General features: G+C 64.5%; 39 protein-coding genes and 1 pseudogene. 19 read left to right on the forward strand and 21 right to left on the reverse strand.

Annotation, left to right across the window (positions count from 1 at the left end; genetic code table 11):
• The 3 genes and pseudogenes from A9D60_RS14935 to A9D60_RS14945 all read left to right on the forward strand — a co-directional run.
• Positions 1–194: pseudogene (locus tag A9D60_RS14935) on the forward strand (IS5/IS1182 family transposase); the annotation flags it as partial.
• A 296-nt stretch (positions 195–490) separates the two neighbouring features.
• A complete protein-coding gene (locus A9D60_RS14940) occupies positions 491–2,080 on the forward strand; it encodes a class I SAM-dependent methyltransferase (protein WP_065268329.1) in 1,590 nt (529 codons plus the stop codon).
• Between the two features lie 114 nt (positions 2,081–2,194).
• Positions 2,195–3,412 (forward strand): PAS domain-containing protein, encoded by a 1,218-nt coding sequence (locus A9D60_RS14945; protein WP_065268330.1) that lies wholly within the window; start codon positions 2,195–2,197, stop codon positions 3,410–3,412.
• Between the two features lie 2 nt (positions 3,413–3,414).
• Here A9D60_RS14945 and A9D60_RS14950 read toward each other — a convergent pair whose 3' ends face one another.
• From A9D60_RS14950 to A9D60_RS14960, 3 genes are all read right to left on the reverse strand, one after another.
• A complete protein-coding gene (locus A9D60_RS14950) occupies positions 3,415–4,431 on the reverse strand; it encodes a GlxA family transcriptional regulator (RefSeq protein WP_065268331.1) in 1,017 nt (338 codons plus the stop codon).
• A gap of 72 nt (positions 4,432–4,503) precedes the next feature.
• The gene (gene nhaC / locus A9D60_RS14955) at positions 4,504–5,976 is read right to left on the reverse strand and encodes a Na+/H+ antiporter NhaC (RefSeq protein ID WP_065268332.1); all 1,473 of its coding nucleotides are present in this window, start codon (positions 5,974–5,976) and stop codon (positions 4,504–4,506) included.
• A 289-nt stretch (positions 5,977–6,265) separates the two neighbouring features.
• Entirely contained in the window at positions 6,266–7,759 is a 1,494-nt protein-coding gene (locus tag A9D60_RS14960; RefSeq protein ID WP_065268361.1) for a methyl-accepting chemotaxis protein, read from the reverse strand.
• Positions 7,760–8,127: 368 nt separating this feature from the next.
• Between A9D60_RS14960 and A9D60_RS14965 the strand changes: the two genes are divergently transcribed.
• Positions 8,128–8,478 carry an H-type lectin domain-containing protein gene (locus tag A9D60_RS14965; RefSeq protein ID WP_065268333.1) on the forward strand — a complete coding sequence of 117 codons (351 nt, stop codon included), beginning with the start codon at positions 8,128–8,130 and terminating at the stop codon, positions 8,476–8,478.
• On the opposite strand, the gene A9D60_RS14970 is transcribed toward A9D60_RS14965, so the two are convergent.
• Positions 8,475–8,876, reverse strand: coding sequence for a helix-turn-helix domain-containing protein (locus A9D60_RS14970; RefSeq protein ID WP_065268334.1), 402 nt, complete (start codon positions 8,874–8,876; stop codon positions 8,475–8,477). The genes A9D60_RS14965 and A9D60_RS14970 overlap by 4 nt on opposite strands.
• Positions 8,877–8,945: 69 nt before the next feature.
• On the opposite strand from A9D60_RS14970, the gene A9D60_RS14975 reads away from it, so the two are divergent.
• The gene (locus tag A9D60_RS14975; protein ID WP_065268335.1) at positions 8,946–10,139 is read left to right on the forward strand and encodes an MFS transporter; all 1,194 of its coding nucleotides are present in this window, start codon (positions 8,946–8,948) and stop codon (positions 10,137–10,139) included.
• 55 nt (positions 10,140–10,194) lie between these two features.
• Here the strand turns inward: A9D60_RS14975 and A9D60_RS14980 are convergent, their stop codons facing one another.
• Entirely contained in the window at positions 10,195–11,217 is a 1,023-nt protein-coding gene (locus A9D60_RS14980; RefSeq protein WP_065268336.1) for a ribose-phosphate pyrophosphokinase, read from the reverse strand.
• Positions 11,218–11,386: 169 nt separating this feature from the next.
• Here A9D60_RS14980 and A9D60_RS14985 point away from each other — a divergent pair, with 169 nt between their 5' ends.
• Positions 11,387–12,196, forward strand: a complete 810-nt coding sequence (locus tag A9D60_RS14985) for an alpha/beta fold hydrolase (RefSeq protein WP_065268337.1) — start codon at positions 11,387–11,389, stop codon at positions 12,194–12,196.
• A 15-nt stretch (positions 12,197–12,211) separates the two neighbouring features.
• Here the strand turns inward: A9D60_RS14985 and A9D60_RS14990 are convergent, their stop codons facing one another.
• Positions 12,212–12,616 (reverse strand): hypothetical protein, encoded by a 405-nt coding sequence (locus tag A9D60_RS14990; RefSeq protein ID WP_065268338.1) that lies wholly within the window; start codon positions 12,614–12,616, stop codon positions 12,212–12,214.
• Positions 12,617–12,715: 99 nt separating this feature from the next.
• On the opposite strand from A9D60_RS14990, the gene A9D60_RS14995 reads away from it, so the two are divergent.
• Positions 12,716–13,531 carry a LysR family transcriptional regulator gene (locus A9D60_RS14995; protein ID WP_065268339.1) on the forward strand — a complete coding sequence of 272 codons (816 nt, stop codon included), beginning with the start codon at positions 12,716–12,718 and terminating at the stop codon, positions 13,529–13,531.
• An 8-nt stretch (positions 13,532–13,539) separates the two neighbouring features.
• Here A9D60_RS14995 and A9D60_RS15000 read toward each other — a convergent pair whose 3' ends face one another.
• Together A9D60_RS15000 and soxC are read right to left on the reverse strand one after the other, a co-directional pair.
• Positions 13,540–14,061, reverse strand: coding sequence for a c-type cytochrome (locus A9D60_RS15000; RefSeq protein WP_065268340.1), 522 nt, complete (start codon positions 14,059–14,061; stop codon positions 13,540–13,542).
• The gene (gene soxC / locus A9D60_RS15005) at positions 14,048–15,331 is read right to left on the reverse strand and encodes a sulfite dehydrogenase (RefSeq protein ID WP_065268341.1); all 1,284 of its coding nucleotides are present in this window, start codon (positions 15,329–15,331) and stop codon (positions 14,048–14,050) included. Before soxC ends, A9D60_RS15000 begins: the two co-directional genes overlap by 14 nt.
• A 198-nt stretch (positions 15,332–15,529) precedes the next feature.
• Between soxC and A9D60_RS15010 the strand changes: the two genes are divergently transcribed.
• Positions 15,530–16,123, forward strand: coding sequence for a 2-hydroxychromene-2-carboxylate isomerase (locus A9D60_RS15010; RefSeq protein ID WP_065268342.1), 594 nt, complete (start codon positions 15,530–15,532; stop codon positions 16,121–16,123).
• Positions 16,124–16,141: 18 nt separating this feature from the next.
• Here the strand turns inward: A9D60_RS15010 and A9D60_RS15015 are convergent, their stop codons facing one another.
• From A9D60_RS15015 to A9D60_RS15045, 7 genes are all read right to left on the reverse strand, one after another.
• Positions 16,142–17,176 carry a threonine aldolase family protein gene (locus tag A9D60_RS15015; RefSeq protein WP_065268343.1) on the reverse strand — a complete coding sequence of 345 codons (1,035 nt, stop codon included), beginning with the start codon at positions 17,174–17,176 and terminating at the stop codon, positions 16,142–16,144.
• Positions 17,177–17,261: 85 nt separating this feature from the next.
• Positions 17,262–17,468, reverse strand: coding sequence for a hypothetical protein (locus A9D60_RS15020; protein WP_065268344.1), 207 nt, complete (start codon positions 17,466–17,468; stop codon positions 17,262–17,264).
• Positions 17,469–17,585: 117 nt separating this feature from the next.
• Positions 17,586–18,068 (reverse strand): YcgN family cysteine cluster protein, encoded by a 483-nt coding sequence (locus tag A9D60_RS15025; RefSeq protein WP_065268345.1) that lies wholly within the window; start codon positions 18,066–18,068, stop codon positions 17,586–17,588.
• Positions 18,065–18,997 carry a bifunctional riboflavin kinase/FAD synthetase gene (locus tag A9D60_RS15030; protein WP_065268346.1) on the reverse strand — a complete coding sequence of 311 codons (933 nt, stop codon included), beginning with the start codon at positions 18,995–18,997 and terminating at the stop codon, positions 18,065–18,067. Before A9D60_RS15030 ends, A9D60_RS15025 begins: the two co-directional genes overlap by 4 nt.
• A gap of 167 nt (positions 18,998–19,164) precedes the next feature.
• On the reverse strand, positions 19,165–19,671 hold the full coding sequence (locus A9D60_RS15035) for a hypothetical protein (RefSeq protein WP_065268347.1): 507 nt from the start codon (positions 19,669–19,671) through the stop codon (positions 19,165–19,167).
• A 463-nt stretch (positions 19,672–20,134) separates the two neighbouring features.
• Complete coding sequence (locus A9D60_RS15040) at positions 20,135–20,578, reverse strand: MaoC family dehydratase (RefSeq protein ID WP_019298602.1); 444 nt, start codon at positions 20,576–20,578, stop codon at positions 20,135–20,137.
• Between the two features lie 200 nt (positions 20,579–20,778).
• Positions 20,779–21,654 (reverse strand): TIGR01459 family HAD-type hydrolase, encoded by an 876-nt coding sequence (locus tag A9D60_RS15045; RefSeq protein WP_065268362.1) that lies wholly within the window; start codon positions 21,652–21,654, stop codon positions 20,779–20,781.
• 263 nt (positions 21,655–21,917) lie between these two features.
• Here A9D60_RS15045 and A9D60_RS15050 point away from each other — a divergent pair, with 263 nt between their 5' ends.
• The 3 genes from A9D60_RS15050 (at position 21,918) to A9D60_RS15060 (ending at position 27,372) form a co-directional block, all read left to right on the forward strand.
• Positions 21,918–24,134: a M10 family metallopeptidase gene (locus A9D60_RS15050; RefSeq protein WP_065268348.1), complete on the forward strand. Its 2,217-nt coding sequence runs from the start codon at positions 21,918–21,920 to the stop codon at positions 24,132–24,134.
• A 265-nt stretch (positions 24,135–24,399) separates the two neighbouring features.
• The gene (locus tag A9D60_RS15055) at positions 24,400–26,301 is read left to right on the forward strand and encodes a methyl-accepting chemotaxis protein (RefSeq protein ID WP_254656706.1); all 1,902 of its coding nucleotides are present in this window, start codon (positions 24,400–24,402) and stop codon (positions 26,299–26,301) included.
• Positions 26,302–26,556: 255 nt separating this feature from the next.
• Positions 26,557–27,372, forward strand: coding sequence for a M48 family metalloprotease (locus tag A9D60_RS15060; protein ID WP_065268350.1), 816 nt, complete (start codon positions 26,557–26,559; stop codon positions 27,370–27,372).
• A 71-nt stretch (positions 27,373–27,443) separates the two neighbouring features.
• Here A9D60_RS15060 and A9D60_RS15065 read toward each other — a convergent pair whose 3' ends face one another.
• The 3 genes from A9D60_RS15065 to A9D60_RS15075 all read right to left on the reverse strand — a co-directional run bounded on the left by A9D60_RS15065 (position 27,444) and on the right by A9D60_RS15075 (position 30,527).
• The gene (locus tag A9D60_RS15065; protein WP_065268363.1) at positions 27,444–28,364 is read right to left on the reverse strand and encodes a manganese-dependent inorganic pyrophosphatase; all 921 of its coding nucleotides are present in this window, start codon (positions 28,362–28,364) and stop codon (positions 27,444–27,446) included.
• A 154-nt stretch (positions 28,365–28,518) separates the two neighbouring features.
• The gene (locus A9D60_RS15070; protein WP_065268351.1) at positions 28,519–29,499 is read right to left on the reverse strand and encodes a TraB/GumN family protein; all 981 of its coding nucleotides are present in this window, start codon (positions 29,497–29,499) and stop codon (positions 28,519–28,521) included.
• 44 nt (positions 29,500–29,543) lie between these two features.
• On the reverse strand, positions 29,544–30,527 hold the full coding sequence (locus tag A9D60_RS15075) for a TraB/GumN family protein (protein WP_065268352.1): 984 nt from the start codon (positions 30,525–30,527) through the stop codon (positions 29,544–29,546).
• Between the two features lie 150 nt (positions 30,528–30,677).
• On the opposite strand from A9D60_RS15075, the gene A9D60_RS15080 reads away from it, so the two are divergent.
• The 7 genes from A9D60_RS15080 to A9D60_RS15110 all read left to right on the forward strand — a co-directional run bounded on the left by A9D60_RS15080 (position 30,678) and on the right by A9D60_RS15110 (position 37,825).
• Positions 30,678–31,349, forward strand: a complete 672-nt coding sequence (locus A9D60_RS15080) for a DUF2161 domain-containing phosphodiesterase (RefSeq protein ID WP_065268353.1) — start codon at positions 30,678–30,680, stop codon at positions 31,347–31,349.
• 175 nt (positions 31,350–31,524) lie between these two features.
• Positions 31,525–32,526 carry an isopenicillin N synthase family dioxygenase gene (locus tag A9D60_RS15085; protein WP_065268354.1) on the forward strand — a complete coding sequence of 334 codons (1,002 nt, stop codon included), beginning with the start codon at positions 31,525–31,527 and terminating at the stop codon, positions 32,524–32,526.
• Positions 32,527–32,716: 190 nt separating this feature from the next.
• Positions 32,717–33,004, forward strand: a complete 288-nt coding sequence (locus tag A9D60_RS15090; RefSeq protein WP_019298592.1) for a co-chaperone GroES — start codon at positions 32,717–32,719, stop codon at positions 33,002–33,004.
• Positions 33,005–33,079: 75 nt separating this feature from the next.
• Positions 33,080–34,729, forward strand: coding sequence for a chaperonin GroEL (gene groL / locus A9D60_RS15095; RefSeq protein ID WP_019298591.1), 1,650 nt, complete (start codon positions 33,080–33,082; stop codon positions 34,727–34,729).
• Positions 34,730–34,988: 259 nt separating this feature from the next.
• Positions 34,989–35,858: a DMT family transporter gene (locus A9D60_RS15100; protein WP_065268364.1), complete on the forward strand. Its 870-nt coding sequence runs from the start codon at positions 34,989–34,991 to the stop codon at positions 35,856–35,858.
• Between the two features lie 45 nt (positions 35,859–35,903).
• Positions 35,904–36,680, forward strand: a complete 777-nt coding sequence (locus tag A9D60_RS15105) for an alpha/beta fold hydrolase (RefSeq protein WP_065268355.1) — start codon at positions 35,904–35,906, stop codon at positions 36,678–36,680.
• Complete coding sequence (locus A9D60_RS15110) at positions 36,677–37,825, forward strand: alpha-D-ribose 1-methylphosphonate 5-triphosphate diphosphatase (protein WP_065268356.1); 1,149 nt, start codon at positions 36,677–36,679, stop codon at positions 37,823–37,825. The genes A9D60_RS15105 and A9D60_RS15110 overlap by 4 nt, the downstream gene beginning before the upstream one ends.
• Positions 37,826–37,987: 162 nt before the next feature.
• Here A9D60_RS15110 and A9D60_RS15115 read toward each other — a convergent pair whose 3' ends face one another.
• Positions 37,988–39,064 carry a 5-(carboxyamino)imidazole ribonucleotide synthase gene (locus A9D60_RS15115; protein ID WP_065268357.1) on the reverse strand — a complete coding sequence of 359 codons (1,077 nt, stop codon included), beginning with the start codon at positions 39,062–39,064 and terminating at the stop codon, positions 37,988–37,990.
• Positions 39,057–39,545: a 5-(carboxyamino)imidazole ribonucleotide mutase gene (gene purE, locus A9D60_RS15120; RefSeq protein WP_065268358.1), complete on the reverse strand. Its 489-nt coding sequence runs from the start codon at positions 39,543–39,545 to the stop codon at positions 39,057–39,059. The genes A9D60_RS15115 and purE overlap by 8 nt, the downstream gene beginning before the upstream one ends.
• A 281-nt stretch (positions 39,546–39,826) precedes the next feature.
• Between purE and A9D60_RS15125 the strand changes: the two genes are divergently transcribed.
• Positions 39,827–40,141, forward strand: a complete 315-nt coding sequence (locus A9D60_RS15125) for a DUF1272 domain-containing protein (protein WP_065268359.1) — start codon at positions 39,827–39,829, stop codon at positions 40,139–40,141.
• A 40-nt stretch (positions 40,142–40,181) separates the two neighbouring features.
• On the opposite strand, the gene A9D60_RS15130 is transcribed toward A9D60_RS15125, so the two are convergent.
• On the reverse strand, positions 40,182–41,465 hold the full coding sequence (locus tag A9D60_RS15130; RefSeq protein WP_065268360.1) for a uracil-xanthine permease family protein: 1,284 nt from the start codon (positions 41,463–41,465) through the stop codon (positions 40,182–40,184).
• Positions 41,466–41,621 lie beyond the last annotated feature (156 nt).

The raw sequence follows: 41,621 nt of genomic DNA on the forward strand, positions 1-41,621 counted from the left end.
GGGCGTTCTGGAAACGATGGACGGGATACCACACCCGCAGCCGCGCAGAAGCCAGGATGCGCTGCCTCAAGGCCTTCGGCGAGCGCATCGCCGCGAGAGACCCAGATAGCCAAACCGCTGAAATCCACATCCGCGTCGCACTCATCAACCGCTTCAATGCCCTCGGCACCGCCGAGATCGTCCGCGTGGCCTGAACCTGAAGGGGAAAGGGGAAGTCACGCCTCAAGACGCCTTTCTGCAACAATGCCCGTTGTGTGCGCAAAGCGTCGTTTGGCCAAATTCTGTTGCAGAAACCAATGGCTCCTTTGGTGCTTGGGCCCAATCCCGGCATTGGGCCGAGAAGAACTTGCTGAATTGAGGGGCATCTTGCCTTCCCTCATCAAAAACGTCTCCGAAACTTGCAGCACCAATCCCTCCGCCCTTAACCCAATTCTCACCAAATTTTCCGAAATTGCCCTGCAGGACGTTTACCCAAACAGCAGGATTCTCCGTGACCGATTGGACCTCCGGCTATGTCGCCGGCATCGACTACACCTTCGACTTCCACCGCCAGCTGACCCCGGCCTTGCTGGGCTTGACCGCAACCGCGCAGGGCCTGCGGCACGGGCTGGACGGCGAAAACATCACCTATTGCGAGCTGGGCTGCGGTCAGGGCTTCTCCGCCAACCTGCTGGCAGCCGCCAACCCGCACATCGAATTCCATGCGATGGATTTCAGCCCCTCGCATATTGCCGGCGCAGCTGAGCTGGCGCAGGAGGCGGGGCTGGGGAACGTGCGCTTCCACGAGCGCAGTTTCGAGGATTTCGGCGAGACCTCCGGCCTGCCTGCGTCCTTCGACATCATCGCGCTGCACGGTGTCTACAGCTGGGTTTCGCAGGAGAACCGCCAGCACATCCTGCGGTTTATCGCGGACCGGCTGAAACCGGGCGGGCTGGTCTATGTCAGCTGCAACACCCAGCCGGGCTGGGCTGCGGCGATGCCGTTGCGCCGGATCCTGACAGCCCGGGCAGAGCAGGGCAGGGGCACCCTGCCGGAACGGATCGGCGAAGCCCTGTCCTACGCCCGCCAGCTGGCCGGCAGCGGCGGCGGTTATTTCGAACGCAACCCCGCGGTTGCGGCCCGACTCGATCACGTGGCGTCGATGCCGGAGAACTACGTGGCGCATGAGTATTTCAACAAGGACTGGACGCCGTTTTTCTTCGAGGATCTGGCCGCTGAACTGGGCACCGCCAAGCTCAGCTTTGCAGGCTCCGTCAGCCTGATGGATAATCTCGACAGCCTCCGTTTCACTCCGCAGCAGCAGGCACTGCTGGACGGCGAAAGCGATCCGGTCCGGCGTGAAGGCCTGCGTGACGTGCTGCTGAATGAGCATTTCCGCACCGATGTTTTTGCAAAGGGCAGGCTGGCCCATACCCCGCGCGGCAGCATCGGCGCCTGGTTCGCCACCCCGCTGGCGCTGACCCGTCCCTACCATGGCGGGACGCTCAAGTTCCACCACCGCGACCGGGATGTGCCGCTGGAGCAGGCGGACTACGCGCCGGTCCTGCAGGCGCTCAGCAAGGGGCCGGCCACGGTGCGCAGTCTGCTGGATCAGGGCGTATTCGGCGCCATGGAATGGGGTGCCATCACCCGCATGCTGACGGTGCTGGCAGGCTCCGGCCAGATCGCGCCTGCGCTGCCGCTGGAGGGGCTGGAGAGCCGCACCGCCGCCTGCCGCGCCTTCAACCTCGCGGTCTGCAAACGGGCCGAAGACAGCGATGCCCTGCGCTATCTCGCCTCGCCGGTTACCGGCGGCGGGGTGGAGCTGGACCGGTTCGAGCAGCTGTTCCTGCTCGCGCGCAGCGAGGGGCTGGAAACCCCGGCAGAATGGGCAGATCTGGTCTGGCGCATCCTGGCCCCGCAGGGCCAACGCCTGCAGCATGAGGGCAGGGTGCTGGAGACCGAAGAGGAAAACCTTGCGCTGCTGCGCGCCCGCGCGGGCAATTTCGCAGCCCGCCGCCTGCCGCTTTGCGAAAGCCTTGGAGTGACGCTGGAACACAGCCGCCAGGCCCCGGCACAGCTGCAGGGCGCCGCAGCCTGAGCGGTGAAAATTCCGGGGCGGAAACCATGCAGCTTCCGCCCCGCATTAGCATTTCGGCAAGCACTGGCCGGTAAAAAGGTCCGGCACGAGACAACCACTGACAGGAACTGAAACGTGTCCTTTGAAGACCGCGCGCTGGCTGCTCAATCCACTGGCCGGGAATCGGCTTTTGCCCTTGATGAAGTGTTCTTTTCCCGCACCGATCCCCGCGGTGTTATCCGGGCCGGCAATGCCGTGTTCAGCCGGGTCGCCAAATACCCGCTGGAGGAACTGCTCGGCGCGCCGCACAAGGTGATCCGCCACCCGGACATGCCGCGTGCCGTCTTCCAGCTGTTGTGGGACACCATCAAGGCCGGCGAAACCGTCGGCGCCTATGTCAAGAACCGCGCCCGTGACGGCAGCTATTACTGGGTGTTTGCCGTGGTCACGCCCTGCGACGGGGGTTACCTCTCGGCCCGGATCAAGCCGACCAACCCGCTGCTCAAGACAGTGCAGCAGGAATACAGCACCCTGCGCCAGGCCGAGCAGGCAGAGGAGCTGAGCCCAGAGGACAGCGCCGCCCGCCTGCTGGCCCGCCTGAAGGAACTGGGCTTTGCCACCTACAGCGATTTTGCAGGCCACGCCCTGGCAGAGGAACTGCTGGCCCGTGATGCCGGCCTGAAACGGCCGCCCTGCGCCCGCCTGGCCGAACGCCGCGCGATGCACGCCACCGCCGGCCAGCTGTTTGAGGAGACCGAGGCGCTGGTGCAGGACTTTGAATCGATGCGCACCATCCCCCACAACCTGCGGGTCATCGCCTCGCGCATTGAACCGGCCGGCGGGCCGGTGACGGTGCTGTCCCAGAACTACAGCGCCATGTCGCGCGAGATGTCGAACTGGTTCGAAGCCCACGTCTGGGGCAAGGACAGCAACTTCCGCGCCATCAAGGGCACGGTGACCGCGGCCATCTTCGTCGAAGGCCTGGCCCGGATCCTGACCGAATGCGGCCACCAGCTGGAGCAGGAAAGCGCAACAGCAGCCGTCGATATCCCCCGCGAGCAGGGCATTCTGAATGACCTGACGGACGTCCAGTTCAGCAAAGCCCGCGCCAGCCTGCAAGCGGTCCGCTTCGAGGCGGCCCGCATCCAGAAGGCTTGCCAGACCCTGCACCGGCATTTCATGGCACTGACCACCACCCGCGTGCTGTGCAAGATCGAATGCGCCCGGCTGGGCAACGTCGGGGAATCTCTGAACTCCATCATTGATGAGCTTGGCGTGTTCCAGGACCGCATTTCCGCCCGGCTCGAACGCATTTCCGAACTCAGCACCGCCCTCGCCAGCGACGAGGCCTGAGCCTAGGCTTTCTTCTCGGCCCAGCTCTTGCGGAAGGACGCGGGCGACTGCCCGTAGCGCTTCTTGAAGCGGATCGACAGCTGCGTTGCACTGCTGAACCCTGTGGCGGCGGAAATCTCAGCCACCGTCATGTTGGTCTCGTTCAGCAGCGCCAGCGCCCGGCCCACCCGCAGGTCGATATAGAACTGCACCGGCGAGGTGCCGACATAGCGCTGGAACAGCCGCTCCAGCTGGCGGCGCGAGATCTGCGCGTGCTCAGCCACCAAGCCGACCTCCACCGGCTCCTCGATGGTTTCATGCATGAACTGCATCGCGTTGATCAGATGCTGGTTGCGACTGCTGAGCGCTACCGAATAGGCAGACTTCTGCAGCGCCTCGCGGTTGTTGGAGCGGAAGTGGATGCACATGTCCGACACAATCACCGCCAGATCCTTGCCGTGGTCGGTCTGGATCATTTCCAGCATCATGTCGGTGGCCGCATTGCCGCCGCCGCAGGTCATCAGCCCCTTGTCGATCTCATATAGGTTCGCAGTCGGCTCAAGCCCCGGGAAATATTCGGAAAACGACGGCTGGTTCTCCCAGTGCAGGGTAAACCGCTGCCCCTGAAGCAGCCCCGCCTGGGCCAGAGCAAAGGCGCCGGTGCAGATGCCGCCGAACCGGCTGCCGTGGGCATTCTGGCGCCGCATCCAGGACAGCACCTTGGGGCTGGCGCTGTCCGATGGCTCGATGCCCGCGCAGACAAACCCGAAGCTGCCCCGCGGCAGGTCTTCCAGCGCCATGTCGGTGTTGATGCCAATCCCGTTGGAGCAGGGCACGGCGGCGCCATCCTCGCTCAGCAGGAACCAGCGGTACAGCTCCTTGCCGGTGACCTGATTGGCAATCCGCAGCGGCTCCACCGCAGCGCTGAAGGCCAGCATGGTCAGCTTCGGCAGAAGCACAAAGTAGATATCCTTGGGCGGCCCGTCGTAATCGACCCGGAAACTGGCCGCACCCTTCGGGACAAAGCTGCGGAGTGTCATATCGCTAACCTAACAGATGGGACGTTCACAGTGAAACGCGCGCCGGAGGGGAGGCTCCGGCGCGCAGGGGGATCAGGCGGTCAGTTCCTGCACCGGCTCGCCGCTGTCCTCCCAGGCCGCGACCTCTTCGTCGCTTGCCTTGGGCGAGAACAGCCCGGTCATCGCATAGAAGATGCCGATCAGCGGCGACAGCCAGCAGGCAAAGGCCAGCGGGATGTACAGCAGGTTCTCGAAGTTGCCGTCGGCGATCCCCAGCGCCAGCGCCGAGATCACAAAGGCGCCGCCCGCGTTCCAGGGGATCAGCGGCGAGACCAGCGTGCCGCCTTCCTCGATGGCGCGCGACAGGTTCAGCGGCGAATACTTCATGCCGCGATAGACAGGCGCATACATCCGGCCCGGCAGGGCAATCGACAGGTACGGATCCCCCGCCACGGTGTTGGTCGCAACCGAGGTCAGAATGGCCGAGGTCTGGATGCCGGCAAAGCTTTTCACCCGCGCAATGATCACCTCGATGATCGCCTGCAGACAGCCGGTGCGCTCCAGCGCGCCGCCGAACCCCAGCGCCAGCAGCACCAGCGAGATGGTCCACATCATCGACTGGATGCCGCCGCGGTTCAGCAGCGGGTCGATCTCCGCCACGCCGGTGTCGATGGAATAGCCGCTGTTGGCAAAGGTGAAGGTCTCATGCAGGCCTGCGCCCTGGCAGGCCATCGCCATGATGCCGCCCACGACAGCACCGGCAAACAGCGATGGGATCGGCGGCTGCTTCTTCACCGCCAGCACGATGACCAGCAGCGCAGGCAGCAGCATCAGCGGCGAGATCCAGAACGCATTGTCCAGCGCCGCGGTGATCGCGTCGATCCGCTCGAACGAGACTTGCGAGGTGTCGATCAGGGTGAACCCGACAGCCAGATAGATCGCCAGCGCAATCAGCATCGACGGCACGGTGGTCGGCAGCATGTTGCGGATGTGATCGAACAGATTGGTGCCGGTCACGGCCGGGGCCAGGTTGGTGGTGTCCGACAGGGGGGAGATCTTGTCGCCGAAGAACGCGCCCGAAACCACCGCGCCAGCGGTCCAGTACATCGGAATGCCAAAGCCCGCGCCGATCCCCATCAGCGCCAGGCCGACGGTGCCGACGGTGCCCCAGGAGGTGCCCAGCGACACCGACACGATGGAGCAGAGCACCATGCCCGCGGCCAGGAACAGCTCCGGCGACAGGATTTTCAGGCCGTAATAGATCAGCGTCGGCACGGTGCCGCTGGCAATCCAGATACCGACGATCATGCCGACGGTGATCAGGATCGACACCGACGGAAGCGAGATGTTGATGACGTGGAACACGCCCTCTTCGATATTGTCCCACTTGTGGCCCAGTTTCAGGCCGACCAGCGCGGTGATGGCGATGCCGATCGCCAGCGGGATATGCGGGGTGAAATCCCCGAAATAGAACAGCTGGATGCCCAGCACCAGGAGGGTCAGCAGGATCGGCAGCAGCGCCAGTCCCAGACCGGGTTTTACGGTATTCGGATCAGATGGTGACACGGGGTTTCTCCTCCCTTGGGTCAAAACGCCTGGCTTTGGCGGATGCAGATACACACCAGAGATCGCCGCCGGGGACTCGATGCCAGCGCGCCAGATTGTTCGTCTATTGCGACATTTTGCGACAGGAGGGGAGGGTGGCGCGCATCAGGGGAAAAATTTCCCATAGGGGAGGCGGCGCACGTTCGGCAGAACGCCAGCCGCGCCGCTGGGCCGGCGGCGCGGGGCAGATGCTGCGGGAACAGCAGCTGAAAGCGCAGCACCAGCGGGGACCGGTGCTGCGGCGGCAAAATCAGGCGGCTGAGGCCTCCGGACCGGGCTGCTCCTGCTCCCAGCCGCCGGCCGTGGGGGCAGGGCGGCCGGCCTGGGCCGCACCAGTCACTTGGAAGGTCTGAACAAGTTCGGCCAGCACCCGGGTGTCCTGCCGCATGGTCACGGTGGCGGCGGTGGTTTGCTCCACCATGGCGGCATTCTGCTGGGTGACGCTGTCCATATGCGACACGCCGGTGTTGATCTCTGAAAGCCCGGTGAACTGCTCCTGCGCCGAGGAGGCAACGTCCGAGGACAGCTCCGTCACCCGTTTCACATGGCCGACAATCCGCTCCAGAACTTCACCGGCCTTGCTCACCAGGTCGACGCCCTCGTCCACGTGGCCGGAGCTGACGTTGATCAGATCCTTGATCTCCTTGGCCGAAACCGCGGCCCGCTGCGCCAGTGCCCGGACCTCGGAGGCCACCACCGCAAAGCCGCGGCCCGCCTCGCCGGCCCGTGCGGCCTCAACGCCTGCATTCAATGCCAGCAGGTTGGTCTGGAAGGCAATGTCGTCGATCACGCTGATAATCTGGGAAATCTGATCGGAGGAGGAGGAGATCTCATTCATCTTCTCAACTGCATCCGAGGCAACCGCCATGCCTTCCTCAGCAATACCCTGCGCTTCCCGCGCCAGCGAACTGGTTTCCGTCGTCGCGCCGGAGGACTGTTTCATGCTGGCGGTGATTTCCTCCACCGCAGCGGCGGTCTCCTCCAGCGTCGCGGCCTGGGTCTCGGTGCGGCTGGACAGTTCCTCTGCCGCATCCGAAATTTCCCCGGCAGAGCTGCTCAGGTTGGCTGCAGAGTCCTGGATAGTGCCGATGACCCCGCCCATGCTGTCCATCAGCGTATTGAAGGAGGTGCGCACCACGTCGTAGCGGGCCGGGAAGTCGCTTTCCTCCGGGCTGGGGATCGGCTGGGTCAGATCACGCTCCGACATCCGCTGAATACCCTCGGTCATATAGCGGAAGGCAGTGTCCTGCTCCTCGCGCTGGGCTGCGAAATAGGCGTCGATCACCTGGTAGCTGTCCATCGCAAAGGCGCGGTTCAGCGCCCCTAACAGCCGCACCATCCGCTTGCGCGCCATCGGCGTGTAGGTGGCGCCGAACTGCTGCGACAGCATCTCCTGAATAAAGGAGGTCGCCCGCGCATAACCTGCCAGATACAGGTCGAACGGCAGCTGGATGCGGAAATGCACCCGGCCGATGGTGTCGGCTGATTTGAAGTAATCGTCAGAGAACTCGCCGCTCAGCAGCAGTTCCCAGTGCCGTTTCTGCGCACCCCGCGCATGGTTCAGGGAGTCCTGGCTCTTGAAGAAGCCTGAGGCTTCCTGGTCCGACTTGGCAAAGGCGTAGAAGAACTCCAGAACTTCATCCAGTTTTGGCGCGACCAGCTTGCCGGCGGTCACGAGGTCCTTCTTCTGCTCACCGTCCAGGGCGAATTTCGAAATCGTCTGCGTATTTCCATTCTTGCCCATACTGCAATCTCCAAACCAGGCTTCCGAATAGCTGAACACATTCGATTTCATGTATCTAAGAGTTAAGAATTGCTTATTGGTGGGCTTGCGCCCAATTTTTGGGCATTTTGCGGAGTGAAATTTCTCACGCTGGTAAATTTGTGAAGTTCTACACTCTTTTAGGGTGTGCAGTATTTGTGCGTCTCATCTCTTGCGGAATGTGCCGTTTTCTGATTGGCAGCGATTCGCATCCCGCCCGTCAGGCTGTGCCCAGTGATGCAAAGGATCAATACTGTCCCAGGCCTTTGGCCGTCCGAAGCGGTTCAAGGCTGGCGCCGCGCTTGGGTATCGGCCATTCCTAGGGCCGGACAGACTGATTGAGACCAGGCATGAAACGACTGCGCAATCCCCGCACCGGCATCGAACAGGGCGATGTCACCGTGTTCTCGGATTTCGAGGACGGCGGCGGGATGTGGACCGGCACCGGGCCGCGGGTGCGGCGCCAGACGGTTGCATTCAGCACGGCCTATGCCAGCCCGCCGGCAGTGCATGTCTCGGTGTCGCTCTGGGATATGGACACTTCCGCCGCCGTCCGCGGGGAACTGGTGGCGGAGAACATCACCTGCGAGGGGTTCGAGATCGTTTTCCGCACCTGGGCAGACAGCCGCGCCGCCCGCCTGCGCGCCGCCTGGATGGCAATCGGCGAGCTGCCCCATGCTGACGACTGGGACGTCGACTAAACCTCCGCCGTGATGGACCCGGCCCGCAGCAGCTTTTGAAATTTCGGGCACTCCAGATGGCTGGGTGCCGGGCAGTCCGCCACATGGCGCAGCGCGTCCTTCAACAGGGTCAGCTCGCGGATCTGCGCCTCCAGCGCATCGGCGCGGGCATGCAGCTGGTCCCGCGGCAGATCGGGCTGGCCGTCCTTGCCAAACATGCCCGCAACCTCCTGCAGCGAAAACCCCGCCGCCTTGCCCAGCGTGATCAGCGACAGCTGCAGCAGGACCTCCACCCCGAACTGCCGCCTGAGCCCCTTGCGCCCGGCTGAGGTGATCAGCCCCAGATCCTCGTAGTACCGCAGCGCTGAGGGGGCCACGCCGGAGCGTTCCGCAACCTCGCCAATATCCAGAAGTTTCATCCTTGACCTCAAGCTGGCTTGAATTGGCAGGCTGCCAGCCTTGAACGGACCGGACAAGGGAAATCCACGATGACGATTGAAAACATGAGCCTCTGGCGGCAGCCGCAGGCACTCGCGCTTCTGATGGCCGCCAGCCTCACGGTGATGGCCAACGCGACCATCAGCCCGGCGCTGGCGGGGTTGGAGCAGGAATTTGCAGATGTGCCCGATGCAGGCTTCCTGGTGCGGCTTCTGATCACCGCGCCCTCGCTAGGGGTGATGCTGACCGCACCGCTGGCGGGCTGGCTCACAGACCGCAGCGGGCGGCGGGTGGTGCTGCTGGCAGGTGTCTGGCTGTTCATGCTCTGCGGCACTGCGGGCTTTTTCCTGCCGGACCTGAAGCTGATGCTTATCAGCCGCTTTGGCCTCGGCATCGCCGTCGGGCTGATCATGACCGCGCAGACCGCGCTGATCGGTGACTATTTCACCGGTGCCAGCCGCCAGGCGCTGACCGGCCTGCAGATCTCCGCCCGCAACTTCGGCGGGCTGGTTTTCATCGGCACCGCCGGGCTGGCCGCCACGCTGTCGCCGCGGCTGCCGTTCCTGATCTACGGGCTGTCGGTGCTGTGCCTCTATGCCGTCTGGCGCCACGCCCCCGAACCCCGGCGCAGCGGCGGCGGGGCAGGGCAGGCAGAGGCGCCGGGCCACCCGGCCTGGCTGGTGCTGGTCATTGCGGTCTCCGCCCTGCAGATGCTGACCAATGGCCTGTTCTTCATGATGCCGACCCAGCTGCCGTTCTTCTTTGCCGCCCAGGGCCTCAACAGCGCGCTGATGACCGGCGCCGGGCTGGGGCTTTTGTCGCTCTGTGGCGGTATCGCCGCACTGTTTTATGGGCGGCTCAAATCCAGGCTGCCGCACACCGTCATCTTTGCGCTGGGCTACGGTGCGCTGGCGGTTGGCTTCACAGTGCTGGCACAGCAGGGCAGCGCCACCCTATCCCTGGCAGGCGCCATGGTTGTCGGCATCGGTTACGCTACGGTCTCCCCCGGTTTTGTTGCCATTGCGCTGGCGCTTGCCCCCTCGGGACGGCGCGGCACGGCCGGCGCAATCCTCACGGCTTCGGTGTTCTGCGGCCAGTTCCTGTCGCCCTTTGCCAGCACGCCGGCCATCACACGGTGGGGATATGACGGCGCTTTCGGTGCTGCCGCAGCCCTGCTGGCGCTGGTGGCGGCAACAGCCGCCGCCGCGACCGTCTTAGCCGGCCGCCACCGTGCGAGAGCCTGAAAAGCAAAAAGCCCCGCACAATGGCGGGGCTTTCCAATTCGATTTAACAGCCGTCTCAGCCGCCGTTGGAATAGAGGCTCTCGTAGATCGGCACCAGCGTCTTGTCCTCGAACAGCGACGACACCGAGGTGCCGTGCCAGATGTTCAGGATGGCCTGGGTGAACAGCGGCGCGGTGGGAACGATACGGATGTTCGGCGCGTTGATCACGGCCTCAGTGGGCTGGATGGTGTCGGTCAGCACCAGTGACTTCATCACCGAATTGGTGACCCGCTCCACCGCCGGGCCGCTCATCACGCCGTGGGTGATATAGGCGTGCACTTCCTTGGCGCCGTTGTCCAGCAGCACCTGGGCTGCCTTGCACAGGGTGCCGGCGGTGTCGCACATGTCGTCGACGATCAGGCAGATCTTGTCCTTCACGTCGCCGATCACGGTCATCTCCGCCACTTCGCCGGCCTTCTCACGGCGCTTGTCGACGATCGACAGCGGCGCGCTGATGCGCTTGGCCAGCTCGCGGGCGCGGGCCACGCCGCCCACATCCGGCGATACCACCATCAGTTCGTCCATCCGGTCCTTGAACTGGTCCTTCACGTCCAGCGCAAAGATCGGCGAGGCATAGAGGTTGTCCACCGGAATATCGAAGAAACCCTGGATCTGCGCCGCGTGCAGGTCCATGGTCAGAACCCGCTCGATGCCGGCACCGGTCAGCATGTTGGCGACCAGCTTGGCCGAAATCGGCGTGCGCGCCTTGGTTCGGCGGTCCTGGCGGGCATAGCCGAAATAGGGGATCACCGCGGTGATGCGCTGGGCCGAAGAGCGGCGCAGCGCGTCGGCGATGATCAGCAGCTCCATCAGGTTGTCATTGGCCGGGTTCGAGGTCGGCTGGATGATGAACATGTCCTCGCCGCGGACGTTCTCATAGACTTCGACGAAGATCTCGCCGTCATTGAACCGCTCGACGCGGGCATCCACCAGCCCCTGGTCGACGCCGCGGTGCAGGCTCATGCGGCGGGTAATGGCTTGGGCAAGAGGAAGGTTGGCGTTCCCAGCAATCAGCTTGGGTTCGTTCAAGGTCGGCATTGGCTGTTATCCCCAGGCAGCAATGGCAATGTGTCAGATTCGTGATATTGAACCCCGCTTATCATGCACTTACCCTCGCGCATAGTTCTAAGCGGGAGAAACAGCTTTTGGTGGCATCTCGGCACCCCCTCTCAACCCTTTGCGGGTTTGCCCGGCCGGCCGGCCCCGCATGAGCCGCGCCCCGCAGGTGTTCCACCGCAGCTTCGGCCACGGCCCGCGTCCCGTGCTGGCGGTGCATTGCTCGCTGGCCCATTCCGGCGCCTGGCGCGGCGTGGCCGAGAGACTGGCAGAGGAGATCACCCTCACCGGTTTCGACATGCTCAGCCACGGCCGCAGCCCGGACTGGGACGGGCAGGGCAACTACCAGCTGCTGAACATGGAGGCAGGGCTGGCGCTGCTGACGGAGCCGCTGGACCTGATCGGCCACTCCTTCGGCGCCACTGTGGCGTTGCGGATGGCGATGGCCCGCCCGGATCTGGTGCGCAGCCTCACCCTGATCGAACCGGTACTGTTCGCCGCCGCGCGCGGCGAGGACCCCGCCGCCTTTGCCGCACTTGAGGCCGCCAGCCGGCCCGCCGAGGCCGCATGGGAAGCAGGCGACTGCGAGCGGACCACCCGGCTGTTCAACCGCATGTGGGGAACCGGCGAGGTGAAATGGCCCGATCTGCCGGAACCCGCCCGTGCCGCGATGCTGCGCGCGATGCCGGTGGTGATGGCCAGCCGCGCGGTTCTGCACGAGGACGCAAACGGCACCCTGGCCCCCGGCGCGCTGGATGCCGTCACCATGCCGGTGCAGATCCTGACCGGCGCGGACAGCCCGCCCGTCATCCCCGCCATCGCCCGCAGCCTCTGCCGCAGCCTCGGTGCCACACACACCGCGGTGCCGGGCGCGGGCCACATGCTGCCAATAACCCACCCAGCGGAAACCGCCGCGCTGCTGCGCGGGTTCTGGCGGCGCCATGGCCCGGCGGCCCCCTGACAGCTTCATTGCAGGTCAGATTTCCGTCACCGAGGTGACCACCTCGCGGAAGAAATCGATCTTGCCATCCTCCTGGTGGGTGGTGATCAGCGTGCCGCTCTCCACCACCGCCCCGGCCCTTGCATAGAAAAACCGCTGACGGAACCGGGTCAGGAACCAGCCGTCCCCCAGATCCTGGGTGGCGCTTTCCAGGATCCGGGTGCCTTGCGGAAAGACTTCCTGACCCAGCCGGGCCAGCAGCCTCGCGAACCCTTCGGCATCTGTTGCGGCCTGCCAGGAAATATCGGCATCATCCCTGTAGTGGTCGATGCGGAAATCAATACCGGGGGCAATCAGGTTCATGATTGCCGGGTCTCCGGCCTCAAACAGTTTCAAGAGCTGCCCGATGACGGGAGGAGCGGCTGATGCAGTGTCTTTCATGTGGCTGGCTTTCTGTGCTGTTGCAGTTGCACGCAGCTAGCCACGGGACCTGGGCAAAGTTAATTGCTTTGATGACTATCGTTAATATAGGTGTTGCCTATGATTGATCTTGCCCCGCTCCGGTATTTCCAGTCCGCCTATGACACCGGGACCTTCAGTGCTGCAGCCCGTATGAACGGTGTTAGCCAGCCGTCGGTGTCCGCTGCGGTTTCAAAGCTCGAAGAGCATTTTGGCGGTGCCCTGTTCCTGCGCAGGCGGGACGGTCTGGCGCCAACCGCGCTGGGGCATGAACTGTACCGCCAGTCCGGCGCGGTGCTGGCGCAGCTCAGCTTGCTGGAGCAACGGCTGACAGGGCGCGTGCCGCAGGTGGTGCGGGTGCACTGCCAGCCGGATATCCTCGTGGCGTCCTTTCATGCGGCGCTCTCCGGCCTGCGCCGGGACACTGCAGCGCTGACCTTCCAGTTCACAAACAGCTGCGAGGATGCGGATATCCTGTTCTGTTCAGACGGCTGCGTGCCGCGGGGCTGCACGTTCCATCCCCTGTGGACGGAAAGCTATGGTGCCGCCCTGCCGCGGGATCATCCCCTTGCCGCCCGCCCGGAGCTTGCGCTGGAGGATCTTGAGGGCGAACCTTTGATCGCGCGGCCCTATTGCCCGGCAGCGGACCAGTTCCTGATGCAGGGGGAGACCCCCGCTTGTATCGTGGCAGAGGCGGCGCATGATGCGCAGCTGCTGGATCTGGTTGCTGCCGGGCTCGGGGTTGCCCTTGTGCCGATGGGCCACGCCCGCGCGCAGGGCGGAATCGCTGTCCTGCCCTTGCGCGGCAGCCAGGTTCACCGCCAGGCCGGGATCGCACATCGCAAAACCCAGTTTGCGGCCGGGATCGCCCGTGCCTTATGTGCTGCCTGGAGCTAGCCCCGTCCTCACCAGGGGGTCGCGCCCTGCTTGGCCCAGACGTCCAGGAAATTGCCGTGGTTCGGCATCTTCACCGCGGGCAGGGTCTCTGCCGTCATCGCGGTTTCCGCGTCAATCACCCCGTTGCGCTCCAGGATATAGGCCGCCAGCGCATAGGCCTCGTCATCGCTCAGCGATTTCGGCGCCTCCAGCGGCATCGCCCGGCGGATGTAGTCAAACAGCGTGGTGGCATAGGGCCAGTAGCTGCCCGCGGGCTTGGCCCAGACATCATTGGGGCCAACCGGCGGCATCACCGGCCCTTCGCTGCCGGTTGCGCCATGGCAAGTGGTGCATTTCGCAGCGTAGATCTCCGCGCCTTGCGCCGCGGTGCCGCTGCCCGCAGGCAGGCCGGTGCCGTCGGGTTTCACATAAGTGGCGTAGAACGGGATATCCGCGGCCTCCAGCGGTTGCCCCAGCCCCGGCCCTTCGGCGCGGGCGGCAGCGGCGGTCAGCAGCAGGGCGGCGGTGGCGGTGAGTTTAAAGATAGACATTCTGAACCGCTCCTTCTGCCGTGACCTGCCAGGGCTGGATGGCGTTGTAATGCAGGAAGTTCGAGGCGTGATAGCGCGCCTTCCAGTCGGCGCGCGCAGGCTGCACCGCGCCGGTCTCATCCGTGGCGCGGCTCATCAGCACCAGCGGTGATCCATCCCAGTGCCAGGGCAGGCTGAAGCGGGTCAGCGCCTGCGGCAGCACCGGCCCGGCCAGCGCCGCCTCGGCCCAGCTGGCGCCGCCGTCCGCCGACACCTCGACCTTGGCGACCTTGCCCGCGCCGGTCCAGGCCAGCCCGGAAATCTCGTAAAATCCTGGCCCGCTCATCGTCATGGTCGAAGACGGATGGGTAATGAATGACTTCACCCCCATCGCAAAGGTGAACTGCAGCGAGGAGCCATCGGCCAGGATCTCGGTGTACTCGCCCGATTCATCCTTGGTATGCACCGGCGCCTCCGTCACCCACAGGCTGGTCAGCCACTTGATGTTCATATTGCCCTCGAACCCGGGCAGCAGCAGCCGCATCGGATAGCCCTGCTCGGGCCGGATCCGCTCGCCGTTCTGGTAGAGCGCCAGCATCCCGTCGCTCATCACCTTCTCCATCGGGATCGAGCGCGCCAGGCTCGGCCCGTCGGCGCCGGCGGCAACCACCCATTTGCCCTCTGGCTTGACGCCCGCTTCCTCCATCAGCACGCGCATCGGGATGCCGGCCCATTCGGTGTTCGACACCAGCCCGTGCAGCATGTCGCAGCCCGCCTGCATCGGCTCTGGCATAATGGCGTTGAACAGGCTGTTGCCGGCGCATTCCAGGAAATGGGTCGCCGTCACCATCGGGTAGCGCTCCAGCGCGTCCAGATCGAATTGCAGCGGGCGTTCCACCAGCCCGTGGATCATCAGATGGTGGCGGGCCGGGTCGATATCGGGCCGGCCGCCGTGGTGCACCTCGTAATGCAGCCCGCTGGGGGTGATGGTGCCGCGCAGTTTGTGATGCGGCGTGCCCGACAGGCTGAAGGCCGGCGCCACATCCTGCCAGGGTTCAATGATGGCGCGCTGCACCGCCGATTCCGCCGCCGCCGGCGCGCCATAGCCGCGTGCCCGCGCGCCTGCGGCTTTGGTCCATTCCGGGATCTCCGCCTCTGCCCGCGCCACGCGCGGCTGCAGCAGCCCCGCGGCCGTCCCCGCAGCGGCTGAGGCCAGCAGCGTCCGGCGGCTCAGCAGCCCGCCGCCCGCGGCATAGTCCAGCGCCGCGCTGTCAATGTCGGATCGTGTCATGAATGTCCCCTCCCTTGCTGGCAATGCTGCTCGCACAGGGCCCCAGGACGCGGGTCTTCTCACCCGCTGCCGCCGCAACTCTACCATAAAACCGGCCGCAGCAGCAGGGGTCGGGGCGCGGCCGGCCGCAGCTGCCCTTTGGAAAACCCGGCACTTTCGCTAAACTCAGCCGCAGGTGAAGAGTGACAGGAGGCCCCCATGCCCGGACTGGATTTCTGGTATTCGATCGGCAGCACCTACAGCTACCTCACCGTGATGCGGATCGCGGATGCGGCGGCGCAGGCCAGCGTTCCGGTCCGCTGGCGCCCCTTTAACGTGCGCCATGTGATGACGGTGCAGAACAACATCCCGTTCAAGGACAAGCCGGAAAAGACCGCCTATATGTGGCGCGACATCGAACGGCGCGCCGGGCGCTACGGCCTCCATGTGCGGCTACCCGCGCCGTACCCGCTGCCGGAGCTGGTGCTGGCCAACCAGGTGGCGGCGCTGGGCGCGGCAGAGGGCTGGGGCGAGGCCTATACCCAGGCCGCCTACCGCTGCTGGTTCGAGGCCGGCCAGCCCGCGGGCGAGGACCCGAACCTCTCCGCCAGCCTCCAGGCCGCGGGCCAGGACCCGGCCCGAGTGCTGGCAGAGGCGGTGTCGGACAAAACGGTCAAAATGCTCGCGGACGCAACCGAGGAAGCAATGGCGCTGGGCATCTTCGGCGCCCCCAGCTTCGTTGTGGCGGGGGAGGTCTTCTGGGGTGACGACCGGCTGGAGGACGCGCTGCTCTGGGCGCAGGGCAAGCGCTGACCGCCGCCCTGCCTGCGGTCAGAGCAGCGACAGGAACGTCCGGATGTCCTCGTCCGGCACCGACCAGTCGCAGACAAACCGGGCGGTGACCATCTCGTTCTCCGGCCCCTGCAGCAGCCCGTCCCACAGGTGATAAATGGCGCCGGCGGCAAACAGCTCCTGATGCTTGCGGCGGGGCAGGGCGGCAAAGATCATGTTGGCCTGCGCCGGGTGGGTGAAATGCGCACCCGCCGCCTTCAGCCCCTCGGCCAGCAGCGCGGTCTTGGCATTGGCGGCGCGGGCGTTCTCCAGCCACAGATCGTCGCTCAGATAGGCATGCATCTGCGCCGACAGGTAGCGGTGCTTGGAAAACAGATGCGCGCCGCGCTTGCGGCGGTACTCGAATTCCTGCGCATGGCGGGGATCAAAGAAGATCACCGCTTCCACCCCCATGCAGCCGTTCTTGGTGCCGCCGAAGGATACCGCATCCACGCCCGCCTTCCAGGTCATTTCCGCAGGCGTGCAGCCCAGCGACACCAGCGCATTGGTGAACCGCGCGCCGTCCATATGCACCGGCAGCCCGTATTCCTTGGCCGCCCCGCAAATGGCCTGCAGCTCCTGCAGGCTGTAGACGGTGCCGAACTCGGTCACCTGCGTCAGCGACACCGGCCCCCGCTGCGGCCCGTGCACGCCGCGGGTCTCTTCACCCTCGATGGCGGCCCGCAAGCCTTCGGAGGTCATCTTGTCCGCCTCCGTCACCAGCGTCAGCTTGGCGCCGCCGGTGTAGAACTCCGGGGCGTTGCATTCATCCATGTTGATATGGGCAGGCTTGGTGCAGAACACCGTCTGCCAGGGCTGCGTCAGGGTCGACAGCGCCAGCACATTGGCAGCGGTTCCGGTGGCCACCAGATAGACCGCCGCCTCCGGTGCTTCGAATATCTCCCGGATCCGTTCCGTCACCTCTGCCATTTCGGCATCCGCGCCATAGCCCATGGCATAGCCCCGGTTGGCCCGCGCCAGCGCGTCGAGGATCTGCTGCGGCACCGGGCCGGAGTTGTCAGAGGCGAAATGCATCAGCGAAGTCCCTTGATCTGCCAGAGTATCCGTCTAGCAGTAGGCAGTTCCGGCGCTGATGCCAAGCCGGCCTGGCCCGGCGTCCTCAGAACATCCGCGCAAACAGCAGCCCCAGCCCGATGCCGGAAAAGGTGCCCACCGTGGCCCAGATCGTCAGCTGCTTGCCAAGGTGGTACTGGTGCCAGGCCTTGATTTCACCGGCTTGCTTGCTGCTCAGGCCCAGGGTCGAAAGGAACTCCCTGGCCTTGTAGGCTTCTCTTTCACTGAAATAGGTGCCGTGCTCGAATGGCATCTGCCGCCCTCCTCATGGAAACCTTTTGGGATTCCCCCATCATGGCGGCGAGGTTGCATGCTTTGCAACCTTAAATTGTATTTCTGTTTAACAGTCCCGCGACCGCGCGCAGCAGGCTCAGCCGGTCGGCTCCTCGATGATGTGGTCTTCCCACTCATCCTCGGAAATCTCGAATTCGGACACCGTCCAGCCGCGCACCGAAACCCCCGCCTCATGCACGCTTTCGGGCGTGCCGGTCAGCAGCGGGTGCCATTCCGGCAGCGGCTTCCCTTGCCACAGCAGCCGGTAGGCGCAGGTTTCCGGCATCCAATAGGCGTGGGTGTCCAGATTGTCCGGCTTCAGCACGATGCACTCGGGGATGAACTGGTGCCGGATCGGGTACTGGGCGCAGCGGCAGGTGGCATCATCCAGCAGGCGGCAGGCCACCCGGGTCAGCGCGACCTCGCCGGTCTCCTCATCCTCCAGCTTGTTCAGGCAGCATTTGCCGCAGCCGTCGCACAGCGCTTCCCATTCCTTCTGGCTCATCTTGTCCAGCGGCTTCTTCTCCCAGAAGCGCTGGCCCAGGCCGGAGCGGTCGATCACGTCTTTTGCAGGTTTCATAGCGCCGCCAGTATGTCACGCGCCTCGGCGCAATCCGCGTCCATCTGCGCGATCAGCGCGTCCAGCCCGTCAAACTTCATCTCCGGCCGCAAAAAGGCCACCAGCCCCACCGACAGCGTCGCGCCGTACAGGTCGCCGGAGAAGTCGAACACGAAGGTCTCGATATTCGGAACCACGCCCCCGAACATCGGCCGCACCCCGACAGAGGCCGCGCCGTGATAGCTGCCCTTATGCGGCCCGTCCAGGACATCGACCAGCACTGCATAGACGCCAAAGCACGGCTGATGCAGCCCGTCGATCGACATGTTGGCAGTGGGAAACCCCAGCTCCCGCCCGCGCTGCTCGCCGCCGATCACGGTGCCCTCGATCCGGTGCCAGTGGCCCAGCATCTCCTTGGCATCGGCAGGCCGCCCTTCGCTCAGCGCATTGCGGATCGCGGTGGAGGACACCGCGTGCTCGGAATATTCCATCAGGGGCGCAATCGTTACGCCAAACCCGTACTGTTCGCCAAAGCGCTGCAGGTCTTCGGCATTGCCAGCCCGGCCCTTGCCGAAACAGAAATCGGCACCCACCACCACATGCGCCAGCCCCAGCCCTTCAGAGATCACGTCGCGGGCAAACTCCTCCGGCGTCAGGCTCGACAGCGCGGTGTTGAAGTTCAGCTCATAAAGCCGCTCCACCCCCAGCTTCTCCAGCCGGTGGGCACGGGTCTCGGCGCGCATCAGCCGGAACGGCGGCGCATCGGGCGCAAAATACTCGCGCGGGTGCGGCTCAAACGTCATCACCCCCAAGGGCGCCCCGGGGGCGGCCTTGCGGGCCAGCTCGATCACCGACTGATGGCCCAGATGCACGCCGTCGAAATTGCCGATGGCAACGGTGGCGCCCCGGTCCTGGTGTTCGACGAATTGATAATCTCTGACGATACGCATGGCGCATGCCTATCCGCACCCGCGCGGCGGTTCAAGCGGCCAGTGGCGGGAGGGAGCACTGCAAGTTTCCCGCAGAACTCCAAGCCGACAGTCAGGAAAACACTATTGACGCCCTAGGGGGGCAATGACGCTCAAATTCTGAACCGTGCAGCGCTTTTCAGCAGCTGTCAATTTTCGCAGTCGGACGACGATAAATGGGTGTTCACAATAGTGGACTGGCCTGCCAGGGTGCTGAAATGGTAGATGATCCGCCGATCGTTCGGCAGCTGAAATATGACCTGAATCATACTCAGCTGGCTCAGGCCAGCCGTTGGAAGTGCAGTAAACTCAACGTCTTGCATAGATACCTTGCTGTCTATCTGCCTCCGAAAGGCAAGTTTCATGAACTCATCAAAGTCACCAGGAGCTTCCCTGGAAACGGAGGTGAGATCGCCGTCTCTATATCGCAGGGTGAGGCCTGGCGGGGTGACAAGCCAGGTGTTGTTTGAAGACGGTGAAAGCGACCAGTTTTTTGAATCCGTAAAAGCTATTACCTGGGTTTGAGACAGGCAAAGAGGAAATTCGTCCAAAGGATCAAGGGGCTGAGTTTCAATGATGATCTGCTGTCCCTTGCTGGTTCCGGAAAAGAAGCAGAGCACATAAGCGGCCACAAAGATAGTTTTCAAGTATGTCATCTGAAGTGATCGTCAGCCCCTAATCCCAAAGAGGCGTAAACTTCGCGGGGATAGCCACTCTATGCAAGCTGAATCAATGTGCGGCCTGCTCAGGCGGCGTTTACTGTTGCGCACCCACCGTACGCCCCCTTCACGCAATCCTCACGTGTAAATGCCAAACTGCCTCCTGATCGCGATCCCCCGCCATGGCTCCGCGCATGGGCCATGATACGAGGCGCAGGCATCTGTGAGGCTGCCTGCGCGACTCCCCGGAGACCGGCCCTGATAAAAAGGGGGTCGTCCAAGCGAGCTTGTCCGAGCAGGCCCCCGGCGGGGTCTGTCCACCTCCACCCGGCGGCGCCGCCCCCTTAGTTGGGACACAGCGCAACAACGGAAACAAAATGGCCGGAACGAAACAGACCGGCAAAGAAAAACCGCCAAGGGCAAAGGCCCCCGGCGGCTGAAACGGCTGCGTGCGGAAAACTCAGTCGAACTTGCGCGAGGGCGCCATCACCATGGCCTCGCCCACCAGCACCTTCTTGCCATCCACGATGCAGCGGCAGTCCAGCTTGACCCGGCGCTTGTCGATCACGATGTCGGTCACCTCGACCTCCGCCAGCACCAGATCACCCGGGCGCACCGGCGCCAGGAACTTCAGCGACTGGCTCATGTATATGGTGCCATGGCCCGGCAGCTGCTCGCCAATGACGGCAGAGATCAGCCCGGCCGTCAGCATCCCATGCGCGATCCGGCCTTCAAAGATGGTGTCCTGGGCATAATCGTCGTCCAGATGCACCGGGTTGCGGTCGGTCGACACCTGGGCGAATTTCTCGATGTCCTCATCGGTGATGACTTTGCGCAGGTAACGCACCATGCCCATCTCGATGTCTTCGATGCAGATGGTTCCGCGCGGCATGTTGTCCAACATTTCATCCTCCGTTCGCCTGGCCCTGAATGCATCGTTTGACCGTTTGGCGTTGTAACTTTTGCGCGCCAGCGTGACGCCTTGCGCAACTTTATTACTTTGCAGCTGCAGAAAATCAAGAGATTTTTGACAAAAGAAAACCCCGCCCGATGCGGGCAGGGTTGCAGGGCCGGATTGGCCGCCAGGGTTGGCTGCCGCCGAATTTACCGCAGAAAACCAATGGCATAGGTCGGTGCGGACTGTTCTTGCGCCAGGTAGGCTTCCAGCGCTTCCGGGTCCGGCTGGACTGATGTCTTTGTTTCTCTGGCCGCAAGCCCGCCGGTGATGAACAGGGAATCGATGCCTTCTCCCATGGCACCGGCAATATCCGTATGCGGCCCGTCGCCGATCGCCAGGATCTCGGAATCGGCAATCCCCGGCGCCACTTCCTGCAGCCGCAGCCGGGCCAGGTCATAGATCGGCGGATGCGGCTTGCCGAAATACAGGCTCTCGCCGCCCATCTCCGTGTAAAGCCGCGCCAGGGCGCCCGCGCACCATTCCCGTTTCTCGCCGCGGTCGACGATAATGTCAGGGTTGGCGCACAGCAGTTTCATCCCCATCTGCTTGGCATAGAGGAAATCGGGACGGTTCACCTCAGGGTCGGCCATGGTGTCGAACGGGCCGCAGCAGACGATGCCCTCGGCCTCCTTCAGCGGCACCCGGGTGATCTCCACCGGGTTGTGAATCACATGCAGCGGCTCAAAGAACCCCGCATCCCGCTCCCACTCGCCCATGAAATAGACCTTGTTGCCGACGGCGCCGGTGAACATCGCCGCCCGTGCGCTGTCGCCGGAGGTGGAGATGGTGTCATAGGCATCATCCGGCACGTTGAACTGCCCCAGCTGCGCCGCCACGCCTGCGCGCGGTTTCGGCGAGTTGGTGACCAGCACCACGATGCCGCCCGCCGCTCGGTAGGCCTGCAGCGCCGCTACCGCATCCGGAAAGGCGGTGATGCCGTTGTGCACGCAGCCCCACAGGTCCACGAACAGCGCCTTATAGCGGCTGGAAACTTCGGACAGGGAGTTGATGATCTGGGTCATGGCCGGGCCTTCGCGCATGTTTCACTTGCGGCCAGCTATGGCAGAGACAAACGCGATAGGCCAGTGCCGAAGGCCGCGGCCCCTTTCCGCAACGGCCGTTAATTTCCGTTAAGAAAGGTCTTGTTCCTCTGACCTGCTTTCGCTAGGCACGAGGGGTTTTTACTGTGAATCTTCTTATGAGTGTCTTTTGAACCTTGCTTCGGAGAAGCTGCGGTGTGCCAGCCCGCTGCTGCCTCTCCCAGCCCGAATTTTGAAAGAAGCCAATGCCCAGCGCAGCCAACGTAAGCAGAACATATGATGCCAAAGTCGATGGTGTTTTGTGGGGAACCAAATGGGCGGACTCGTCGCTGACCTATTCCTTCCCGGATTCCGCATGTGACTATTCCTACTCCTCGATCTTCGGTCTGGATCTGACTGGAACCTTCTCCGGCTTCAACAGCGCGCAGCAGGCGGCTGCCACCTATGCGCTGGACACCAGCGACGGAAACACCGCAAACGACGGGTTTGCGGTGGAAGGGTTCACCAACTTGTCGCTGTCCCATGATGCCAGCGGCGCCGGCACGCTGCGGTATGCCAACAGCAGCGCCAGCGGCCTGAGCACCGCCTTCGGCCTGCCGCCCGGAACCGCCTCGGATCTGGGAACCGTCAGTGAGGCCGAAGGCGATATGTGGTTCCGGACCTCGACCTATTCGGCACCAAAGGCGGGCAACTATTCCTGGGCAACGGTTCTGCACGAAACCGGCCACGCGCTGGGCCTGTCCCATCCGCATCAGAACCTCGGAGGCTTCGGCACGGTTCCCTACAGCTATGACGCCATGGAATACACGGTCATGAGCTACCGGTCGTATGTGGGCGCATCGACTTACACCGGCTACACCAATGATACTTGGAGCTATGCCCAGAGCTACATGATGCTCGATATCGCAGCGCTGCAGCATATGTATGGCGCGGATTTCACCACCAACAGCGGCGACACCATCTACAAATGGGATCCGAATTCGGGCGACACCCTGATCAACGGATCGGTTGCCATTGACGCCGGCGGCAATGTCATCTTTGCAACCATTTGGGATGGCGGCGGCAACGACACCTATGACCTGTCGGCCTATTCCAGCAATCTGAATGTGGACCTCACCCCCGGGGGCTACTCCAATTTCGGCTCATCGCAGACCGCCGATCTGGGCAGGGGCAATTATGCCAAAGGCAATATCTACAATGCCCTGCAGTATCAGGGGGATGAGCGTTCCCTGATTGAAAATGTGATCGCCGGCTCCGGCAATGATTCAGTCACCGGCAATGCAGCGGCCAATACCCTGCATGGCGAAGGCGGCAACGACACGCTGTCGGGCGGCGGCGGCGAAGACCGCCTGTGGGGCGGCACTGGCAACGACTCGCTGCTGGGCGGCGACGGCAACGACCGTCTGTGGGGCATGGACGGGGCTGACCGGCAGTTTGGCGGCGAGGGCAACGACCAGCTGTGGGGCGGCCAAGGAGCAGACAGCATGTTCGGCGAAGCAGGTGCCGACACGCTGGACGGCGGATGGGGTGATGACATCCTCTCGGGCGGCTCTGGGGATGACCTGATGCAAGGCGGCATCGGCGCGGACACGCTGTCGGGCGGCGATGGCCAGGACACGCTGGATGGCGGCAGCGGCGATGACCGGCTGGACGGCCAGAGCGGGGTGGACCGGATGAATGGCAATGCGGGCCGCGATTTGCTGATGGGCGGCACCGGGGCGGATTCGCTGTTCGGCGACTCGGGAGCAGACACTCTTGACGGCGGTTTGGGCGGAGACAAGCTGTGGGGCGGCGATGGCAGTGACCTGATGCTGGGTGACGGCGGCGCCGATACGCTGTCCGGCAGTACCGGAAATGACACGCTGCGGGGCGGCGGCGGCGATGACCGCTTGTGGGGCGGTGACGGGGGCGACCTGCTGGAAGGCGGCGATGGCCGCGATCTGCTGATGGGCGACAGCGGCGCCGATACGCTGAACGGTGATGCTGGCGCGGACACGCTGGACGGCGGCTTGGGTGACGATATGTTGTCAGGCGGCACCGGCAATGACCGCCTGCTGGGCGGCAACGGCGCCGACACACTGTCTGGCGGCGTTGGCCACGACACCCTGCTGGGCGGCGGCGGCAACGACCAGCTGCAGGGCGGTGACGGCGCGGACTGGCTGAACGGCGGGAACGGATCGGACACGCTGGACGGAGGGGCCGGCAACGACTTCCTGACCGGGGGCGATTTCACCGACACTTTCGTGTTCAACAAGGGCTACGATGCGGACCGGATCACGGACTTCGGCAACGGCGATGACAGCCTGCTGCTGAGCGGTTTCAGCTTCTCGACAGAGCAGGATGCGCTAGGCTATGCCACCGAAGTGTCGGGGAATGTGTTTTTCGACTTCGGCGATGGCGACACGCTGACATTGCTCGACCTGCAGCTGCAGGACTTGAATGGCCATATCTTCTTTACCTGACAGGCCGATCTGAACTTTGGCAGGCGGGCCGTGCAGCAAATGCACGGCCCGCTTTGCATTTGCACTGCTGCGGACGGGATACTGGCTGCCAGCGTTCAGCCACCGTTAAAAACGCAGCAGGGGCTGGCGGGTTTTTTAAATTTTAACCCGGGTGATTTTGTCTGGCTGAAAACAACCTTGTGGTGATTTCGTTATGTTTCGCAGCCCCTCCATGTTCCGCACAATGCCCTTGAAACGCAGGCTGAAGCTGTCTGGGGTTGTCGCGATGTCCTCGGTTTTGATCCTTGCTGCGGTGTCACTTTTCAGCCTGAGGCAAAGCGAGCAGAATCTGGAACGCCAGATCAATGTGACCCAGGCAGTCCGGCATGAGCTGACGGCGGACATCGCCCACAGCCATATCAGTACCGCGGTTGTCTCCGCCGTGGTGCTGGGCCAGGACGGGGCAGAGGACCGCAAGGCGGAGATTCAGGCGCTGATCGCCTCAGAGGCAGAGAGATTCCGGTCTGAAATGGAGGCCCTGCGCGCGCTCGAACTGCCGGAGCATATCCGCAGCATGGTGGCGTCGCTGCTGCCGCTGGTGGATGGGTTCAACCGGACCGGGGCCGAGGTGGCAGCGCTGGCATTCACCAATACCGAGAATGCCGCCGGCGCGCTGCCGGCCTTCCAGTCCTATTCCGCCACGATCTCGGAAAAACTGGCGAAACTCGGCACGGCCATCAAGAAGTCGGCGGCGGAAACCGCTGCTGCGGCGCGGCAGCACGACAAAAACCTGATTTACCTGGTGCTGGGCATTTCCGCAGTTGCCACGATCATCATGCTGCACAATTCGCGCAAGGTGACACTCAGCATAATCCGCCCCATCGAACGAATGCGGGCTGCCCTGCGCGAGGTGGCGCAAGGTGACTTCTCTCTCAAGGTGGCCGACCGGATGCGGGCTGACGACTTTGGCGAGATTGCCCATGATATCGACGCGGTCTCGGGCCGGGTGGTCAAGGCGCTGGAGGAGCAGAACAAGCTGCGCCAGGAAGGCGAGGCAGTGATCGAGCGGCTGCGCCAGGCGCTGAAGCATCTGGCCTCCGGGGATTTCAGCGACCAGATCAACGAGCCGTTCGGCGCCGAATACGATCCGCTGCGGGTGAACTACAACGAAACCGTCGACAAGCTGAACACGCTGCTGTCCCAGGTGGTGCAGGCCGGCGGGCGGCTGAACAGCCAGGCGGACGGCATCCGCACCGCTGCAGAGGATCTGTCGGCGCGCACCGAAAGCCAGGCCGCGACGCTGGAACAGACCGCCGCAGCGCTGGAGCAGATGACCGCCAGCGTCAATTCCTCGGCCCAAAACGCGCAGGAGGTGCAGGGTGCGGTGGAGGCCGCCCGCGCTGATGTGGAACGCAGCGGCGAGGTGGTCGAGGGCGCGATTGCCGCGATGAACGAGATTGAAACCTCCTCAAACCAGATCAGCCAGATCATCGGCGTCATTGACGACATTGCCTTCCAGACCAACCTCCTGGCGCTGAACGCCGGGGTGGAGGCCGCCCGCGCAGGCGAGGTCGGCCGCGGCTTTGCGGTGGTCGCCTCCGAGGTGCGGGCGCTGGCGCAGCGCTCCTCCGGTGCGGCGATGGAGATCAAGACCCTGATTTCCGCCAGTTCCGGCCATGTGCAGGACGGCGTGCACAAGGTGGACGGCGCCGGCAAGGCGCTGGAGACCGTGGTCACTCAGGTCAGCCGCATAACCGAACTGGTGGCCGGCATTTCCCGCCAGTCGGCAGAACAGGCGCAGGGGCTGAACGAAATCAATATCGGCGTTGCCCAGCTGGACACGGTGACCCAGCAGAACGCCTCGATGGTGGAGGAAACCGGCTCAGCGATCCGCGCGATGAGCGGCGAGACCGTGGACCTGAACCGGATGGTCGGCCAGTTCGTGCTGCTGGACAGTGCCCGCCCGGATGCGCCGTGCCAGGCGGCCGTTTTCTCCGCGGCATCTGCGGTAATGGCGCCGCCAGCACTGCCGGAGAACACGACAACCTCCCATCAACCGGCGGAGACTGATGCGGAATATGCAGAGTCCATGGCCAGCGCATTGGAGGCGGACCGCTGGGTGGATTTCAACGGGGAAGACGAAACCGCGTTCGCCTCGGATTCTGGACCTGCGGCCCGGTCTGCTTAAACCGGGCAGGCGCGGCCTAAGCCGGCGGGGCTGTTGCTGTGACAATCCGATGCAATGAAAAAGGGGCGCCCTGCTGGGGCGCCTTGCTTTTCTGCTTGCCGCCTTTGCGTGCCTGGTCATTGCGTCGCGCTGTGGCGGTGACCGCGAGATGTTCTGCTGGGCGGGAGGGGCGGATGTTTACCCGGTTTGCAATGAGGGGTTGATGCCGCTGTCGCCTTCGCAATTATACGGGGGACATGTTCACTTGGAGATTTCATGAAACCAATTGCAAGATATCTGGCAGGGCTGGCGGTTGCCGCCGGACTGTCCGCCTGCGGCACCACCTTTCAGCTGCCGGTTCCGGGCGACGCGCAGAACCTGGCTGCTACCCGCATGTTCTCTGAGGCCCGCGGTGAAGCGCCCCGCAAAGCGCTGTCTCCTGCAGCGGCCGAACGCCGGTTCAACCGGGTTGCGGCTCGCGTCGGCCCTGTCGGCAAGCAGTACTGCGCCACCTTGATGGCAGAGCGGAAGACGTTCGACTGCAACGTCGACATTGGCATCGACCGGGAGATGAAGCAGCGGAACGCCTATTTCACTTATCAGGAAGACAAACCTGTCATCCGCATTTCCACGCCGATGCTGCAGGATTCCGCCAGCGATGACGAAGTGGCTTTTATCCTAAGCCATGAATACGGGCATCTGCTGGGGCGCCACATCGAGAAAGGCGAGCAGCAGGCGCTGGCGGGGGCGCTGATCCTGGGGGTGATCACGGCTGCGGCAAGCGCGGATGCCGGCTACTACGATCCCTCGCTGGTGAACAGCAGCATGGAAATCGGCGCTGCGGCAGGGAACCGGGCCTATTCGCAGACTTATGAGCTTGAAAGCGACACCCTTGGCACGCGGATTGCGCACAGTGCAGGCTATGATCCGGTCAAGGGGGCAAAGTTCTTTGCCCGGCCCGAGGATGCCCGCACCGCAGCAGGCAAGCTGTCTTTCTGGGGCACCCATCCGCCTGATTCCATGCGGCTCGCAACCGTCCTGGCGACGATGGAGCAGATCGAGGCGCGGGTGGAACTCCAGAAAGTTCAATAACTGCGGCCCTGCCGGCACAAACGAAAAAGGCGCCCCGCGGGCGCCTTTTTTAAGCTTGGCCAGAAGGCGGATCAGACCTTGAGGTTCGGAATGATCTGCTTTTTGCGGGACATGATGCCCGGCAGCACCACGGTGTCGCCGGCGGCATCGGCGCCAAAGCTCTTGGCGGCCACGGTTTTCACCAGGTCGTTCGGCACCAGCAGGGTGGCTTCCTCGTTCAGGATGTCGACCACGAACAGCAGAACCTGATCGACGCCGTCCTCGGCCGCAACAGAGGTCATCGAGTCCATCAGCGAGGCCTTGCGGTCCAGCACTACGCCCGGCGCGGTGGTTTCCAGAACAGAGACGCGGAACTTGGTGCCATCGACTTCGTATTCCTTGGAATCCATGCGGATCAGCTCCGCGTCGGAGAAGGAGGAGACGTCGGATTTGGCGGCAAACATTTCCGCCGCGTATTCGGAAATATTGATGCCCAGCTCACCAGCCAGCTTCTCGGCCACGGCCTTGTCATGCGCGGTGGTGGTGGGGGAGCGGAACTCCAGCGTGTCGGACAGGATGCAGGTCAGCGCCGCGCCCTTGACGGCTTCGGGCATCTTGGCGGCATCGTCGCCCATCAGGTCGTGCATGATGGTGGCGGTGCAGGCCAGCGGGCGGATGGTGATGTCGATCGGGCCTTTGGTTTCCAGGCCGCCGACCAGCTTGTGGTGGTCGATGATCGCCTGCACATCGGCGCCGTTGATGTTGGCGGGCAGCTCCGCCGGGTTGTTGGTGTCGACGATGACAACCGCCGCATCATCGGCCACGTCGGCGATGATTTCCGGCTTCTCCAGGCCCCAGCGCTGCAGCATGAAGGCGGCTTCGGTGTTCGGTTCGCCCAGCAGTTTCGGGGCGGCGGCCACGCCTTTCACCTCGTTCAGGTACCAGGCCCAGACAATGGGGGAGCCGGTGGAATCGGTGTCGGGGGATTTGTGGCCGAAAACTTGGATGGTCATGGGGCTGTCCTGTTCATGCATAAGGTCAGAAAGTCGGGATTTGCGCGCCTTATAGGGCTGGCGCGCAGGCTTGTCACCCCGCTCATGCTGCAATGCGGCGTTGTGTTCAGAGCGGGGATCGGGGCAGAGGCCGGAGCTGGGTTAAGACCGCATCTCAGAACGGCGCGCGTTCGAGCGTGTAGCCTTGTTGCTCCAGCAGGTTCAGCACGCCGGTCTCGCCGGGCAGGTGCAGCGCGCCGGCAGCGACAACGATATGATCGCCCGCCGCCGCCTTGATCACCGGAATCCAGTTGCGGTTGCGGGTGTCGATCAGCTCCGTCATGGTTTCCTGCCACAGCGACTCGCGCTCAGCCCGGGTCAGCGCGCCGCTGTTCAGGAAGTCGCGTTCGCTGAGGAACAGGGCATAGAGCGCCTGTTCGTCAAAATAGGATTCAACCGTGGTGATGAAGCCGTCGGTGCCGCTGCCCAGCATGGCGGTGAAGGCGCGCAGCTGGCGGATCTGCTCCTCCAGCGGGTCGGAGTCCATCAGCCGGATGATCGTCATCGGATCCTCCAGCGACTGCACCGGCACGCCTGCGGCTTCGGCAGCCTCGCCAAGGCGCAGGTCCAGGCCGCGCTTGACGTCCTTGTCCTGGCGCAGGCAGGGCGGGAAGGCCAGCGACAGCGCCAGGAACCAGGGTCGCATCTTGGCGGCCATCCAGACCGGCATGCCGTGCCTGCGGATGGTGGCGGCCAGTTCCTCCCACTCCTGCGGCGGCAGCCGGTCGATCAGGCTGGGGCCTTCGGTGATCAGCATCAGGGAGGGGGTGCGGGCCAGTTCCGCCTCAAAGCCGGCCTTGTCGGCGGGGCTGGCCTCCATCAGCAGCAGGTCCGCCTGCTGCACAAGCGGCGTCAGGCGTGCGGTGATCTGCGCCATCCGCGGATCATTCACATGCAGGGTGCCGATCAGATGCACGGTGCGGCTGCCGCGGCGGGCAATCCAGTGGTTGCCTTCGGCAAACGGCATCGCGGAGATGCGGGCCTCCAGCCCGGCGCGTTCCTGCGGTGTCATTGCGGTGCGCTGATCGGTGCCGGTGCAGGCCGCCCAAAGGGAGGCCGGCAGCAGCAGGAAAAACACGGTCAGAAATTGGCGCATGAAATATCAGTCCTGAAAGAGTGAAACGGCTTGGCCGGGGCAGCCTACCACGGGGCGCGGCTGAGGCTGAAGCCCCTGGCCTGGAGAAGGTTGAGCAGGCCGTTTTTTCCCGGCAGATGGGCCGCGCCGACGGCGATCACGATGCGGTCCTCGCGGGCGGCATCGATCACCTTCATCCAGCGGATGTTGCGCTGGTCCAGCAGGCGGCCGTTGTACTGCGCCCACAGCCGCTGGGTCTCGGCATGAGAGAAGCTGCTGTACTGGGCGCTGATCCAGGGGGCGAGCACGAAGGAGGTCCAGACGCTCTGGTCGAAATAGGCCTCCACCGGGGTTGCGTCCTCAGGCTTGCCGGATTGGATCAGCTGCAGTTCAAGCTCCAGCATCCGGGCCTGGTCCCGCAGCGGCAGGCCGGAAATGGCGGCCAGTGCCTGCTCCGGTGTTTCCAGCGCGCCGAGCGGGATCCGTTTGCGGCGGGCAAAGTCGGAGATCCGGTCGTCCAGCCCGCGGCGCAGGCCGAAGCCGTAAGGGCGGCAGCCGCTTTGCACCACGAACATCGAGATCGCCCAGGGCTGCATCCGGTTCATGGTTTCCAGGCTGGCGCCGGTGACTTGGGTGGTCAGCTTGAAGTGCTGCCAGGCCTCCGGCGTCAGCAGGTGGCGCAGTTCGCGCCCCTGCGGCAGCAGGAAGCTGCGCGCCATTGCGGGCGGCATCCGGTCCAGCCGCTCCATGTCCTGGTCCGAGGTTTCCAGGTAGATCGCCTGCGCCGAAAGCAGCGCCGGGCGCAGGGTGCGCATCACCTTGGCCATGCGGGCATCGCCGCCGTGCATGGTGCCGATCACATGGATGGTGCGGCGGCCCTTGGCGGCGACCCAATGGTTGCCTTGGGAAAACGGGGTGGCGGTCATTTCGCGGTCCAGCTGCGCCTGGGTGGCGGGCGGCAGGTGGTCGCGGTAGTCGATGCCGCGGCAGGCGGCAAACCCGGCGGTGGCTTGCAGCATCAGCGCAAATGCCAGTGCGATCCGTTTCATCACGCGCCCTTTCCCCGGGGTTCCGGATTTGTGGCCTGAGCTTATGAGCCTAGGGCGGGGCAGGGGTGGCGGCAATGTAAAACCCTGCGTTGCCCCGTAAAACCCGGGCGGCGGATTGCCATTGGCGCGGCTTCCTGCCAGTCATGGGGCATGGAACGCGAGGATCAGCTCTATGCGCCGGTGAAGGCGCTGCTGGAGGCCCAGGGCTATGCTGTCAAGGGCGAGGTGGGTGCCGCCGATGTGGTGGCTGTGCGCGGCGCTGAGCCGCCGGTGATTGTCGAGCTGAAGCTGAAGTTCTCGCTGTCGCTGTTCCATCAGGCCATCGCCCGGCTGGCCATCACCGACCATGTCTATATCGCGGTGCCGCGGCCCGGCGGGCGGCAGGCGCGGCGGATGATGAAGGACAATCTGGCAATGTGCCGGCGGCTGGGGCTGGGGCTGATCACGGTCTTGGCGGACGGGCGGGCAGAGGTGCATTGCGATCCCGGCCCTTACGCCCCGCGCAAGTCAAAGAAGAAGCAGGCGCGGCTGCTGCGGGAGTTCCATACCTTGCGCGGCGACCCCAACGCGGGCGGTGCCACCCGGCATGGCATCGTCACCGCCTACCGCCAGGACGCGCTGGCCTGCGCCGCGCATCTGGCCGGGGCGGGCGCTTGCAAGGGGGCGGAGGTCGCCAAGGCCACCGGCGTTGCGCGGGCCACCCGGCTGATGGCCAGCAACCACTATGGCTGGTTCGAGCGGGTGGAGACCGGCATCTACCAGCTGACCGATGCGGGCCGTGAAGGGCTGGTGCATTGGGCCGAAAGCTGGGAGGCAGAGTGACGCCGTAAGTTGGCCTTGTGGCTTCCTAATGCGTGATGTTGCAGAAGTTTCTTATTTTCATGTGTATTTCGGCAATTCGATTTAACTGATCTCATGCGAAGTGCATTTTTTCCCTGTTGAGCGCGCGGCCCTGTCAGCCGATGACTGCCCCAGCTTTGCACAAGGGGAGAGAGCAATGGCAGATCAGGACATCGACCGGCTTCAGGACCGGCTGCGGGCGCAGCGGGTTTCCTTCGACAAGATCCCGGTGATCGACATCAGCGCGCTGAACACGGGCGGCAGCCTGTTTGAGGTGGCCAAGGAAATCCGCTGGGCACTGACCAACGTGGGGTTCTTTTATGTCAAGAACCACGGCGTGCCGGAGGCGGTGGTGAACGGCGCCTTTGACGAGACCCGGGCGTTCTTTGACCTGCCGCTGCAGGACAAGATGGACCTGCATATTTCCAAGTCCGGGCTGGCCCTGCGCGGCTATATCGAGATTTTCGGGGAGAACACCGACCCCAAGAAAACCAAGGACCTGAAGGAGTGTTTCGACATCGGGCCGGAAAGCCCGGCCGGGGACACGCCATTCTTCGGCCCCAACCTGTGGCCCGCGGCGCGGCCGGAATTTGAACTCGCGGTCTATGGCTATCACCAGGAGATGAAGGGCCTGGCGCAGCGGCTGATGCGGGCGATTGCGGTCAGCCTGGATCTGGAGGCGGATTTCTTTGCGCCGCGGATGCAGAACCCGATCACCATCCAGCGGCTGCTGCATTATCCGCCGCAGGAAGGGCAGATCGATGAAAGCGTGATGGGGATCGGCGCCCATACAGATTACGGCAGCCTGACCATTCTGGCGCAGGACGATGTGGGCGGCCTGCAGGTGATGAACCGCGACGGCCAGTGGGTCGAGGGGCCGCCGATTGCCGGGTCATTTGTCATCAACATCGGCGATCTGATCCAGCGGCTGACCAATGACCTGTATCTGGCGAACCTGCACCGGGTGGTGAATGCCTCGGGCCGGGAACGTTATTCGATCCCGTTCTTCATCGACGCAGACGCGGACGCCGTATTCCAGCCGCTGGACAGCTGCGTCAGTGCACAGAACCCCGCGCGCTATGAGCCGGTGACCTGCGGCGCGCATAAATTCGGCCGTTTCAAGGACAGCTTTCCGCACCTGAAAGACAAGGCTGCATAAGCGGAAATCCAATGCTGAACAGGGGGCGCTCCGGCGCCCTCATTTTTTTGCTGATTCCGTGTTGACAACATGCGGGGGCATTCCTAGCTTCCCCTCGTTAGCACTCACCGGGTGTGAGTGATAACGGCCCCGCCGGGGAGGCGGAGGTCCCATAGATAACAACCTTTGAGCCTTTCAAGGAGCTGCAAAGATGGCATTGAAACCGCTTCATGACCGCGTGCTGGTGCGCCGCACCGAAAGCGAAGAAAAAACCGCGGGCGGCCTGATCATCCCCGATTCCGCCAAGGAAAAGCCGAGCGAAGGCGTTGTGGTTGCATGCGGCGCAGGCGCCCGCAAGGACAGCGGCGAGCTGATCGAGATGGCCGTGTCCGCTGGCGACCGCATCATGTTCGGCAAATGGTCCGGCACCGAGATCACCGTCGACGGTGAAGAGCTGCTGATGATGAAGGAAAGCGACATCATGGGCATCATCGAGTAAGACCCCGGGATTTTCCCAAGTCTGCTCTGATCCCTGATCGCTGAAACACACAGAAATTCTCTAGGAGAGTGAAAAATGGCTGCTAAGGACGTCAAATTCGACACCGATGCCCGCAACCGCATGCTGAAAGGCGTCAACATTCTGGCTGACGCCGTGAAAGTGACCCTGGGCCCGAAAGGCCGCAATGTGGTTCTGGACAAATCCTTCGGCGCACCGCGCATCACCAAGGACGGCGTGTCCGTGGCGAAGGAAATCGAACTGGAAGACAAGTTCGAGAACATGGGCGCCCAGATGGTGAAGGAAGTTGCTTCCCGCACCAACGACGAAGCCGGCGACGGCACCACCACCGCAACCGTTCTGGCCCAGGCCATCGTCAAAGAAGGCCTGAAGCAGGTTGCAGCCGGCCTGAACCCGATGGACCTGAAGCGCGGCATCGACCTGGCAACCGCCAAAGTCGTGCAGGGCATCAAGGACATGGCCCGCGAAGTGAAAGACTCCGACGAGGTTGCGCAGGTTGGCACCATCTCCGCCAACGGCGAAGCTGAAATCGGCCGCCAGATCGCTGACGCGATGCAGAAAGTCGGCAACGAAGGCGTCATCACCGTCGAAGAGAACAAAGGCATGGAAACCGAGACCGACGTGGTCGAGGGCATGCAGTTCGACCGCGGCTACCTGTCGCCCTACTTCGTCACCAACCCCGACAAGATGGTCGCGGATCTGGAAGACTGCATGATCCTGCTGCACGAGAAGAAACTGTCTTCGCTGCAGCCGATGGTTCCGCTGCTGGAGCAGGTGATCCAGTCGCAGAAGCCGCTGCTGATCATCGCTGAGGACGTCGAAGGCGAAGCGCTGGCAACCCTGGTTGTCAACAAGCTGCGCGGCGGCCTGAAAATCGCAGCCGTCAAGGCACCGGGCTTCGGCGACCGCCGCAAGGCCATGCTGCAGGACATCGCGATCCTGACCGGCGGCCAGGTGATCTCCGAGGATCTGGGCATGAAGCTCGAGTCCGTCACCATGGACATGCTGGGCACCGCCAAGAAGGTCTCCATCACCAAAGACGAAACCACCATCGTCGACGGCGCTGGCGAGAAGGCCGAGATCGAAGCACGTGTTGCCCAGATCCGCACCCAGATCGAAGAGACCACCTCTGACTACGACCGCGAGAAGCTGCAGGAACGCGTTGCCAAACTGGCAGGCGGTGTTGCCGTGATCCGCGTCGGCGGCATGACCGAAGTGGAAGTGAAAGAGCGCAAGGACCGTGTGGACGATGCGCTGAACGCGACCCGCGCAGCCGTGCAGGAAGGCGTGATCGTCGGCGGCGGTGTTGCCCTGGTGCAGGCCGGCAAAGGCCTGGAAGGCCTGGAAGGCGCCAACGCTGACCAGAACGCAGGCATCAACATCGTCCGCAAGGCCATCGAAGCGCCGCTGCGCCAGATCGCCGAGAACGCAGGCGTCGACGGTGCCGTGGTTGCCGGCAAGATCCGCGAATCCTCGGACAGCGCATTCGGCTACAACGCGCAGACCGGTGAATATGGCGACATGTTCTCCTTCGGCGTGATCGACCCGGCCAAAGTGACCCGCACCGCGCTGGAAGACGCGTCCTCGGTTGCCGGCCTGCTGATCACCACCGAAGCCATGGTGGCCGACAAGCCCGCCAAAGAAGGCGCGGCAGGCGGCGGCATGCCCGACATGGGCGGCATGGGCGGCATGGGCGGCATGATGTAATCACAAATCCCTTTGGGATTTGGGATGAGGCGACAGGCGATTGGCCGTTAAGGCCAATCTGCCGGAAGCCCGCCGCTGATGACTGCAAGATTTGGGGCTGCCTTCGGGCGGCCCCTTTTCGGTTTAAGGGGGGAGAAGGCCCGCCTTGCGGGCCTGCCTGCGGCGCGAGTATTTGGGCAAAGGTGAATGCGGGGGGCACCATTCAGGTGCCGCTGAGTTTTCTCTGGCCCTGCTCTGCCGGGCGCGCTACCCGTTCCGCATGCGCCTGTTTCTTCTCGTCTCTCTCACCATGATCGCTTTTGCCGCGAACTCCATCCTCAGCCGGCTGGCGATCGGGGCCGGGCATATGGATGCGGGCAGCTTTGGCCTGCTGCGGCTGGCCTCGGGGGCTGCGATGCTGGTGGTGCTGTGCCGGATGCAGGGGCTGGCGGTGCGCCAGAACCTGGGTGCGAGCCTGCGCGGCGGCGCGGCGCTGACGTTGTATATCGCCGGGTTTTCGCTGGCCTATCAGCAGCTTGACGCCGGTCTTGGCGCGCTGGTGCTGTTCGGGGTGGTACAGGTCACGATGTTCTTGTGGGGCGCGGTGCGGGGCACGCCTGTCAGCGCGGGCCAGGTGGCGGGCGCGGTGCTGGCGTTTCTGGGGCTGGCCTATGTGGTCTGGCCGGATGGCTCCGGCACGGCGCCTTTGGGGGCGTCTTTGCTGATGGCGGCGGCGGGCCTGGGCTGGGGCATCTACAGCGTTCTGGGGCGCGGTGCTGTGCAGCCGCTGACGGCGACGGCGGTGAATTTCCTGTGGTCCACAGTAATGTTCCTGCCGGTGGCCCTATGGCTGGGCGGCAGCACGGTGAGCCTCTACGGCGCGGTGCTGGCGGTGCTGTCGGGCGCGGTCACCTCCGGCATGGGCTATGCGCTGTGGTACCGGCTGCTGCCGCAGATCCTGCCTGCGGTGGCCGCCACCGTGCAGCTGAGCGTGCCGGTGATTGCGATCCTTGCCGGGGCGGCCCTGCTGGGCGAGGCGGTCGGGCTGCGGCTGGTCTTCGGCAGCGCGGCGGTCCTGGGCGGCATTGCGCTGGTGGTGCTGCGGGCGCCTGCGCGCAAGGGGCAGGCGGAGAAGCGGGCGGCGAAGTAAGCGCGGGGGCTTCCCTGTGGTGCCGCTTGGGCTTATCTGGGCCTCATGCGTGATGTTCTGAAATCCCTGATAGCCGCCGCTGCGGTGCTTCTGCCGCTGCCAGCGGCTGCTGATTGCGTGATCCTGCTGCACGGGCTGGCGCGCTCCGAGACTTCATTCGCGGTGATGGAGGAGGTGCTGCAGTCGCGCGGGTATTCCGTGGTGCGGCCCGGATATGCCTCGACTGAAGACCCGGTGCAGGTGCTGGCGGAGCAGACTTTGCCCGCCGCCTTTACCGCCTGCGGGGAGGAGACAACCCATGTGGTCAGCCATTCGATGGGCGGCATCCTGCTGCGGTACTGGCTGCAGGGCAATCGCCCGGAAAATCTGGGCCGCGCGGTGATGATGGGGCCGCCGAACCAGGGCAGCGAGCTGGTGGATGAGCTGGGCGATTGGGAGGTGTTCGGCTACCTGAACGGCCCGGCCGGGCTGCAGCTGGGCACCGGGGCGGACAGCCTGCCCAAGCGCCTGCCGCCGGTGGATTTCGAGCTGGGGGTGATTGCCGGCAGTGAGACGCTGAACCCGGTGTTCTCGGCGCTCATTCCCGGTGCGGATGACGGCAAGGTTTCGGTTGAGAGCACCAAGGTTGAGGGCATGGCGGCGCATCTGACGTTGCCGGTCACCCATACCTACATGATGAACAATCCCCAGGTGATGGCGCAGGCGCTGCATTTCCTGGAGGAAGGGCGGTTTGACCCGTCGCTTGGCTGGCTGGCGGCAGTGGAAGAGATCATCAGCGAGGCCTGCCAGCTGAACGGCGGCTGCGAAGAGGCGGAACAATGACGTTGGAACTGACGCTGCAGGGCGGCGATGTGCTGCGCCCCGGCGGGCTGGATACAGGCGGTGAGATCGCCATCGCGGAGGGGCTGGTGGCAGAGGCGCCTGCCGGCCGCGCGGTGGACCTGTCGGGCTATCTGGTGCTGCCGGGGATCGTGGACGTGCATGGCGACGGGTTCGAGCGCCACCTGGCACCGCGCCGGGGGGCGATGAAACAGATGGCGGAGGGCGTCGTGGCGGCGGAGGCCGAGCTGGCGGCCAATGGCATCACCACCGCGGTGCTGGCGCAGTTCTATTCCTGGGAGGGCGGCCTGCGCGGGCCGGAGTTTGCGGCGCAGGTGTTTGAGGGCATCAAGGCGGTGCGCGGATCGGTGGTGACGGATCTGCTGCCGCAGCTGCGGTTCGAGATCCACATGCTGGAGGATTACGCCGGGCTGGCGGCGAAAGTGGCAGACTGGCAGGTGCCCTATGTGGTGTTCAACGACCACCTGCCGCATGACCGGCTGGCGCAAGGCAAGAAGCCGCCGCGCCTCACCGGCCAGGCGCTGAAGGCAGGACGCAACCCGGAGGTCCACTGGCAGATGCTGAAGGACATGCACGCGCGCCGGGATGAGGTGCCGGGCTGCTTGGATGTGCTTTGTGCAGAGCTGGCGGCGCTGGATGTGCGGCTGGGAAGCCATGACGACCAGACCGCAGAGGACCGCGCCGTCTGGCGTGAACGCGGCGCGCGGATTGCCGAGTTCCCCGAGACGCTGGAGGCGGCAGAGGCCGCGCGTGCAGGCGGCGATCCGGTGATCCTCGGCTCGCCCAACGTGGTGCGCGGCGGCTCGCACAAGGGTAATGCCTCTGCCGTTGAGCTGATCGCCATGGGGCTGTGCGATGCGCTGGCCTCCGACTACCACTACCCCAGCCCGCGCCGTGCGGCGCTGATGCTGGAACGCTCCGGCCTTTTGGACTTGGCGGGGGCGTGGCGGCTGGTGTCGGAAGGGCCTGCGCAGCTTCTGGGTCTCACCGACCGCGGCAGGCTGCAGCCGGGCAAACGCGCCGATATTCTGGTGCTGGACAAGCAGAGCCAGCGGGTGGCGGCGACGATTTCCGGCGGGCGGGTCAGCTATATGTCGGGGGACGTGGCGGGCCGCTTCCTCGCCTGAGGGAGGGGCGCCGCGCATCAGGCCGGGTGGCCCTCTTTGCGGCGCGTGAAACCGGCGGTGCCGCTTTCACTGCCCGGCCGCTTCTTTCTGGTCTGAAATACCCCGGGGGTCTGGGGGCAGCACCCCAAGTGGGGAGTGGGATTGGGGCTGAGCCCCAACCCGTCAGCCTTCCGCCTTTACCACCCGGTTCACATGGCCCATCTTGCGGCCCGGCTTGGCCTCGGCCTTGCCGTAGAGGTGGATGGCGCAGTCAGCCTCTTTTGCCAGCTCCGGGATGCGGTCCACGTCGGCGCCGATCAGGTTTTCCATCACCACGTCGGAATGGCGCTGGCCGTCGCCCAGCGGCCATCCCGCAACCGCGCGGATGTGCTGTTCGAACTGATCCACGGTGCAGCCGTTCTGGGTCCAGTGGCCGGAATTGTGCACCCGCGGGGCGATCTCGTTGACGATCAGGCCCTGGGCGGTGACGAACAGCTCGACGCCGAGGACGCCGACATACTCCAGCGCGTTCAGGATCTTGCCTGCCATCAGCACCGCATCCATGCGCTGGCCTGTGCTCAGCTTGGCGGGCACGGTGGTGGTGTGCAGGATGCCGTCGCGGTGGACGTTCTCGCCGGGGTCGAAACAGGCGATCTCGCCGGTCACGCCGCGGGCGGCGATGACGGAGACCTCGTGGCTGAAATTCACGAAGCCTTCGAGGATCGAGGGGGCGCCAGCCATGGACGCGAGGGCTTCGCCTGCGTCTTCCGGGGATTTGATGCGGGCCTGGCCCTTGCCGTCATAGCCGAACCGGCGGGTTTTCAGGATCGAGGGCGCGCCGATCTCCGCCAGGGCGGCGTCGAGGCTGGCCTGGTCGGTGATGTCGGCAAAAGGCGCGGTTTTGAGGCCGAGGTCCTGCAGGAAAGTCTTTTCGGTCAGCCGGTCCTGGCTGATCCGCAGCGCCTCGCGGCCCGGGCGGATCGGCTTGTGCGATTCCAGAAGGTCGAGGGCGGAGGTCGGGATGTTCTCGAACTCATAGGTGATCACATCGACGGAAGCGGCGAAGGCGGCCAGCGCCTCGGCGTCTTCGTAGCCTGCGGTGGTCACCTGGTCGGCCACATGGCCTGCGGGCGGGTTGGTGCCCGGTTCAAAGATATGGGTCTTGAAGCCGAGGCGGGAGGCCGCGACGGAGAGCATCCGGCCCAGCTGGCCGCCGCCGAGGATGCCGATGGTCGATCCGGGGGCAAGCACGTCAGTCATCAACGGGTTCCTCCGGGATGGAGGCGGAGAGCGCCTCGCGCCAATCGTCCAGCCGCTGGGCCAGGGCCTCATCCTGCAGCGCCAGGATGCCAGCGGCCATCAGGCCCGCGTTGGCGGCGCCGGCGGACCCGATCGCCATGGTGGCAACCGGGAAGCCCTTGGGCATTTGCACGATGGAATACAGCGAGTCGACGCCGGACAGCGCGCGGGTCTGGACCGGCACGCCGACCACCGGCACACGGGTTTTGGAGGCGACCATGCCGGGCAGGTGAGCTGCCCCGCCGGCGCCTGCGATGATCACCTGCAGGCCGCGGTCTGCGGCGGATTTTCCGTAGCTCCACAGCCGGTCCGGGGTGCGGTGGGCAGAGACGATCCTGGCCTCGTATTCAACGCCCAGTTCATCGAGGATATTGGCGGCTTCCTTCATGGTGGGCCAGTCGGATTGGCTGCCCATGATGATGCCCACTTTGATGTCACCCATGGATGGTGGCTCCTGTCGCGGCTTGTGGAGCGCGCACTATAGGGAAAGTTGCGGTTTTCGCAATGCGGGATGGATGCGTAAACGGCGGGATTTGCCTTGTTTTGCGAGGGCCGGCGCTATGCCGCAGGCTGGCCGGCAAGGGAGGGCTCCCGCCCGCGCGGGATGCGGTCAGGCCCGCACCGCCTTGCGGTTGGGCGTGGCGCCGCGCTGGCGCGCGGCGCGGGTGGCTTGCACTGGCTGCGGCAGCGCGGCAGGGTGGCGGTGGAAACAGGGAGACTGCGATGCTGGAACTGCGGCCCAATTGCGAGCTCTGCGACAAGGATCTGCCGCCGGAGGCTGCGGATGCGCGGATCTGCAGCTATGAGTGCACTTATTGCGCGGACTGCGTGGAGCGCGTGCTGCACAATGTCTGCCCGACCTGCGGCGGCGGTTTTACGCCGCGGCCGATCCGGCCCCAGAAGGCCTGGCGGGAGGCGCTGAAGCTGGGGCTGGGGAACCATCCGGCGTCAACCCGGCGGGTGCATTCAAAATTTACCGGTGAGGATATTGCCGCGCATGTGGCGCGCATCCGGCATCTGAAGCCGGAGGAGCGGTGAGCAGGGCCGCCTTTGCAGCGGCCCTGCTATTTTTTCGGGATCAGTCCCGCTGCTGCGGCAGGATCAGGTTCAGCAAGAGGCCGGCAACGCCGGACAGGCCGATGCCCGCGAGGGTGAAGCCTTCGCCGAATTGCAGGGTGAGCCCGCCGAGGCCGATGATCAGCACGGTGGAGATGATCACCATGTTGCGCGCCTCCGACAGCGCCTCGCCCAGTTTCGCCAGCACCGACAGGCCGACCACGGTGACCATGCCAAAGAGCAGGATCATGATGCCGCCCATCACCGGCATCGGGATGGTCGACAGCGCGCCGGAGAGCTTGCCCGCAAAGGACAGCGCAATGGCAAAGACCGCGGCCCAGGTCATGATCGCCGGGTTGAAGGCACGGGTGAGGGTGACGGCGCCGGTGACCTCGGAATAAGTGGTGTTGGGCGGGCCGCCCAGGAGGCCCGCGGCGGCGGTGGCGAGGCCGTCGCCCAGCATGGTGTTCTGGATGCCGGGTTTCTCCATGTAGTCGCGCTTGGTCACGCTGGAGATCGCCATGATGTCGCCGAAGTGCTCAATCGCGGGGGCGATGGCAACCGGCAGGATGAACAGGATGGCGGCGAGGTTGAACTCGGGCGCGACAAAGCCCGGGACCTTGAACCAGGGAGCATCCGCCAGCGGCGCGGTGTTGACCAGGGTTTCGCCGTTGATCGCGCCGAGGGCCAGCGCGGCGATATAGCCTGCGGCGACGCCTGCGAGGATCGGCACCACCCGCATGATGCCGCGGCCCAGGATGGCCGTCAGCATGGTGGCGCCCAGCGATATGGCAGCTAGCAGCAGCGCGGTGTTGCGCGGCATCACCTGGGTTTCGCCTGCGAGGCCGGTGGCCATGTTGACCGCAACCGGCGCCAGCGACAGGCCGATCACCATGATCACCGGGCCGACCACGACGGGCGGCAGCAGCCGGTGCAGGAAGCCGGACCCAAAGGCGCGAATGGCGAAGGAGAGCGCGACATACAGCAGGCCCGCTGCCGCCAGGCCGCCGGTGGTGGCGGCCATGCCCCAGGTCTGCACGCCGTAGATGATCGGCGCGATGAAGGCGAAGGAGGAGGCCAGGAACACCGGCACCTGGCCGCGGGTGACGATCTGGAAAATCAGCGTGCCAAGGCCTGCGGTGAACAGCGCGACGCTGGGGTCCAGCCCGGTCAGCAGCGGCACCAGCACCAGCGCGCCGAAGGCGACAAACAGCATCTGGGCGCCGACAAGGACCTGTTTCGGGGTGAATTTGTAATCGGCGCTTGGGGCGGCGGGTGCCGGAGTAAGGTCGCTGGCGGGGGTCATTTTCTCGCTCGTATCGTTGGTTTGCAGTCCGGCCCGGGCCGGGCGGGTGACAGGCCGCGGGCAAAATTGCAGTGCTCCTAAACGGAAAAACCACCTTTGACCATCCGGTCAGGGGGCGTTTTCTGCGCCTGCGGACAGGGTGTCGCAACAGGGGGC

The sequence above is a fragment of the Leisingera sp. JC1 genome (assembly GCF_001679925.1).
Taxonomy (GTDB): Bacteria; Pseudomonadota; Alphaproteobacteria; order Rhodobacterales; family Rhodobacteraceae; genus Leisingera.

Bases quoted from the DNA above. Each gene is read 5' to 3' on its own strand.
- A9D60_RS14950 (WP_065268331.1), bottom strand. From the start codon at position 4,431: ATGACACTCCGCAGCTTTGTCCCGAAGGGTGCGGCCAGTTTCCGGGTC.
- A9D60_RS14960 (WP_065268361.1), bottom strand. From the start codon at position 7,759: ATGGGCAAGAATGGAAATACGCAGACGATTTCGAAATTCGCCCTGGAC.
- A9D60_RS14965 (WP_065268333.1), top strand. From the start codon at position 8,128: ATGAAACGACTGCGCAATCCCCGCACCGGCATCGAACAGGGCGATGTC.
- A9D60_RS14970 (WP_065268334.1), bottom strand. From the start codon at position 8,876: ATGAAACTTCTGGATATTGGCGAGGTTGCGGAACGCTCCGGCGTGGCC.
- A9D60_RS14975 (WP_065268335.1), top strand. From the start codon at position 8,946: ATGACGATTGAAAACATGAGCCTCTGGCGGCAGCCGCAGGCACTCGCG.
- A9D60_RS14980 (WP_065268336.1), bottom strand. From the start codon at position 11,217: ATGCCGACCTTGAACGAACCCAAGCTGATTGCTGGGAACGCCAACCTT.
- A9D60_RS14985 (WP_065268337.1), top strand. From the start codon at position 11,387: ATGAGCCGCGCCCCGCAGGTGTTCCACCGCAGCTTCGGCCACGGCCCG.
- A9D60_RS14990 (WP_065268338.1), bottom strand. From the start codon at position 12,616: ATGAAAGACACTGCATCAGCCGCTCCTCCCGTCATCGGGCAGCTCTTG.
- A9D60_RS14995 (WP_065268339.1), top strand. From the start codon at position 12,716: ATGATTGATCTTGCCCCGCTCCGGTATTTCCAGTCCGCCTATGACACC.
- A9D60_RS15000 (WP_065268340.1), bottom strand. From the start codon at position 14,061: ATGTCTATCTTTAAACTCACCGCCACCGCCGCCCTGCTGCTGACCGCC.
- soxC (WP_065268341.1), bottom strand. From the start codon at position 15,331: ATGACACGATCCGACATTGACAGCGCGGCGCTGGACTATGCCGCGGGC.
- A9D60_RS15010 (WP_065268342.1), top strand. From the start codon at position 15,530: ATGCCCGGACTGGATTTCTGGTATTCGATCGGCAGCACCTACAGCTAC.
- A9D60_RS15015 (WP_065268343.1), bottom strand. From the start codon at position 17,176: ATGCATTTCGCCTCTGACAACTCCGGCCCGGTGCCGCAGCAGATCCTC.
- A9D60_RS15020 (WP_065268344.1), bottom strand. From the start codon at position 17,468: ATGCCATTCGAGCACGGCACCTATTTCAGTGAAAGAGAAGCCTACAAG.
- A9D60_RS15025 (WP_065268345.1), bottom strand. From the start codon at position 18,068: ATGAAACCTGCAAAAGACGTGATCGACCGCTCCGGCCTGGGCCAGCGC.
- A9D60_RS15030 (WP_065268346.1), bottom strand. From the start codon at position 18,997: ATGCGTATCGTCAGAGATTATCAATTCGTCGAACACCAGGACCGGGGC.
- A9D60_RS15035 (WP_065268347.1), bottom strand. From the start codon at position 19,671: ATGACATACTTGAAAACTATCTTTGTGGCCGCTTATGTGCTCTGCTTC.
- A9D60_RS15040 (WP_019298602.1), bottom strand. From the start codon at position 20,578: ATGTTGGACAACATGCCGCGCGGAACCATCTGCATCGAAGACATCGAG.
- A9D60_RS15045 (WP_065268362.1), bottom strand. From the start codon at position 21,654: ATGACCCAGATCATCAACTCCCTGTCCGAAGTTTCCAGCCGCTATAAG.
- A9D60_RS15050 (WP_065268348.1), top strand. From the start codon at position 21,918: ATGCCCAGCGCAGCCAACGTAAGCAGAACATATGATGCCAAAGTCGAT.
- A9D60_RS15055 (WP_254656706.1), top strand. From the start codon at position 24,400: ATGTCCTCGGTTTTGATCCTTGCTGCGGTGTCACTTTTCAGCCTGAGG.
- A9D60_RS15060 (WP_065268350.1), top strand. From the start codon at position 26,557: ATGAAACCAATTGCAAGATATCTGGCAGGGCTGGCGGTTGCCGCCGGA.
- A9D60_RS15065 (WP_065268363.1), bottom strand. From the start codon at position 28,364: ATGACCATCCAAGTTTTCGGCCACAAATCCCCCGACACCGATTCCACC.
- A9D60_RS15070 (WP_065268351.1), bottom strand. From the start codon at position 29,499: ATGCGCCAATTTCTGACCGTGTTTTTCCTGCTGCTGCCGGCCTCCCTT.
- A9D60_RS15075 (WP_065268352.1), bottom strand. From the start codon at position 30,527: ATGAAACGGATCGCACTGGCATTTGCGCTGATGCTGCAAGCCACCGCC.
- A9D60_RS15080 (WP_065268353.1), top strand. From the start codon at position 30,678: ATGGAACGCGAGGATCAGCTCTATGCGCCGGTGAAGGCGCTGCTGGAG.
- A9D60_RS15085 (WP_065268354.1), top strand. From the start codon at position 31,525: ATGGCAGATCAGGACATCGACCGGCTTCAGGACCGGCTGCGGGCGCAG.
- A9D60_RS15090 (WP_019298592.1), top strand. From the start codon at position 32,717: ATGGCATTGAAACCGCTTCATGACCGCGTGCTGGTGCGCCGCACCGAA.
- groL (WP_019298591.1), top strand. From the start codon at position 33,080: ATGGCTGCTAAGGACGTCAAATTCGACACCGATGCCCGCAACCGCATG.
- A9D60_RS15100 (WP_065268364.1), top strand. From the start codon at position 34,989: ATGCGCCTGTTTCTTCTCGTCTCTCTCACCATGATCGCTTTTGCCGCG.
- A9D60_RS15105 (WP_065268355.1), top strand. From the start codon at position 35,904: ATGCGTGATGTTCTGAAATCCCTGATAGCCGCCGCTGCGGTGCTTCTG.
- A9D60_RS15110 (WP_065268356.1), top strand. From the start codon at position 36,677: ATGACGTTGGAACTGACGCTGCAGGGCGGCGATGTGCTGCGCCCCGGC.
- A9D60_RS15115 (WP_065268357.1), bottom strand. From the start codon at position 39,064: ATGACTGACGTGCTTGCCCCCGGATCGACCATCGGCATCCTCGGCGGC.
- purE (WP_065268358.1), bottom strand. From the start codon at position 39,545: ATGGGTGACATCAAAGTGGGCATCATCATGGGCAGCCAATCCGACTGG.
- A9D60_RS15125 (WP_065268359.1), top strand. From the start codon at position 39,827: ATGCTGGAACTGCGGCCCAATTGCGAGCTCTGCGACAAGGATCTGCCG.
- A9D60_RS15130 (WP_065268360.1), bottom strand. From the start codon at position 41,465: ATGACCCCCGCCAGCGACCTTACTCCGGCACCCGCCGCCCCAAGCGCC.